Annotated in this window: 74 protein-coding genes and 2 riboswitches (2 of these 76 cut by a window edge); of the genes, 55 read left to right on the top strand and 19 right to left on the bottom strand. The window is 39.5% G+C overall.

What is annotated here, in order from left to right; all coding sequences use genetic code 11:
• Both M3204_RS17270 and M3204_RS17265 read right to left on the bottom strand, forming a co-directional pair.
• Positions 1-724, bottom strand: partial view of a zf-HC2 domain-containing protein gene (locus M3204_RS17270; RefSeq protein WP_251484693.1) — the 5' portion only. The gene continues 722 nt to the left of window position 1, outside the view; 724 of the gene's 1,446 nt are visible here — the first part of the coding sequence; its start codon is at positions 722-724; the stop codon falls past the left edge of the window.
• The gene (locus M3204_RS17265) at positions 721-1,218 is read right to left on the bottom strand and encodes an RNA polymerase sigma factor (RefSeq protein WP_251484691.1); all 498 of its coding nucleotides are present in this window, start codon (positions 1,216-1,218) and stop codon (positions 721-723) included. Before M3204_RS17265 ends, M3204_RS17270 begins: the two co-directional genes overlap by 4 nt.
• A gap of 195 nt (positions 1,219-1,413) precedes the next feature.
• Here M3204_RS17265 and M3204_RS17260 point away from each other — a divergent pair, with 195 nt between their 5' ends.
• On the top strand, positions 1,414-1,866 hold the full coding sequence (locus tag M3204_RS17260; protein WP_251484731.1) for a GNAT family N-acetyltransferase: 453 nt from the start codon (positions 1,414-1,416) through the stop codon (positions 1,864-1,866).
• A gap of 153 nt (positions 1,867-2,019) precedes the next feature.
• On the opposite strand, the gene M3204_RS17255 is transcribed toward M3204_RS17260, so the two are convergent.
• On the bottom strand, positions 2,020-3,276 hold the full coding sequence (locus M3204_RS17255) for a cation:dicarboxylate symporter family transporter (RefSeq protein WP_251484688.1): 1,257 nt from the start codon (positions 3,274-3,276) through the stop codon (positions 2,020-2,022).
• Positions 3,277-3,396: 120 nt separating this feature from the next.
• Positions 3,397-3,538: riboswitch (cyclic di-AMP (ydaO/yuaA leader) on the bottom strand.
• Between the two features lie 159 nt (positions 3,539-3,697).
• Between M3204_RS17255 and M3204_RS17250 the strand changes: the two genes are divergently transcribed.
• From M3204_RS17250 to M3204_RS17235, 4 genes are all read left to right on the top strand, one after another.
• Positions 3,698-4,615 carry a Nif3-like dinuclear metal center hexameric protein gene (locus M3204_RS17250; protein ID WP_251484730.1) on the top strand — a complete coding sequence of 306 codons (918 nt, stop codon included), beginning with the start codon at positions 3,698-3,700 and terminating at the stop codon, positions 4,613-4,615.
• Between the two features lie 23 nt (positions 4,616-4,638).
• Positions 4,639-4,899, top strand: a complete 261-nt coding sequence (locus tag M3204_RS17245; protein ID WP_251484675.1) for a hypothetical protein — start codon at positions 4,639-4,641, stop codon at positions 4,897-4,899.
• Between the two features lie 46 nt (positions 4,900-4,945).
• Entirely contained in the window at positions 4,946-5,467 is a 522-nt protein-coding gene (locus M3204_RS17240) for a GNAT family N-acetyltransferase (RefSeq protein ID WP_251484671.1), read from the top strand.
• A 181-nt stretch (positions 5,468-5,648) separates the two neighbouring features.
• On the top strand, positions 5,649-6,245 hold the full coding sequence (locus tag M3204_RS17235) for a hypothetical protein (RefSeq protein ID WP_251484668.1): 597 nt from the start codon (positions 5,649-5,651) through the stop codon (positions 6,243-6,245).
• A 4-nt stretch (positions 6,246-6,249) separates the two neighbouring features.
• On the opposite strand, the gene M3204_RS17230 is transcribed toward M3204_RS17235, so the two are convergent.
• Positions 6,250-6,771 carry an undecaprenyl-diphosphatase gene (locus M3204_RS17230; RefSeq protein ID WP_251484666.1) on the bottom strand — a complete coding sequence of 174 codons (522 nt, stop codon included), beginning with the start codon at positions 6,769-6,771 and terminating at the stop codon, positions 6,250-6,252.
• 329 nt (positions 6,772-7,100) lie between these two features.
• On the bottom strand, positions 7,101-7,430 hold the full coding sequence (locus tag M3204_RS17225) for a DUF4257 domain-containing protein (protein ID WP_251484663.1): 330 nt from the start codon (positions 7,428-7,430) through the stop codon (positions 7,101-7,103).
• Between the two features lie 264 nt (positions 7,431-7,694).
• Between M3204_RS17225 and M3204_RS17220 the strand changes: the two genes are divergently transcribed.
• The 6 genes from M3204_RS17220 (at position 7,695) to M3204_RS17195 (ending at position 11,304) form a co-directional block, all read left to right on the top strand.
• Positions 7,695-8,132 carry an NUDIX hydrolase gene (locus M3204_RS17220; RefSeq protein WP_251484662.1) on the top strand — a complete coding sequence of 146 codons (438 nt, stop codon included), beginning with the start codon at positions 7,695-7,697 and terminating at the stop codon, positions 8,130-8,132.
• 107 nt (positions 8,133-8,239) lie between these two features.
• The gene (locus M3204_RS17215; protein ID WP_251484660.1) at positions 8,240-8,881 is read left to right on the top strand and encodes a kinase; all 642 of its coding nucleotides are present in this window, start codon (positions 8,240-8,242) and stop codon (positions 8,879-8,881) included.
• A 177-nt stretch (positions 8,882-9,058) separates the two neighbouring features.
• Positions 9,059-9,676 carry a DUF4253 domain-containing protein gene (locus tag M3204_RS17210; protein ID WP_251484657.1) on the top strand — a complete coding sequence of 206 codons (618 nt, stop codon included), beginning with the start codon at positions 9,059-9,061 and terminating at the stop codon, positions 9,674-9,676.
• Between the two features lies 1 nt (position 9,677).
• On the top strand, positions 9,678-10,013 hold the full coding sequence (locus M3204_RS17205; RefSeq protein WP_251484656.1) for a hypothetical protein: 336 nt from the start codon (positions 9,678-9,680) through the stop codon (positions 10,011-10,013).
• Positions 10,014-10,134: 121 nt separating this feature from the next.
• Positions 10,135-10,596, top strand: a complete 462-nt coding sequence (locus tag M3204_RS17200; RefSeq protein ID WP_251484654.1) for a GNAT family N-acetyltransferase — start codon at positions 10,135-10,137, stop codon at positions 10,594-10,596.
• 108 nt (positions 10,597-10,704) lie between these two features.
• On the top strand, positions 10,705-11,304 hold the full coding sequence (locus M3204_RS17195) for a hypothetical protein (RefSeq protein WP_251484652.1): 600 nt from the start codon (positions 10,705-10,707) through the stop codon (positions 11,302-11,304).
• A 126-nt stretch (positions 11,305-11,430) separates the two neighbouring features.
• Here the strand turns inward: M3204_RS17195 and M3204_RS17190 are convergent, their stop codons facing one another.
• Positions 11,431-12,435, bottom strand: a complete 1,005-nt coding sequence (locus M3204_RS17190) for a DUF3231 family protein (RefSeq protein ID WP_251484651.1) — start codon at positions 12,433-12,435, stop codon at positions 11,431-11,433.
• 146 nt (positions 12,436-12,581) lie between these two features.
• A complete protein-coding gene (locus M3204_RS17185; RefSeq protein WP_251484648.1) occupies positions 12,582-13,508 on the bottom strand; it encodes an aminoglycoside phosphotransferase family protein in 927 nt (308 codons plus the stop codon).
• A gap of 144 nt (positions 13,509-13,652) precedes the next feature.
• Between M3204_RS17185 and M3204_RS17180 the strand changes: the two genes are divergently transcribed.
• Both M3204_RS17180 and M3204_RS17175 read left to right on the top strand, forming a co-directional pair.
• Positions 13,653-13,979 carry a hypothetical protein gene (locus M3204_RS17180; protein ID WP_251484645.1) on the top strand — a complete coding sequence of 109 codons (327 nt, stop codon included), beginning with the start codon at positions 13,653-13,655 and terminating at the stop codon, positions 13,977-13,979.
• A gap of 200 nt (positions 13,980-14,179) precedes the next feature.
• Positions 14,180-14,605 carry a hypothetical protein gene (locus M3204_RS17175; protein ID WP_251484642.1) on the top strand — a complete coding sequence of 142 codons (426 nt, stop codon included), beginning with the start codon at positions 14,180-14,182 and terminating at the stop codon, positions 14,603-14,605.
• A gap of 302 nt (positions 14,606-14,907) precedes the next feature.
• Here M3204_RS17175 and M3204_RS17170 read toward each other — a convergent pair whose 3' ends face one another.
• The 3 genes from M3204_RS17170 to M3204_RS17160 are packed head-to-tail and all read right to left on the bottom strand — an operon-like array spanning position 14,908 to position 15,981.
• Complete coding sequence (locus M3204_RS17170) at positions 14,908-15,465, bottom strand: GNAT family N-acetyltransferase (RefSeq protein ID WP_251484640.1); 558 nt, start codon at positions 15,463-15,465, stop codon at positions 14,908-14,910.
• Positions 15,452-15,724, bottom strand: a complete 273-nt coding sequence (locus tag M3204_RS17165) for a hypothetical protein (RefSeq protein WP_251484637.1) — start codon at positions 15,722-15,724, stop codon at positions 15,452-15,454. The genes M3204_RS17170 and M3204_RS17165 overlap by 14 nt, the downstream gene beginning before the upstream one ends.
• Positions 15,725-15,765: 41 nt before the next feature.
• A complete protein-coding gene (locus tag M3204_RS17160) occupies positions 15,766-15,981 on the bottom strand; it encodes a hypothetical protein (RefSeq protein ID WP_251484635.1) in 216 nt (71 codons plus the stop codon).
• 159 nt (positions 15,982-16,140) lie between these two features.
• Between M3204_RS17160 and M3204_RS17155 the strand changes: the two genes are divergently transcribed.
• Positions 16,141-18,069 (top strand): ATP-dependent DNA helicase, encoded by a 1,929-nt coding sequence (locus tag M3204_RS17155; RefSeq protein WP_251484633.1) that lies wholly within the window; start codon positions 16,141-16,143, stop codon positions 18,067-18,069.
• 10 nt (positions 18,070-18,079) lie between these two features.
• Here the strand turns inward: M3204_RS17155 and M3204_RS23750 are convergent, their stop codons facing one another.
• Complete coding sequence (locus M3204_RS23750) at positions 18,080-18,205, bottom strand: hypothetical protein (RefSeq protein WP_285857018.1); 126 nt, start codon at positions 18,203-18,205, stop codon at positions 18,080-18,082.
• A gap of 392 nt (positions 18,206-18,597) precedes the next feature.
• On the opposite strand from M3204_RS23750, the gene M3204_RS17150 reads away from it, so the two are divergent.
• Positions 18,598-18,756, top strand: a complete 159-nt coding sequence (locus M3204_RS17150) for a DUF3934 family protein (protein ID WP_251484631.1) — start codon at positions 18,598-18,600, stop codon at positions 18,754-18,756.
• 76 nt (positions 18,757-18,832) lie between these two features.
• On the opposite strand, the gene lexA is transcribed toward M3204_RS17150, so the two are convergent.
• Positions 18,833-19,456 (bottom strand): transcriptional repressor LexA, encoded by a 624-nt coding sequence (lexA, locus tag M3204_RS17145; protein WP_251484630.1) that lies wholly within the window; start codon positions 19,454-19,456, stop codon positions 18,833-18,835.
• A gap of 153 nt (positions 19,457-19,609) precedes the next feature.
• Between lexA and yneA the strand changes: the two genes are divergently transcribed.
• The 13 genes from yneA to M3204_RS17085 all read left to right on the top strand — a co-directional run bounded on the left by yneA (position 19,610) and on the right by M3204_RS17085 (position 29,233).
• Complete coding sequence (gene yneA / locus M3204_RS17140; protein ID WP_251484616.1) at positions 19,610-19,921, top strand: cell division suppressor protein YneA; 312 nt, start codon at positions 19,610-19,612, stop codon at positions 19,919-19,921.
• A 29-nt stretch (positions 19,922-19,950) separates the two neighbouring features.
• Positions 19,951-20,601, top strand: a complete 651-nt coding sequence (locus M3204_RS17135; protein WP_251484611.1) for a YneB family resolvase-like protein — start codon at positions 19,951-19,953, stop codon at positions 20,599-20,601.
• A gap of 91 nt (positions 20,602-20,692) precedes the next feature.
• Positions 20,693-20,926, top strand: coding sequence for a DUF896 domain-containing protein (locus tag M3204_RS17130; RefSeq protein WP_251484609.1), 234 nt, complete (start codon positions 20,693-20,695; stop codon positions 20,924-20,926).
• 253 nt (positions 20,927-21,179) lie between these two features.
• The gene (tkt, locus tag M3204_RS17125) at positions 21,180-23,189 is read left to right on the top strand and encodes a transketolase (protein WP_251484607.1); all 2,010 of its coding nucleotides are present in this window, start codon (positions 21,180-21,182) and stop codon (positions 23,187-23,189) included.
• A gap of 578 nt (positions 23,190-23,767) precedes the next feature.
• Entirely contained in the window at positions 23,768-24,211 is a 444-nt protein-coding gene (locus tag M3204_RS17120; RefSeq protein WP_251484604.1) for an RNA polymerase sigma factor, read from the top strand.
• Positions 24,114-24,320 (top strand): RNA polymerase sigma factor, encoded by a 207-nt coding sequence (locus M3204_RS23905; protein WP_353056050.1) that lies wholly within the window; start codon positions 24,114-24,116, stop codon positions 24,318-24,320. The genes M3204_RS17120 and M3204_RS23905 overlap by 98 nt, the downstream gene beginning before the upstream one ends.
• A complete protein-coding gene (locus M3204_RS17115; protein WP_251484601.1) occupies positions 24,317-25,339 on the top strand; it encodes a DUF4030 domain-containing protein in 1,023 nt (340 codons plus the stop codon). Before M3204_RS23905 ends, M3204_RS17115 begins: the two co-directional genes overlap by 4 nt.
• A gap of 204 nt (positions 25,340-25,543) precedes the next feature.
• Positions 25,544-25,966 (top strand): VOC family protein, encoded by a 423-nt coding sequence (locus tag M3204_RS17110; protein ID WP_251484599.1) that lies wholly within the window; start codon positions 25,544-25,546, stop codon positions 25,964-25,966.
• A 181-nt stretch (positions 25,967-26,147) separates the two neighbouring features.
• Positions 26,148-26,672, top strand: a complete 525-nt coding sequence (locus tag M3204_RS17105) for a CBO0543 family protein (RefSeq protein ID WP_251484597.1) — start codon at positions 26,148-26,150, stop codon at positions 26,670-26,672.
• A gap of 131 nt (positions 26,673-26,803) precedes the next feature.
• Positions 26,804-27,340: a hypothetical protein gene (locus M3204_RS17100; protein ID WP_251484594.1), complete on the top strand. Its 537-nt coding sequence runs from the start codon at positions 26,804-26,806 to the stop codon at positions 27,338-27,340.
• A 16-nt stretch (positions 27,341-27,356) separates the two neighbouring features.
• A complete protein-coding gene (locus M3204_RS17095) occupies positions 27,357-28,103 on the top strand; it encodes an SDR family NAD(P)-dependent oxidoreductase (RefSeq protein WP_251484591.1) in 747 nt (248 codons plus the stop codon).
• Positions 28,104-28,201: 98 nt separating this feature from the next.
• The gene (locus M3204_RS17090; protein WP_251484588.1) at positions 28,202-28,888 is read left to right on the top strand and encodes a lysozyme family protein; all 687 of its coding nucleotides are present in this window, start codon (positions 28,202-28,204) and stop codon (positions 28,886-28,888) included.
• Between the two features lie 195 nt (positions 28,889-29,083).
• On the top strand, positions 29,084-29,233 hold the full coding sequence (locus M3204_RS17085) for a hypothetical protein (protein ID WP_251484586.1): 150 nt from the start codon (positions 29,084-29,086) through the stop codon (positions 29,231-29,233).
• Positions 29,234-29,273: 40 nt separating this feature from the next.
• On the opposite strand, the gene M3204_RS17080 is transcribed toward M3204_RS17085, so the two are convergent.
• Positions 29,274-29,909 carry an FMN-dependent NADH-azoreductase gene (locus M3204_RS17080; protein WP_251484728.1) on the bottom strand — a complete coding sequence of 212 codons (636 nt, stop codon included), beginning with the start codon at positions 29,907-29,909 and terminating at the stop codon, positions 29,274-29,276.
• 261 nt (positions 29,910-30,170) lie between these two features.
• Here M3204_RS17080 and sirA point away from each other — a divergent pair, with 261 nt between their 5' ends.
• Positions 30,171-30,611, top strand: a complete 441-nt coding sequence (sirA, locus tag M3204_RS17075) for a sporulation inhibitor of replication protein SirA (RefSeq protein WP_251484583.1) — start codon at positions 30,171-30,173, stop codon at positions 30,609-30,611.
• 186 nt (positions 30,612-30,797) lie between these two features.
• Entirely contained in the window at positions 30,798-31,016 is a 219-nt protein-coding gene (locus M3204_RS17070) for a YneF family protein (protein ID WP_251484579.1), read from the top strand.
• Between the two features lie 138 nt (positions 31,017-31,154).
• Here M3204_RS17070 and M3204_RS17065 read toward each other — a convergent pair whose 3' ends face one another.
• Positions 31,155-31,316, bottom strand: a complete 162-nt coding sequence (locus M3204_RS17065; RefSeq protein ID WP_251484576.1) for a hypothetical protein — start codon at positions 31,314-31,316, stop codon at positions 31,155-31,157.
• A gap of 134 nt (positions 31,317-31,450) precedes the next feature.
• On the opposite strand from M3204_RS17065, the gene M3204_RS17060 reads away from it, so the two are divergent.
• From M3204_RS17060 to M3204_RS17050, 3 genes are all read left to right on the top strand, one after another.
• Entirely contained in the window at positions 31,451-31,906 is a 456-nt protein-coding gene (locus tag M3204_RS17060; RefSeq protein ID WP_251484573.1) for a GNAT family N-acetyltransferase, read from the top strand.
• A gap of 43 nt (positions 31,907-31,949) precedes the next feature.
• Positions 31,950-32,324, top strand: a complete 375-nt coding sequence (locus M3204_RS17055; RefSeq protein ID WP_251484570.1) for a DUF2750 domain-containing protein — start codon at positions 31,950-31,952, stop codon at positions 32,322-32,324.
• Positions 32,325-32,512: 188 nt separating this feature from the next.
• The gene (locus M3204_RS17050) at positions 32,513-33,811 is read left to right on the top strand and encodes an MFS transporter (RefSeq protein WP_251484567.1); all 1,299 of its coding nucleotides are present in this window, start codon (positions 32,513-32,515) and stop codon (positions 33,809-33,811) included.
• A 109-nt stretch (positions 33,812-33,920) separates the two neighbouring features.
• On the opposite strand, the gene M3204_RS17045 is transcribed toward M3204_RS17050, so the two are convergent.
• Entirely contained in the window at positions 33,921-34,277 is a 357-nt protein-coding gene (locus M3204_RS17045) for a response regulator transcription factor (RefSeq protein WP_251484551.1), read from the bottom strand.
• 250 nt (positions 34,278-34,527) lie between these two features.
• On the opposite strand from M3204_RS17045, the gene M3204_RS17040 reads away from it, so the two are divergent.
• Genes M3204_RS17040 through M3204_RS17020 form a run of 5 tightly spaced genes read left to right on the top strand, consistent with a single transcriptional unit; the run spans position 34,528 to position 38,436 of the window.
• Positions 34,528-35,175: a class I SAM-dependent DNA methyltransferase gene (locus tag M3204_RS17040; RefSeq protein ID WP_251484548.1), complete on the top strand. Its 648-nt coding sequence runs from the start codon at positions 34,528-34,530 to the stop codon at positions 35,173-35,175.
• A gap of 23 nt (positions 35,176-35,198) precedes the next feature.
• Positions 35,199-35,894, top strand: a complete 696-nt coding sequence (gene mtnN, locus M3204_RS17035; RefSeq protein WP_251484545.1) for a 5'-methylthioadenosine/S-adenosylhomocysteine nucleosidase — start codon at positions 35,199-35,201, stop codon at positions 35,892-35,894.
• A 2-nt stretch (positions 35,895-35,896) separates the two neighbouring features.
• On the top strand, positions 35,897-36,364 hold the full coding sequence (locus M3204_RS17030) for an S-ribosylhomocysteine lyase (protein WP_251484535.1): 468 nt from the start codon (positions 35,897-35,899) through the stop codon (positions 36,362-36,364).
• 14 nt (positions 36,365-36,378) lie between these two features.
• A complete protein-coding gene (locus M3204_RS17025) occupies positions 36,379-37,302 on the top strand; it encodes a PLP-dependent cysteine synthase family protein (RefSeq protein ID WP_251484533.1) in 924 nt (307 codons plus the stop codon).
• Positions 37,303-38,436: a bifunctional cystathionine gamma-lyase/homocysteine desulfhydrase gene (locus tag M3204_RS17020; RefSeq protein ID WP_251484531.1), complete on the top strand. Its 1,134-nt coding sequence runs from the start codon at positions 37,303-37,305 to the stop codon at positions 38,434-38,436.
• 101 nt (positions 38,437-38,537) lie between these two features.
• Here M3204_RS17020 and M3204_RS17015 read toward each other — a convergent pair whose 3' ends face one another.
• Both M3204_RS17015 and M3204_RS17010 read right to left on the bottom strand, forming a co-directional pair.
• Entirely contained in the window at positions 38,538-39,848 is a 1,311-nt protein-coding gene (locus M3204_RS17015) for a nucleobase:cation symporter-2 family protein (protein WP_251484528.1), read from the bottom strand.
• Positions 39,845-40,447, bottom strand: a complete 603-nt coding sequence (locus tag M3204_RS17010) for a xanthine phosphoribosyltransferase (RefSeq protein WP_251484525.1) — start codon at positions 40,445-40,447, stop codon at positions 39,845-39,847. Before M3204_RS17010 ends, M3204_RS17015 begins: the two co-directional genes overlap by 4 nt.
• A gap of 128 nt (positions 40,448-40,575) precedes the next feature.
• Positions 40,576-40,677: riboswitch (purine riboswitch) on the bottom strand.
• 189 nt (positions 40,678-40,866) lie between these two features.
• Between M3204_RS17010 and M3204_RS17005 the strand changes: the two genes are divergently transcribed.
• Together M3204_RS17005 and M3204_RS17000 are read left to right on the top strand one after the other, a co-directional pair.
• Positions 40,867-42,615: an ABC transporter transmembrane domain-containing protein gene (locus M3204_RS17005; protein WP_251484522.1), complete on the top strand. Its 1,749-nt coding sequence runs from the start codon at positions 40,867-40,869 to the stop codon at positions 42,613-42,615.
• 3 nt (positions 42,616-42,618) lie between these two features.
• Positions 42,619-44,412: an ABC transporter ATP-binding protein gene (locus M3204_RS17000; RefSeq protein ID WP_251484519.1), complete on the top strand. Its 1,794-nt coding sequence runs from the start codon at positions 42,619-42,621 to the stop codon at positions 44,410-44,412.
• A gap of 210 nt (positions 44,413-44,622) precedes the next feature.
• Here M3204_RS17000 and M3204_RS16995 read toward each other — a convergent pair whose 3' ends face one another.
• Positions 44,623-44,793, bottom strand: a complete 171-nt coding sequence (locus M3204_RS16995; protein WP_251484507.1) for an aspartyl-phosphate phosphatase Spo0E family protein — start codon at positions 44,791-44,793, stop codon at positions 44,623-44,625.
• Positions 44,794-45,095: 302 nt separating this feature from the next.
• Between M3204_RS16995 and M3204_RS16990 the strand changes: the two genes are divergently transcribed.
• The 12 genes from M3204_RS16990 to M3204_RS16935 all read left to right on the top strand — a co-directional run bounded on the left by M3204_RS16990 (position 45,096) and on the right by M3204_RS16935 (position 52,570).
• On the top strand, positions 45,096-45,803 hold the full coding sequence (locus tag M3204_RS16990) for a cytochrome c biogenesis CcdA family protein (RefSeq protein WP_251484504.1): 708 nt from the start codon (positions 45,096-45,098) through the stop codon (positions 45,801-45,803).
• A 195-nt stretch (positions 45,804-45,998) separates the two neighbouring features.
• Complete coding sequence (locus tag M3204_RS16985; protein ID WP_251484501.1) at positions 45,999-46,358, top strand: response regulator; 360 nt, start codon at positions 45,999-46,001, stop codon at positions 46,356-46,358.
• Positions 46,359-46,442: 84 nt separating this feature from the next.
• A complete protein-coding gene (locus tag M3204_RS16980; protein WP_251484498.1) occupies positions 46,443-46,934 on the top strand; it encodes a CcdC family protein in 492 nt (163 codons plus the stop codon).
• A gap of 148 nt (positions 46,935-47,082) precedes the next feature.
• Complete coding sequence (locus tag M3204_RS16975; protein ID WP_251484495.1) at positions 47,083-48,003, top strand: hypothetical protein; 921 nt, start codon at positions 47,083-47,085, stop codon at positions 48,001-48,003.
• Between the two features lie 124 nt (positions 48,004-48,127).
• Complete coding sequence (locus tag M3204_RS16970) at positions 48,128-48,268, top strand: hypothetical protein (RefSeq protein WP_251484492.1); 141 nt, start codon at positions 48,128-48,130, stop codon at positions 48,266-48,268.
• Between the two features lie 31 nt (positions 48,269-48,299).
• Positions 48,300-49,184 carry a collagenase gene (locus M3204_RS23900; protein ID WP_251484489.1) on the top strand — a complete coding sequence of 295 codons (885 nt, stop codon included), beginning with the start codon at positions 48,300-48,302 and terminating at the stop codon, positions 49,182-49,184.
• A 107-nt stretch (positions 49,185-49,291) separates the two neighbouring features.
• Positions 49,292-49,825, top strand: a complete 534-nt coding sequence (locus tag M3204_RS16960) for a hypothetical protein (RefSeq protein ID WP_251484486.1) — start codon at positions 49,292-49,294, stop codon at positions 49,823-49,825.
• A 261-nt stretch (positions 49,826-50,086) separates the two neighbouring features.
• Positions 50,087-50,569 (top strand): NUDIX hydrolase, encoded by a 483-nt coding sequence (locus M3204_RS16955; protein ID WP_251484481.1) that lies wholly within the window; start codon positions 50,087-50,089, stop codon positions 50,567-50,569.
• Positions 50,547-51,056 (top strand): hypothetical protein, encoded by a 510-nt coding sequence (locus M3204_RS16950; RefSeq protein WP_251484477.1) that lies wholly within the window; start codon positions 50,547-50,549, stop codon positions 51,054-51,056. The genes M3204_RS16955 and M3204_RS16950 overlap by 23 nt, the downstream gene beginning before the upstream one ends.
• Before the next feature lie 19 nt (positions 51,057-51,075).
• A complete protein-coding gene (locus tag M3204_RS16945) occupies positions 51,076-51,552 on the top strand; it encodes an NUDIX hydrolase (protein ID WP_251484474.1) in 477 nt (158 codons plus the stop codon).
• Between the two features lie 12 nt (positions 51,553-51,564).
• Positions 51,565-51,924, top strand: a complete 360-nt coding sequence (locus M3204_RS16940; protein WP_251484471.1) for a cupin domain-containing protein — start codon at positions 51,565-51,567, stop codon at positions 51,922-51,924.
• Positions 51,925-51,991: 67 nt separating this feature from the next.
• Positions 51,992-52,570, top strand: coding sequence for an O-methyltransferase (locus M3204_RS16935; RefSeq protein WP_251484468.1), 579 nt, complete (start codon positions 51,992-51,994; stop codon positions 52,568-52,570).
• Between the two features lie 84 nt (positions 52,571-52,654).
• Here M3204_RS16935 and M3204_RS16930 read toward each other — a convergent pair whose 3' ends face one another.
• Complete coding sequence (locus tag M3204_RS16930) at positions 52,655-53,035, bottom strand: NUDIX domain-containing protein (RefSeq protein ID WP_251484465.1); 381 nt, start codon at positions 53,033-53,035, stop codon at positions 52,655-52,657.
• A gap of 210 nt (positions 53,036-53,245) precedes the next feature.
• Here M3204_RS16930 and M3204_RS16925 point away from each other — a divergent pair, with 210 nt between their 5' ends.
• The 3 genes from M3204_RS16925 to M3204_RS23990 form a co-directional block, all read left to right on the top strand.
• The gene (locus tag M3204_RS16925; protein WP_251484462.1) at positions 53,246-53,830 is read left to right on the top strand and encodes an NUDIX hydrolase; all 585 of its coding nucleotides are present in this window, start codon (positions 53,246-53,248) and stop codon (positions 53,828-53,830) included.
• Positions 53,831-53,963: 133 nt separating this feature from the next.
• Entirely contained in the window at positions 53,964-54,533 is a 570-nt protein-coding gene (locus tag M3204_RS16920; protein ID WP_251484459.1) for an MEDS domain-containing protein, read from the top strand.
• Positions 54,493-54,540, top strand: the beginning of a protein-coding gene (locus M3204_RS23990) for a DUF3977 family protein (RefSeq protein ID WP_435367732.1). Its footprint extends 438 nt past the window's final position; only the first 48 of its 486 coding nucleotides appear in the window; it begins with the start codon at positions 54,493-54,495; its stop codon lies off the right edge, out of view. Before M3204_RS16920 ends, M3204_RS23990 begins: the two co-directional genes overlap by 41 nt.

The following is a 54,540-nucleotide window of genomic DNA, read 5'->3' as shown; positions in this document are numbered from 1 at the left end:
CCTTTTCATAAAACTGATCCATCTCTTTTACATTTAGAAAGTGGAGATAGGAGCTATATCCATGATGGGTTTTATTATATTCCACACTAACGACTTCTTCCTGTCCAATGAAGTAATCCTTTACAGCCTGAAATGCTGCTTCGTCTGTCTCTGTCCATCTGCCCTGGTCGTAACGAATTTTCATTACTTCAAGCATTGCATTCAGCCTTTGAGTATTTAGACTGAGGTGGTGTTCTGTTGAGTTCTTGTTATACTCTTCAATGAAATTCAAATTGTCATTAAGCGAAATATTATACTTTGAAAAACGATGAATTTCTTGCTGCAATGGTTCCAGGCTGACTTGGTCCTTGTTTTTCACATCATCAAACATAGGTTGTATTATCCCTAAAGCATCATAATAACCATCAGTAGCCATAAACAGTTGTTCACGCTCGTTAACGTAATCAGTGAAAATCATGGAAAATAAAATAGCAGCAAGCATGATAGAAATAAGCCTCAAACGATTCAGCTTCATTCTTAAAATGATTTTTTCATCCAGTGATTTAGATACTTTCGGCTCATCGATTTTACTGATGTTAGCCGTTTTTTCCCCCGTCTCATAAAATCTTCTGCATTCCTGGCAGGCTTGTAAATGCTCGTCAACCGCGATTTTCACCGAGGGGCTTAAGTCGCTATCGATATACAAAGGGTAAAGGTCTTGGACGATATCATGTTCTATTTTCATTCTTCAGCCCCCAATTTGTTATAAATTTCCCTAAATTTCTTTCGGGCTCGATACAACCCAACCTTTACCTGGCCGATTGTTTCATGTGTAATGACTGCAACCTCTTCATAAGTAAGTTCATTGACATCACGTAAAATAATATAGGTCCTGTAGTTTTCCGGCAGTTCCAGCAATGTAAGCTCGATCATCCTCTGTTCATCAGATCGTTTGAATTGATCATATTGAGGAGTCTGATGCTGATCCATAATGTCAGTATGGATCTCCATCTTGTATTGTTTTCTCGTACTGAAATTGATATAGGTATTCCTTGCGATTTTGAAAAGCCATGTTTTTATCGAAGACTCGCCACGGAAGCTGGAAAGTGATTGAAAAGCCTTCACGAAGGTATCTTGTGTAAGATCCTCAGCAACATGCCGATTCAGTGTCGAGCGGTATAGGTATAAAAAAATTGCATTTTTGTATGTCTCGTATAATTCGATTCTCGGGTCCGACATCACATTTCCCCTCTCCGGAAAATATAGACAGATTGCATAGGTGAAAGTTACACCAGATTTTAGAAATTTTTTAGAATAAGGTTGAGAAATTATTCCCTGATGGTAAAATTAGCTAAAAGTAAATGTGGATTAGAGTTTTACTATCCTATATATCTTCGGTTTAGATTGATATTTTTATAGAAGAACAGGAGTTGTATTATGGAGCTAACATTAAAACCAATTACCAAGGAAAACTGGAAGGATGCAATTGAATTAACATTGAAAGAAGGGCAAAAACACTTTATGGCATCCAATCTTTATTCCATTGCAGAAGTTCAATTCCTGGACCAGTTTTATGCGGCGGGTATTTATGATGGCGATCGGATGATTGGATTTGCCATGTACGGCATTGACGAGGATGACAATAATTATTGGATTTACCGATTGATGGTAGATCAAGCATACCAGGGAAGGGGAATCGGTGCCGCTGCAGTGAAATTAATTATTGAAGAGATTAGAAGCAAGAACACCGATCAGATCCCTTATATCATGATTGGTTATCATCCAGAAAATGAGGGGGCCAGAAAAACATATAAGAAGGCTGGTTTTGTTGAAAAAGAAATTGCGCCATGGGGAGAACAACTGGCTGCATTTAAACTGGTAGTTTAACTGAAGAAGGGAAAAATGGATAATAATAATGTTTTATCGGATACCTGCTTTTCAATATAAAATTACACACTTTGTGATGATAGAGCAAATAGGCTACGAAAAAGCGCAAAATAAATAGCCAACAGAGATGATCCTGTTGGCTATAGATGCAATTTAAGAAGCTTTATTTATAGCAGCGGATTGCTTTCCAGGTTTGAAGACGCCTTCCCATTTAGCGATTACAATGGCTGCCAGGGAGTTCCCGACTACATTTACAGCAGTGCGTCCCATATCAAGGATTCTGTCAATACCAGCAATGAAGGCTAAACCCTCAACAGGCAATCCTACTGTACCCAATGTCGCCAGGAGAACCACGAATGAGACACCCGGAACTCCGGCTATGCCTTTAGAAGTAACCATCAACACCAGCATAAGTGAAACCTGTTCAGAAATGCTCATGTCGATTCCGTACATCTGTGCGATAAAAATGGCTGCGAGCGCTTGATAAAGCGTTGAACCATCAAGGTTAAAGGAGTAGCCTGTCGGTATCACGAAAGAAGTGATGTGTTTTGGTGCTCCTTCTTTCTCCATTTTATCCATGATTCTTGGCAAAACTGTCTCGGAGCTAGCCGTCGAGAATGCTAAAATTAATTCATCTTTCAGTGTGACAATCAATTTGAAGATATTGTAACCTGCCATTTTAGCAACTAAGCCTAATACGACAATTACGAAGAAAGCCATTGTTCCATAAACGGTAAGGACTAATTTGCCAAGCGGGATCAGTGATGCAAGACCAAATTTGGAAACAGTTACACCAATCAGTGCAAATACGCCGAATGGTGCGAATTTCATGATTTGGTTGGTTGCATAAAACATTGCGTCAGCAGTTCCCTGGAAAAAGGCTATAACTGGTTTTCCTTTTTCACCGATGGCTGAAATCCCTAAACCAAATACAAGGGAAAAGAAGATGATCGCAAGCATATCGCCTTCTGCAAAGGCGGCTATTGGATTGGTTGGAACGATTTCTACCAATGTCGTGATCATAGACTTTGTTTCTTGTGTTTCGGCTGTATCTACATAACTGGCAATATCTGTTTTGTCGAGCTCGTTCATATTCACCCCAGCACCTGGCTGGAATAAATTTGCTGCGACTATACCTACAATGATGGCCATGGTCGTGATAATTTCAAAATACAAGAGCGTCTTTCCGCCGATTTTACCTAACTGTTTGATGTCGCCGACACCTGCAACGGCAACAATGATACTTGCAACAACGATTGGTACGACGATCATTTTAATTAAACGGAGAAAAATATCTCCAATCGGCTGAAGGTAGGTGGCAACTGCTGGGTTTCCAAAAAACACTGCACCTACAATGATTCCGACGATCAGGCCAATAAAGATTTGTCCTGCCAAACTGATTCTCTTCATCAAGATTTCCTCACCTTCTGTAAATTCTATGCTGTAATAGCATTTGGCAAGGGATACAAGATTGTTTTTCTCCTTAAAAAAAAGACACATTGGGTGTCATTTACCACAGAGATTTTGATCTTCTGTTCCCTTTGGTCGCTTACGAGGTTAGCTGTCGGGTTAGGACCCGGAAACGCAAAGCCCTTTCACGTTGAATTCACCCCAGGCGAAAAGACGCCAATTGGTTCCCCCGTTCTTCGGAAAGATTAAGCGGAAAATATTTATAAATATTATATTAATATTTTAAAAATGTAAATGTATATTCGTTTCCAATGTTCTTGTTTTTATTAAATGGAACGCTTTAAGTTGTACCTTGATGCTAATTGAGAATCCTGTATTAACGTGGGAAATGAGAAAGAGTCTACACATGGATGGAGTGGTGATGTTGAAGCTTGTACACATTGTGAGTGAATTAAATCAAGTTTTTGAAATCGAAGAGTTTGGAAAGGATCCAGGGTTTAGCAGATTTCTTCCAGCTGCATATGAGGAAACGGGATTTAACTGGAAGGAGGCCTTTGAAAAGGAATTTACAGAACTTTTCAATGGGCTGATGTTAAAAGGAGCGCCGGAGGTTAGCAAAGTATTCTTGGCTGTGTTTCCAACAGACGAGGTGCTTGAGCATTTTATCGAAAATAGCATGGAGGGGGATCTTCTTTTTATGCACCATCCTTTGCTGATGGAATGCGGCGACCCCAATGGAGACTGGGGAAAGGGATTTGTTCCTATTAAAACAGAATATATAAATAGAATCAGAGACAAAAAACTTTCCGTTTATACAGTCCATGAACCGCTGGATTTCCATCGTGAATTGGGAACTAGTGTGGCAATACAGCATGCATTGGGTGCTGAAAAAGTTGACGGTTTCTTGCCAGAGTACAAAGGAATTGACCTGGTTTTTATTTGTGAGATAGAAGAAACCAGCACTGTAGAGTTAGTTTCAAAGCTTGAGAAATTATTTGAGATTCCATATGTCGATTTTGAAGGCAAGAAGCACGATCGCATTTCGAAAATTGCGATTGTGGCAGGATGCGGTGACAAGGTAGATTGGATGAGGGAAGCAGAAAAAAGAGGAGCGCAAGCCTATATCACCGGCGAAATCCATTGCCATATTGATAACGACTACGGCAAGAAAAAATTCCAGCAAATGATGGACTATGTCCCCGAAACAAACATGTCACTTATAGGCGTTTCGCATTCCGCATCTGAATATTTAGTAAAGAAAACGTTGATGAGAAAATGGTTCAATGAAAAATTAGAATTGGAAACTGTTATGATTCCTCAAGGGAAATGGTGGATGTAAAATAATCAAGGAGCTGAAATATTATGAACTCGATTAAAGGGATAGTTTCGATTTTGTTAATTTTACTTACAGCTTTGCTTGCTAAAGAGGGTGTTGAATTATGGTCACTTGGTACCAATGTTGATGGCGATGGGATCGGAGTTCACTTTTTGGGCTTTGAAATCAACGATCGAGTCCCAGAAGCGAGTATCCCTTCCTATGCGATTGGATTTTTTGTTACGAGTGCGATTACACTATTAATGACTATTACTGTTATTGGCAGGAGATTTTTAAAATCGAAATAAAATGAGGGGGATTTTAAACCCTTCATGTTTTTGAGGAGATATGAGAATGGAAGAGAAAGTGTTGTTAGTAAAGCCAAATGTTAGTTTAGAAAAGGAATATTTAGATTTTTACCAGGAATGGAAAGCAAGTGGAGAGGATATGATTCCGTGGGTAATCGAAAAGGATCCAACTGACTTTCAGGGGATGGTCCAATTTTTGCTCAACAATGAAAAAGGTATCAATCTTCCGGAAGGCTGGGTTCGTGATTCCACTTACTGGCTCGTTAATGAAAGCAACAGGGTGTTAGGAGCAGTGAATATAAGACATTCGCTCACTGATAGGCTGTTTAACTGTGGGGGGCATATCGGCTATGGTATCCGGCCAAGTGAAAGACGGAAGGGCTATGCGACGAAAATTCTCGCATTTTCATTGGGAAAAACTAAGGAATTAGGAATCGAGAAGGTACTTGTCGTATGTGATGCAGATAATATCGCATCAGAGCGGACCATTCTTAAAAATGGCGGCAAAGAGGATGTCAGTTTTACAGAGGAAAATGGCCATGTAGTAAAGAGGTTCTGGATTGAGTAAGACTCCTGAACGTGGGTGTACCAACGGGGAATAAAACAAATCCAAATGGGAAAAATCGATTCCAACAAGTAATATTTTCTGAACAAGGCTTGCAGTAAAATTCGTAAACTTTTTGGCTGTGAAGGCTACAAATTTTAGGAAAGAGCGCCATCAAATCTATATATCTAAAGGAAGTGAAGACATGCAGGCTGGACAGGAACACCCTTTTGAGCTTGAAGTGAATGCTCCCTATTCTTTGAATTATCTAATCTTCCTTCAGAATGTCTTTTTAAACCAAACTGGTCATCGGAATGGGCAGCTATTGTTTCCTTATTTAGATAGCAGCCAATGGGGACTACTCGATGAGGAAAATTTCAACCGAGCTTTTAAAGAAGTGTGGGAAGAAATGATCCAAAGAAGTTTGGATCGCAGGTTTGACCATAATGGGATTTTGGAGGAACAGAAGCTTTTGTTTTTAAAATTGTTTGAAGGGCAAGCCAACCATGGATACATAGAGAGCTCTAAGGCATTTCATGCATGGTGGGATGGAATCGCCGGCAAGATTGCAGTTGAACGGGTATTTGATGATGACAGCATGAACAAGATCTATCTGGAACTGGCAAGTTCAGTAGAACCATCAACGGAGAACAACCGCCTGGCAATTGACTTAGTATATGACAGACCAGTTTTAAGTGAACATTGCAAGGCACCATGGTATATCGTCTTGCCTATTGAAGATATATTTTTGAAAAATCGCAGGCGAGAAGTAACGGAGAGTATGCGTCTCGCCTGTCGGTAAAGGGTTACCCAGGTTCGGGCTTGTTTCCAGATTGTTTAAATGAGATTAATCGAGTTGCCACACTTAATAGAGAACCAAGCATTGCGCTTCCGATGATGTCGGATGGATAATGATGGCCAACCCAGATTCGAGAAAATCCGGTAACCGCAGACATCCAAAGCATCAGGGAACCTAAGCTCCGGTTAAAGAAAATAATTGATGTGGAAGCAGCAAAGGCAATCAGGGTATGTTTACTAGGAAACGTCGAATCAAGTTTTGAAGGAATAAGGATTCCGACTCTTCTTTTCTTGAACGGACGCGGTTTGTAATAAAACAGTTTTATTAAAAAATGGGCAATGAAGCTCAGGAAAACGGAACTGCCTGTTTCAATTGCAATCCTTTTGTTAGAACGATTTTTAAACAGCATGATCACTAATATCAGGATATAGGCATAACGTATTCGATTTGAAATCAAAATCATCAATCTATCCATTGGAGAATAACGTCCGGATAAATTGTTGATCAGACGGAACAGTCTTAGGTCCATTATGTTTCTCCTCAGTTTTTTTTAGATAGTTTTTCCTAAATGATTTTGACCAATGTATGAAAAAGTGAAACATGATCATGGGAAATATAGCTAATTAATGAAATTTGGTGTGGAGAGCTGATTGGGTTTTATGGATTTGAAGGATGAAGAAATAGAAGTTGAGTAGGAGGTATGAGGGTCATTTGTCAGCCATTGTGACGATTGCGGGTCACTACGGAAATTGAAGAGCAATTGGATGAGGATAATAATTTTCCCAAGTTCGTTTTTACCAAAAAAAAACAAGCACTCTGGAAGCTGCTTGACCAATGGCGTTAGCAAACTTCTTTCTATCAGGCTGAGGTATTGGTTTTTTCACTGCCGATATCCTCCCCGCCCGGGTTACTGTTACTTATTTTGAATAATTCCAGTCCTCTCAGTAAGGCATCCCCTCCAAATCCAGCCATGATGGACATTAAAAATACTCTTAGCAGCGAATCAGCTTCTGATGAAACCACCAGCAATGCTGCAGCCAGGGACCCGGTAAAAATTTCTTCGAAGAAACCAAGGTAAATGAACTTTTTTGTCCTTCTCGGCATGATGATCTTTCCTCTTTTTCTCACATGCCCGGTCAGTCCGACAAATCCGCCAATCAACATTGCGAACATAATGTTTTCTAACATTCTTCCTCACTCTCCTAAAGTCTAGATTTTGTTGGACCTTAGGTAACTCTTGGTGTATTACTATTATACAAGTATTAAAAGGAGAAAAGCATGTGTAAATTTATCGAATTTTCAGTATATTAAAATTAGTAAAAACTAAGTGTAACTTTTTGGAAAAATTGCCTTCCTGTAAACTCCTGAAAAAGTTACAGGACTTTTGGCTTAAAGATGGGATTAGCCAAATGGTTATAAAATTTAATGAGAGCAATTGAAAGGAGTTTGTAAATGTTCATTTTAAACGTTGAAGGTGCTGTATATAGAGATGGAAAGTGGCTGGTCATTGAAAGGAGTTCAAAAGAGGAACACGCTGGGGGAATGCTTTCTCTTGTAGGCGGAACGGTTGAGAATGAAGGTTTCTCGAAAAAATTGCTTGAACGTACATTGAAGAGAGAGTTATCTGAGGAAGTGGGCATCACGATAAAAGATGATGTTCAATATATAAGGAATACTTCATTTCTGCTTAAAGATGGAAAGGAAGTCCTTGATCTTGTGTTTTTTTGCGAAATAGAGACAGGAGAACCATTTGTTAAAAGTTCTGATGAAGTCGAAGCTATATATTGGATGACCACAGATGAAATCTACGACCATCCCAAATCTCCAATCTGGTTGAAAGAAAGTATCCAGGAAGCAGAGCGATTACAATTTAATGTTCAATTTAAATGATGCCGCCTTTTTATAGGTGGTTATTTTTTGTCTAAAAAAGGAAATAGTTGTTGACATAGCGAATAATTTATTGTAGTTTTCATCATTTAAAAAGTGAGGTTGCCAAATTGAATGTTGTTGAAAAAATATTTACAGAAATCTTAACGGCAGATCAGCAGGATCAACGCTTCATTTTAGGGATAGATGGGCTGAGCAGGTCCGGGAAAACATCCTTTGTAAAAAGAGTCGCTTCTAACCTGAAGGATTTGGGAATTCCTTTTCATGTCATACATATAGACGATCATATTGTTGAACGCGCCAAAAGATATAATACTGGCCAGGAGGAATGGTGTGAGTATTATTACTTCCAATGGGATGTGGAGTGGCTGAAGGTACATCTATTTGGAAAGCTTCTTTCCGCAGATCAAATTGAGCTGCCATTTTATGACGATGAGTTGGATGAACAAACATCAAGAGTCTTACATTTAACAGGAAAGAAGGTTCTCATAGTAGAAGGTGTGTTCCTGATGCGAGAGGAATGGAAAAATTATTTTGATTTTACCGTTTTCTTGGATTGTCCAAGAGATGTAAGGTTTTCCAGGGAAAGTGCCAAAACTCAAAGCAACATCGAAAAGTTCAAAAAGAGATACTGGAAAGCGGAAGATTTTTATCTTGAAACGGTAAAGCCTGCTGAGAATACAGACTTAGTCATATCATGGCAGGAGTTGGTGGGGGAGCGGCTTTTCGCTTCAGTGCAAAATTATGATTAAGGATGTATCTAAAATAAGTAACCATATTTACCGCTAATATATTCGGGGAAGGTATAGCTATTAGCAAGAGTATATTATTTTTAAACATGACGAGTCCTGTTTAGGAAATTCCTTACTGTATGGATGGGTAACCATTATAGTAAATCATAAGAATACAATTTAGCAGGTGATCATTAAATGAATTGGAAAAAGCTTTTTGGACTTGGCAAGAACCAAGTTCCACAAGAAAATATTGAAAAAGCAAGGATTGAGTTAGGTTTTTCTGAAGAAGTAATTTCAATTATTAGAATGCATACCAATTCACCGTTGCAGCCTTTAAATCATCAAGATTTGTATACGGATGACTCAGTTAAAACGGTTGGAATATCTTTTAAGACAAATGAAGGTGAAGCGGAAGAAATGGTCGCAAAACTGAATGCGGAGTTCAAACGAATCGGGTATCAAGCTTTTATTTGTAATCATGACTATGAAGAAATAGGGGTTATAAAAGGAATTGATCAGTTTGATATATTAAAAATCCGGCAGACAAATGGTGACAATTACGACATTAGCAATGAGGAAGTTATCGCTAAGCTCAGGGTGTGGCATCAGCGGTATCCATTCACGATTATCGGGGCGGATTATGACTGGGTGGAAGCTAAATTTAAAGTGTTTCCTGAAAACAAGGAACTAAAAGCTTTTGCGGACGAAATCTATAAATTCTGTCCTGACATTGTTGATCAGGGCTCTGGCAGTATCGATGGTTTAATTGAGGATATGAAAGAAACAAAAAAATTATATCTCTGGTGGGACTGATATGGTAAGCAGAATTCTTCGCCACCGATTATTATTGGCTTCTATTTTTATAGGCTGGATATGTGTATCGATCACACCTGTTTTCGATTCCGTCAGAGTAACTGCTGAATATGCTTTAACGAAGCATAGGATTGGATTTCCTTTGCCGATCATCGAACAGCATACCTCCTTGACACCAATGGATGATGCCTATCCGTTTCATTTAGGTTTACTAAGTCCACAAGAGACTCCAACAACTTTACTATTAGGGAATTATGTTCTGCAGTTTGTAATAGCTGTTCTTGGTGTTTACGTTATTTTAATTGCTATTAAGTATTTACTAAAAGAATTAAGGTGATGTTTGGAATTAGGGTTTAAATGACTCAAAGAATATGAGTGAAATTCATATATTTCGTATAAAAAGACACTTAGCCGTTTTGGTGCAGAGCAATTTATTGTTTATTCAAGGAGGGAATGTAGTGGAAATTCGATTGGCCCAGGAAAAGGATATCGATCAGTTAATTAAAATGAGATGGAATTTCACACTTGAGGACTATCCTGAAATGGGAGTAGGAATTGAGTATAGTTCATTTGAAGAAGAATGCAGAGTGTTTCTGAAGAATGCACTCGAAGGCAGCCAGTGGAAGATTTGGGTTGCTGAAGAAAATGGCAAAGTGGTTTCACACATTTTTATTGAATTAATTAACAAGGTTCCTCGTCCTGGCAGGGTGACAAACCCTTTTGCTTATATGACAAATGTTTACACATTACCAGAATACAGGGGCATAGGGCTGGGCAGCAAACTGCTTACGACAGTAAATGATTGGGCAAAAAAAATGAACTATGAATTCATCATAGTCTGGCCAAGCGAGACAAGTATAGAGTTTTATGGGCGTAACGGATACACGCATTGTAAGGAACCAATGGAGCTTTGTTTTTAAGGTTTTTCTTAATGGAAAATCGCTTTTGTTAGGAATATTCCAAATTATTGAAACTTTTCCCCCTCCTTACCGTAATACATATTAATTATAATATAGGGGGGAAACGTCATGGCTACTTTAAATATCCATACAGAAAACACGGCAAGAATTCTATTTGTTTCTGCAATTATCCTTATGTTTAGCAGTTTTTTTATGCCCTTGGTATTGGTTTTTTTTATACAGGATTATCTATATCTTTCTAACGAAAAATGGTTTTATGTCACACCACCCTCTGCCTACGTTATATTTATGATCGGCATGCTTTGGATTTCCATTACATTGCTAGTTCATCTTTTTATACAAAGGAAGTATGAACTGAAGCATTATAAGTGGATCACAATCCTGCTTATGTCTATAAGCATTCCATTCTTCATGTTTGGCATTTCAAACTATTATTATCTTGATAATGAGGGCCTCCATTTTAACGATGAAAAAACATTCAACACCATCATTTCATATGACTGGGAAGATATAAAAGAAGCAAAAGAAGTATTCATCAAAAGCAATGGGGTAACGGTGATGGACCATTATCGTTTTATTACAAAAGATGGTGACATCATCGATTTACCTTATAACAGTAAAGTAGGTAACAACAAATCAAGGATCGTGGAAAAGTTGAAAGAACATAATGTTCCTGTAACCAACAACATGGGAGATCTTTATGAGTAAAATCCAAACAACCTACATTCATACCAATGATTGTTTTAATTCGGCTCATATTAAACCTTGATACGATGAGTAATGGTACAAAGAATAGTATTCAAAATGAATGCCCCCTCAATTGAGGGGGCAAATTTATTTTTCTTTTGCTAATTCTTTTCTGTTTGGTCCCAATGGAGGTTGCTCCAGCCATTTGTTTTTTACCATGATATCAAACCATTTTTTTGTGACCATTATATTTTTTAGGATGACTCCTTCATAAGTGGTAATAAGATCTGCTCTCATTGCAGATGCCAGACCTGTCCCATTGTACATTTGTGCAGCCTGGTACAAGAAACCGATATGGTACAACATTAGTTTGTCGGATAAAGGTGATTCTGTTAAAGTTGTAACCTCCGTTTCCATTGACCGGGGAATAGGCAAACTATCATCATGCATTATTTTGGATAAAGATTGAATTTGTTGGTCTGCAATCTTTTCAGACTCTGTTAAAAACTTTCTCACTTCCTTTGACTGGGCAGCCTGGCTAAATCCAATTGAAAGTGTCTTGGCCATGATACTCTTTTTAAGGTTAAACGAAAGGCTGATGATTTCAGTTGCGGCCAAAGTTCTGCCATTACCAAAGAATCCGTCTGTAAAGTCTTTACTTAGTACGTATTTTGGATTCCGGTCGGGATAAAACATAGGATCTCTTTGAAAGTGCCCCTTCTCAAGCAATAACTCAATTGTTAGATGGTACATCTTTTTCGCATCATTATCACAGGAGTCGTAGAAGTGTCGCAGGTCCTCTCTGACAGAAACGCCCAGTGAAGTTGAATGGCCAAATAATCCATGTAAAGTCATGATATGTAAATAATGGAGGCAAAATATATCACTAAACAATCTGCCGGTGCCTTTATTAATGTCCGCATCGGTGAACCCATTTGGGATTGGAAAACCCTCGTTTTCAATAAAAGTAACCACTTGCCGTTTCTGTTTTTCAAATATTTTAATCGCAATGTCAAAAATGTTTTTTATAGACTCATCTTCAATGATAGAGTACATATATCTGTTTACTGTATCCGTCATTGTTCCATTTATATATTGTCCCCATAGTGTTCCAATTTCCGCTGATGTGAGTTTTAACTCATTCTTATCCACATGATCACCTCTTCGAATAGTATTTACAAATTTCACTAAATACATGAGTTTTTGTTGGGAATTATATATCCTATCTGCTGAATTAAAAAAGCGCAATGCAGCAAGTATTGCTGATTGCGCTTTTTGCATGAGAAATCAGGTGTTTTTTATTTCGGCATTAAATTGGAGTACCAAGTTGGCCTTGATATTGCAAAATACTGGTGGTCCTCGAGCATGGCATACAATCGTTTAACCATTGCGTCTGATTGCTGTGGAGAAAACTTTATCGACCATACAACGGTCGAAAAGACAACCATAGCTGCATAGATTGAATATAGCATCCAGAAATCATCTGGAATGCTGTCATCAAAATATCCATTAAGCTGTCCAATAGAAAAGGGGATGCTGATTCCTCTTGTTATCAAGGCTACCTTAACAAAATCATGGTAAGGATCGCCCCAATCATAATTATTAAAATCGATGACTCCGGCATAGTCGTTGTTTTTAACGATGATGTTTCCGAGATGGAAGTCATCATGCTGAAATCGATTTGGCCGATTGATTAGAAAATGTTTATTCCTTTCTATAAATTCTATGATCTTCTCATCATTTTTAATTTTTATGCCACAATTTTTGTAGCTTTCCAGGTATCTATAATGTTTTTTCATTGCCCGTTCATGCCAACTGTTTATGGATGGAGGTGCTGGATATAAGTTCATCTTGAATAATTCCTTGCCTGCTTTCAACCCCAGCTTATACTGTTCTTTCTCAGTAAGATTAGGTAATGCCTCTATACCATCCACCCCATCTAAATAAGAATACACGGTGTAGCAAACACCTAAATCGACTATAACTCCAATTTCAATTGCTCTATGAGAAAAGACTTGATACTGCTGCAGATCTTTTAAGATACTAAATTCAGCTCTTTTTTTCTCATAGTCATTGATATCACTTATTCGTAATATGTATTTGTAATCGTTAGATGTAATAAGATATTTTTTATCTAGCGAGAAGCCTTTATCTAGTAATTCTATCTTTTGGGAGTGCTGAAGCATTGAGATCCTTGCACAGACTTTATCTATTGATAGATTCATTGGCGACCTCCAATATTTTAAGGAGCAACTTATTATATGAATAATAAAATATAATTTCAATATTTTTCTAAATATTTCGGAACCTTGATGGCTTTTAACCGTATTAAAGAATATAGGGCGATATAAGAGAGGGGAATTTTCTTAATGAAAAAGCTGCTAATTGCCATTGCTACACTGGTTATCATGCCATTGATCACCTATATTGTAGGGAATGTATTGAATATTAATTTTATTGACTATGCATTTTTAATCGCACTTATTATTACGACGATCATTTGGTTTTCTGCTTCAAAAGGAGGCTTCACTTCAAATTATACAAATGTGATGGCACAGTCTCAAACAACAAACTTTAAAATGGAAAAAGAAACGTTTAAATTTACTCCCTCCATTATTTTCTTTACAGCCGTGGGATATACAATTTTCATACTGATCATGACAATCTATTATTATAAGGATTATTTTTTTAGTTAATTGATTATCTTGCCATCTAATCGATTGTTGATCAGGTGGTGTTTTTAATTTGTTAACCTTTTATTTGAAACTAATCTTCCTATACTTACGTCATAATGTATAAATATGGCGCTGTTTTGCTTATTTTTTGCGAGGAGGAATTATGAATTCAAGTACAGTAAATCGCTAGACGTAATACATAGTAAGAGAAATTATTAATCATGGGCGGTATGTGTATGAGAAACCTAAGTGTAATATTAGGACTACTTTTATTTTTGCTGGCAGGGTGCAATAATAACTTTCAACCAGAGCTAACCAGGATCGATGCGCAAAAAATTTCTTTTGATGGCACAAAAAACGGTGAGGAACGGATTATTGCTGATAAACAAAGCCTACAAGCAATAGAACAGGCTATGAGCAAAGTCACCTGGGAACCTAATACGAAAGCAGACATGGCTAGGAGAGAAGATGCTATCGCAACTTTTTTCGTTCAGGAGGAAAAAAATATGCCTGAAAGATTATATGAATACCGGATTTGGTTTGAAGGAGAGACGGCTACAATTATTAGCAGCAAGGAAAATGAAGGGTATGGCAGGTTAGTAGCTAAAGATCAGGTTCATTTTCTAGAAGCTGAACTTTTAGATTGATGTATGTATAACTGAGTGCCTATGGGTTATTCCTGGGCCAGTAGGAAGGATTAAAAAACGCAACTCGCTTATTTTAGCTATGGGACGTACTTTCTCAACCGCCGAAAAAAGGATCAAAAGGGAGAGGCACTCAATGTGCTTCTCCCTTTTCTGACATCAAGTGATCCTGATATGTCATATTAAACTCTGTTTTCCGTTGATATATTGACTAGTTTAATCGAATCTTATCAACAATTCGTAATGTGATCCCTTTGATAAAATAAAAAAGTTATATAGAAAACAAATCCACTTTATTAAATAGGTTAAGAAACAACACTGAATGCCTGAGGATATACGATTTTTCCCTGGAGACCAGACAATCCACCTTTTTGGAGTTCTATTGCCATGAACACCTCATCTGGCACTGGGAAAGGCGATTGAATACAGAACGTTTTAGAAGGGGAGAATCCGAACTTAGGGTAAAAATTTGGATGCCCTAGAACGAAAACATGCTTAAAACCTAATGCCTTGCAAGCTTTTAACCCTGCTATAACAAGTTCTGAACCGATTCCTTCCATTTGATAGCCAGGTTTCACGGCCATCGGTGCAAGGCCTAAAGTTGGCAGGGTGCCGCTTATCGTCACAAGATGGATGGTGCTGAACAGAATATGTCCTATGATTTCACCATCTTCCTTTTCCGCTACAAGACTTAATCCCGGGATAAAGTGTTCTGAATTTCTTACTAGATCGACTAATCGTGCCTCGTTTTCTCCATTCTCAAAAGCTTTTATATTTACTTCCCTTATTCCTTGGAGGTCGTTTGAGTTTTCTTGACGAATTATATAATTCAATAGAGATGCTCCTTTCTTATTGTTTTTCATATTTCTTACACTCCCTCCAAACCAAGGTGGAGGTTCTTGAATCCGAATTCGTGAATTCTCGATAATAACGCCTTTCGTTTTCACCAGATATGGAATCCATTTCATTCATAAGTGAGATTAAAAACTCTAACCTGTTTAAAATTTCCTTCTCGTTATGTTTGTAATCCATGTTACTTTTAAAGTTGTTTGCAAGCTCGTGATATTGATTAGCAAGTGAATCCAATTGATCTCCAATCATGGAAATTTTCCCGTTCATCATATGGTATTTTCTGCTTAAAAGGGCCAGTTCTCCCACGTCTCTTACAACGTGAATTGGCCATCTTTTTCTTGTAAGATCTTCAACCAGAGATTGACATCACCTTCTTCTAGGACAAATATTGTATCTCTTACTGTACGCTGGTACTCATACCCTATTGTTCTCTCAAAATCTGAATTTCTATTGTACTGATAAATATTGATGATAACCAATAATGCAATAATTAAGATAAGTATGTAGAGCAAACGTTTCGTTCTCACAGAACTCCCCCTAATCAATGATAGTATAATTTTAGCAGATAATTCCAAATTTGAATTTAACCATGATAAAATTTTTTCTTTCCTTTCACTTTAAGTCCTATTTTCTGTTATGATAAAAGCTGGCTTTTTGCCAGGAATCAAGAATTGAGGAGAACCTGCATGACAAATAAACTTCCATTTGCCATTACCAAAAACGATACCTTCTTTGACTTGCTGGGAGACTATATTGGTGATGTTTTTTATGATATATTGCCTGAAAAAGGCTACGAATTACGTGATGAACAGATTTATATGGCCTTCCAGGTTGAACAGGCCTTCAAGAATAAAGGAATTATTTTTGCCGAAGCTGGAGTCGGGACTGGCAAAACCTTCGTATACTTGATCTATGCCATTCTTTATGCACGTTATATGGGAAAGCCTGCAATCGTATCCTGTTCTGATGAAACACTTATTGAACAGTTAGTTAAAGAGGGCGGAGACATAGAAAAGCTTGAAAAGGCATTGGGCCTTAAAGTGGATGTACGCCTTGCAAAAGCAAGGGAACAATATGTTTGCGTGAAAAAGCTTGATGACCTTTCCAATAGTTCCAATGATAATGAGATTCTTGATGTGCACGATCAGCTTCCAGATTTTATTTTTGATGAAGGGATTTCCATGAATTCCTTCAATCGATATGGAGATCGCAAAGAATATCCATGGGTAACGAACGAGAAGTGGTCCACTATGGCATGGGATCCTCTTCAGCAATGTTCAACGTGCAATTGGCGCCATCGCTGCGGGCAAACGTTGAATCGTGATTATTACCGACATGCTCAAGATTTGATCATTTGTTCGCATGATTTTTATATGGAGCATGTATGGACGAAGGAATCACGTAAGCGTGAAGGACAGATGCCTTTGCTTCCAGATGCAAGCACGGTCATTTTTGATGAGGGGCACCTGCTGGAGTTTGCGGCGCAAAAGGGCCTTACTTATCGATTTAACTCACAAACGTTGACTACTGTTCTAACAGGTTATATGCACCAGGATGTAAGGGAAGAATCTCTTTACTTAATTGAGGATATTATAGAGCTGCATGATGGCTGGTTCGATATGCTTGTTGAGAATTCTGTTGCCGTCGAAGGATCGAATCGAAAAGAAGTTCCTATGCTGCCTAGTATTAAGAAGACTGCTGAAGCATTAGAGAAAAAGGTAAGTGAATTAATGGACCAGCTCGTATTCGATGCGGAACTGTTCGTTATTGATGATTACCATCTGAAGATTATGGAGGAGTATTTGGAATTCTTCACTTATGGACTTTCAATTTTCTTGAAAAATGATGAAGGAATCTTCTGGATGGAAGAGAACGAGGTGCAGAGTTCATTGGTCATCATGCCACGTCTTGTTGAAGATATTCTAAAAAAAGAAGTCTTCTCACAAAACATCCCATTTGTATTCTCTTCAGCAACCTTATCTCAGGGAGGCGATTTCAGCTATATTGCGAGGAGTTTGGGAATTGAGCAATACTCTTCCTTTACAGTAGATTCTCCGTTTGATTATGAAACACAAATGGAATTGGCTGCCCATATAGAGAAGCACGAAAACGAAAAATGGCTGCAAATTGGTGAAGACCTAACAAGCAAGAATGGAAAATCCTTAGTTTTGTTTTCATCATTACAAGAGATGGACCGTTTTAGAAAATGGGCTGATCAACGGGAATGGACATTTTCCATTCTTTTCGAAGGAGACCGTGAAATCAGTGAAACAGTAAAAGATTTCCAGAACAACCTGACTACTGTTCTTTGTTCCTACAGTCTCTGGGAAGGCCTGGACGTTCCTGGTGAATCACTGATACAAGTCATCATATCTTCCTTGCCGTTCCCGCCGCATGATCCTGTTTTCCAGGCGAAAAGGAAGCACTCGGAAAACGCATTGGAAGAAGTGGACCTTCCATACATGCTGCTGCGCTTAAGACAGGGAATCGGCCGGTTAATCAGAAGCACAAAGGATTATGGCACTGTACAATTATGGATGACGAGAGAGCAGAAGGAAGCACATCTTGATGCAATTACCAAAGTACTTCCTGCTACAGATGTTCGTTGGTCATAAATGAATGATATTAAAAAGAATCCCGAAAGACCACTGCCTTTCGGGATTCTCCAATTTTTATTTGATATTTAGAAACCGCATCCGCATTTTCTGTGGCGGCGATCACGATCATCATCTCGATCGTCTCTTCTATCATCCCGGGCGCCAGCAACTAGATCATCGATCAAACAACGGCGAACTGCACGACAGAGATCATCAAAATCAATAGTAGCTCGGACTCTATTCCGGTCACGATCCCGGTCACGATCCCGATCTCTGCTAGGGATAAAGAGGCCCGCTACATCGTTATCACTTCGATTGTATCCCATTTGTATCAACTCCTTCCCTTGTTAACTGGTGGTACAGAATATCATATGTTCAAAAGGACAAGAGGAAAGGGTATGTACCTATATATATTTTAAATGTGCTGTTCTCATAGATTAAATGATAAAAACTTACTTGGAAAAATAATTGATTGCCCCATTAGGTTAATCATTATGAAAAATGGAAAAGAATAAACCTATCCGAAAAAACAATGGAGATGAGTTCATGAGTAAAGCAAAGAGCAAGGGCGGTACAGGAAGAGGCACAGGCAAAAAAGGCTGGAATCGATGGCAGTCTAGTGCGAATAAAGCAAAAAGCTTCAAACCTTATAAAAGTAAGGGTGTAAAACACAAAGAGGATTCTAACCAATCGAACGAGGGTTAGAGCACACGTAAAGGACTAATAGACCTCTGCGAGTTTCATAGAATGTAAAAAAGCAAGCGGAGTCCGCTTGCTTTTTTTAGTGCATATGACGGTAAACACCAATGACTTTTCCGAGGATGGAAACATTGCGCAGGATAATCGGATCCATCGATGAATTTTCTGGCTGCAATCTGAAGTAATCCTTTTCCTTGAAGAAACGTTTTACTGTTGCTTCATCTTCTTCAGTCATCGCTACAACAATATCTCCATTGTTCGCAGTCTTCTGCTGCTTCACGATTACGTAATCGCCATCAAGGATTCCGGCTTCGATCATACTGTCCCCCATGATCTCTAGCATGAAGACTTGCTCATCATGCGGAACAAGGCGTTCCGGAAGTGGAAAGTACTCCTCGACATTTTCAATTGCCGTGATTGGCATACCCGCAGTTACTTTACCGACGACAGGTACGTTTACTACTTTATATTTAGGGATACGGCTATCCTCTTCTATTTCCAGAATTTCAATTGCACGCGGCTTTGTTGGATCACGTCGGATCAAGCCTTTGCTTTCAAGCCTTGCAAGATGGCCATGGACAGTGGAACTGGAGGCAAGCCCAACCGCTTCGCCAATTTCGCGTACGGATGGTGGATATCCTTTTTTCTTGACTTCACCTTTTATGAACTCAAATATGTCTTGTTGCCGCTTAGATAACTTCGTCATATTCACGCACCTCGTATATTTTCTTGTCCTTATTATACCATGTCCTTTTCAGGGATACAAACATAAGTTCGAATTTTTGGTTGACACGAAACAAATGTTCGTTTTATAATAAAATTAAATACACGAACATATATTCGTAAAGAGGTGTTGGATATGAAAAAACTATGGGAAAACTATTCTTACGCAATTATCCTTATTGCTGCAAGCTTGATTTTTTCGTTGGTGGCAAAAGCGCACTTGAATAACGATGATGCATACATAACTGTTACTATAGAAGAAGGGCAATCACTTTGGGAGATTGCGGAAACTTTTGCGCAAGATCATAACCTGTCAGAGCATGAATTTGTAAGCTGGGTCGTGAAGGAAAATGGAATTGCAGGCGAAATGATTTATCCTGGTGATGAAATTGTGATTCCTGTAGTTGCTGAACAGATCGAGCCTACTCAGATTGCCGGAGCTGAATGATAAAAATGTAATTTGAAAAAGGTGACAACATGAAAGCAATTATTTATTGCCGCGTAAGCACGACGAAGGAAACACAGGAAACCTCGCTTGCCAGGCAGGAGGAAGAATTGCTTCGCCTCGCAAGTACATATGGATTTGAAGTCGCAAGCATAATCACAGATCAGGCCAGCGGGTATGATCTTGAAAGGGACGGCATTCTGGAGCTGCTTGAACTGATAAAAGATAAAACGATAGGCGCATTGCTCATCCAGGATGAAACTCGTCTAGGGAGAGGGAATGCGAAGGTCGCCATCCTTCATTGTATTTTGAAGGAGGACGTTAAGCTGTATAGCGTTTCTCACAACGGAGAGCTTCAGCTTTCAGAATCAGATTCGATGGTGCTGCAGATTGTCAGCATGGTCGAAGAATATCAAAGGAAGATCCATAATATAAAAATCAAGCGTGGGATGAAACGAGCCATTGAACATGGTTATAAACCACAGCGCAACTTGAAAAACCAAGGTGAGCATAACGGTAGGGAACGAAAGGAAATGCCGGTTGAAGAAATCGTAAAGCTTCGCAATAACGGTCTGACTTTTGCGGAAATTGCCGCAACAATGAGAGGCTTCGGCTTTAACGTATCAAAGGCAACGGTTAATCGAAGATATTTAGAGTATATGGAATCTAAGGAAGACATTTAGCGTCCAGCAACCAAGTGCTCCATTCTTGTAAAAAAACGATAATTCTAGTAAGATGACTTTTGACGTAATTTTTTTACAAAGGAGCTTTACCATGCTATCAAGTGATAAAATTGCCAGGATCAATGAACTGGCGAGAAAAGCAAAAGCATCAAAATTGACAGAAGAAGAGGCAAAGGAACAAACAAAGCTTCGTGCTGAATACCTTCAATCCTTCCGTTCTTCCATGCTCACCACTCTAAAAGGCGTTACAATCATTGACCCTGAAGGAAATGATGTAACACCAAAGAAATTGAAGCAAGAACAGGATAAAAACAAGCTTCATTAATATATCATTCGTAGGAATGCATCTTATGTGTTCCTTTTTTATTTTACAATCAAAAAGATCTGATTGGTTTATCGAGAATCAATGGAATTATCATAGGCGGAAGGAGACTTTTTACATAAGGTTTCGTCGTTTGTGTCAAAATAAATAACAATACGGCCTTTTCTGTCTCCTTCAGGCACAATTTGTTGTATAATAATTGCTCTCACTATAATATTAAGGTTATAGTCAGTACTTATAGAAAGGATGTATTTAAATGTTTAACAAAATTGATATGCTTTCGATCGATTCCATTCGTACTTTATCGATTGATGCAATTGAAAAGGCGAATTCGGGACACCCAGGTATGCCTATGGGTGCGGCTCCGATGGCTTACACTTTATGGACTCGTTACATGAACATTAATCCTAAAAATCCTGACTGGTTTAACCGTGACCGTTTTGTCTTGTCTGCTGGACACGGATCAATGTTGCTGTACAGCTTATTGCACCTAGCAGGCTACGATTTATCTATGGATGATATTAAACAGTTCCGCCAGTGGGGCAGTAAAACTCCTGGCCATCCAGAATTTGGTCACACTGCTGGTGTTGACGCAACAACTGGTCCGCTTGGACAAGGTATTGCTATGGCAGTAGGTATGGCAATGGCTGAACGCCACCTTGCAGCTGCTTACAACAAGGACAACTATAATATTGTAGACCATTATACATACAGCATTTGTGGTGATGGTGACCTAATGGAAGGTGTTTCTGCCGAGGCAGCGTCCCTTGCCGCCCACCTCAAATTGGGAAGATTGGTCGTTTTATACGATTCAAATGATATTTCCCTTGACGGTGATTTAAATAAATCATTCTCTGAAAGTGTAGCAGACCGTTTCAAGGCTTATGGCTGGCAATACCTGCGTGTTGAGGATGGGAACAATCTTGATGAAATCGCAAAAGCTTTGGAAGAAGCGAAGACAGATGAAAATCGTCCAACTTTAATCGAAGTAAAAACAATTATTGGGTATGGTTCACCAAACCTTTCTGGTAAATCTGATGTGCATGGTGCTCCTCTAGGCGCTGATGAACTGAAGCTTACTAAGGAAGCATACAAGTGGACATTCGAAGAAGATTTCCATGTACCTAGTGAGGTTTACGACCACTTTAAACAGCAGATTGTTGACAAAGGAGAACAAACCGAACAGGCTTGGAATGAACTTTTTGCAAAATATAAGAATGAATACCCAGAATTAGGTGCTCAGCTTGAAAAAGCAATGAAGGGTGAGCTTGTTGATGGATGGGAGAAGGACATTCCTGTCTATGAAGAAGGAAAGAGCCTTGCTAGCCGTGCATCTTCCGGTGAAGCCCTTAACGGCATTGCGAAAAATCTTCCTTACCTTATTGGTGGGTCTGCTGACCTTGCAGGCTCCAATAAGACAATGATTAAAGGATCTGGCGACTTTTTCCCAGGTTCTTTCGAAGGCCGCAATGTTTGGTTCGGAGTACGTGAATTCGCAATGGGAGCTGCAATGAACGGAATGGCTCTTCACGGCGGTCTAAAAGTGTTCGGCGGAACATTCTTCGTATTCTCTGACTACTTGAAGCCGGCAATTAGGCTTGCTGCATTGATGGGCTTGCCTGTAACTTACGTATTCACTCATGACAGCATAGCAGTCGGTGAAGATGGCCCTACACATGAACCAGTTGAACAGCTGGCTGGGCTTCGCGCAATGCCAAACCTTTCAGTGATCCGCCCGGCAGACGGAAACGAAACAGCGGCAGCATGGAAGCTAGCGGTTGAATCAACAAAGACTCCAACAGCTCTAGTGCTGACTCGCCAAAACTTGCCGACAATTAAAGATACTGACAAGAATGCTTATGAGGGCGTATCTAAAGGTGCTTATGTAATCTCACCTGCTGGTAAAGAAACTCCAGATGCAATGCTTCTTGCTGCAGGATCTGAAGTAGGACTTGCGGTACAAGCTCAAGAAGCTCTTGCTTCTGAAGGTATCAACGTATCTGTAGTCAGCATGCCATCATGGGATCGTTTCGAACAGCAATCCAAAGAATACAAGGAGAGCGTCATTCCAAAGTCTGTCAAGAAGCGTCTTGGAATCGAAATGGGTTCATCACTAGGATGGCACCGCTATGTTGGTGACGAAGGTGAAGTACTAGCAATCGACACATTCGGAGCATCTGCACCAGGCGAAAAAATCATGGAAGAGTACGGCTTCTCCGTGAACAATGTAGTAGCTCGCTTAAAAGCATTACTTGCACAAAACTAATTAAATCAATCTTAAAACGAGTATGAAACCGATTTGGTTTCGTACTCGTTTTTTATTTCTAGGCTGTGTTAAAGGTCATTGTTGATTTTTAAGCTCTGTTGATTGGAGTGGAAGGCGCGAAGACTCCTCCAAAAATGCTAACGCATTTTCATCGTGCGTGGGCAGATTCTAGGATGCTATTCAATCTCCTGCGGGATGAACGGGTCAGGGGAGACCTAGGATGAAATGGTCCACGTGAAGGACCAATTAACCCCGCACGAGTGAAGCGACGAGGAGGCTCCCCGGGCCGCCTAAGAAGAATTTGTTCTTTGAAAAAGCCGGCAGTAGGGCTTTTTCATAATTCTTCTCGCGGAAAGCTAAGCGCCTGGAACGCAAATCAACAGCCAAGTTTAACAGAGCCTATTTCTAAAAATTTAACTGGTAAGTTATGTTAAAATGAAGTTGCTGAATAAACAAGCAATCAGACTAACTCGCCTAAGCGCGGGTTTTATTTAATGTTTTGATTTTTTTTAAATACGTGCATCCTTAACAGTCTTATTGGCGCCTAAAGTGTAGAACAAGACAAGGAGGTGCTGCTGATGGACCAGGCACAATTGATGCAACGAATCCGAAATGGAGAGGATTCAGCTTTTGCTGAACTCATAAATCCCCTAATTGAAAAGGGGTACAGATCTAGTTTCAGTATCGTCAGGTCAAAGGACCAGGCAGAAGAAGTTGTCCAAAATGCCATGATTGAAGCGTATCGAAACATCATGAGCGGCAAGGAAATCACTTATTTCAGCACATGGTTCTATAAACTCGTTTCCCACAGGTCGATTGATGTACTTAGGAAGAATGGCAGACTGAAAGAAACCGTGATTGAGATGGATTACTTTAATGATAAACGCGGAGTTCTCGATAGCGTAATAAAAGATGAAACTGAACATGAAATTAAAAATGGTATCCATTCTCTTGAAAATCTTGATTACCGAAATGTGCTGCTCCTTTATTTATCAAGACCTCTCAATCCAGGAAGTTTCTGAAATGCTCGGACTTAAAACATCAACGGTTAAATCCCATCTGAGAAGAGCAAGAAACGCTCTGAAAACAAGATTGATCGAAAATCAAATCATAGGGGTGAACACACAATGAAGGTGGATGACATGATCAAGAAGGAAATGGATGAAGATATGAAAAAGATTCAGGTGCCATCCTCACTATATGATTTTGCGAGGAACATTAAGGAAGAATCAGAAACAAAAGAAAGACCGGTGTTGAAGAAAAGAGGGAAGAGAAAATTCCAATTCGCAGCTGCTGCACTAATTGGACTTGGCGTACTTACCGGCTCGGCTTTTCTAAATCCTGCAGTCGCCGAAATGGCTTCGAAAATTCCTTATCTCGGGCAGGTATTTAAGACGAAATCACTGGATGTCTTGCTCTGGGAAGCATTAGAAAAAGAAGGTTATGAAAGATTTTCACTAGGAATGAGACCGGGTGAAACAGTGCTTTTTGAAGTGCGAGTGGAAGGTTCTGAAAAGGATGCAGATCGAGAAAGAGAAAATATCACAAAAATTGTTGATAATGTGCTGAAAAGTAAAGGATATGATTCCTATGAAATACATGTATCATCTTTCATGCCTGAATATACTTCTTTAACTGAAGAAGAGGAAAAGATGGGCAAGTTAGGGGAAGAGGTTGAAAAAACACTGAAGAATACAGGGTATGAGATTCAATTCGTAAATCCATTTAACGATGTTATTGAAATTTCAATTCCGTTAACTGAAGCAAGAGGAGAAGAAATAAAAAAAGCCTCTCTTGAAATTGTGAAAGCCAATGGTTCCGATAAAGAAGTGTTGATAACAAGCGTGGACGTCGAAAAAAATAATCGGGAAGATACCTGGACGAATTACTTAAGAAGTATCCATGAAGGACTTGCTTTGAAAAAGGAATATAAGGTTTCAGGCTATGGATATCAATATAAACAGAATAAAATGAACATCTTCATCAAAACGAGTATGAAAGCTTCAGATGAAGAGGCTAAAGAAACCGTTGGAAAAATTCGCAAAGAAATCACCACCTTTATTGAAAGTGAAAAGGAAAACTCAGTCCTAAAGAATGATGATTACGAGATTATTGTTCGCGACAAAACCGGCAAAGATTTTCCGTTTTAATAGCTTATGAAAAAGCGGGGACTCCCTCCGCTTTTTATTCTTGTTGTGAAGTAACAATTCAAAAATAAGACTATGTAATACCACATACTCTTATTCGTTTGGATTAAATCTATACTGGATAAAATAGATTATTGTTTAACTAAGTAAAATATGGTAAAGTTAATTACGAACGTTTGTTCTAAAAATCTCAAAAGAGGTGCTGTCATGGTAACAGGAATTGTCCCTTATTTAGTAACGAATGGGAACGGTCAGGAAGCAGTGAGGTTTTATCAGCATGCTTTAGGAGCAGAAGTCACCAGTCTGCAAACATTTGGGGATATGCCCCCAAGTCCTGAGCATCCAATTCCTGAAGAAGCGAGAGATCGAGTTATGAATGCCCAGTTGAAAATTGGCAACGCGAGCTTAATGCTATCTGATACTTTCCCGGGACAGCCGTATCAACTCGGTTCACAAGTAACGATTGCTCTACTGGTAAGTGAAGCATCAGAAGCAAAAGAAATTTTTGACAAACTGCAGGACGGCGGAAAGGTAACGATGCCTCTGCAGGAAACCTTCTGGAGCCCTGCTTATGGTCAAATTACTGACAAGTTCGGTATTGAATGGCAAGTATCTACTGAAGGTAAATAATAATAATTGGAAAAGCCAGGCTGGAAGATCAGTCTGGTTTTGTCTTTTTATAACCATTTTAAATTTTACGGAAAAAGTTTCAAAGATTGATTTAAAAACAATGTAGAGAGCATTACATGAAAAAGTTAATTAAATTACAGGTTACAGGAAATGCTATACAAAACATATTGGAGAGTAAAATATGCATTTCATCTATAATGCTCTATTTTTAATAGCAGGAGTTATATGGGGTGATTGGAAAAAGTGGAGGGAGTATTATCCCACTATTTTGTTCTTTTTTACCGGAGATCTTTTGAAAAATTTCTTGCTTTACAACTATCTGATGTGGTCCTATCAAGAAACGATTTTTGGTGAATCCATCCTTAGCAGCCATACCATAATATCACTCATGATTATGTTTGTTGTCTATCCTTCAACAATCCTGATTTACCTTGGCCGATATCCCGAAACAGCTTGTAAGGGTATTTTATGGGTTGCGCTGTGGGTTTCAGCTTATTCAGGCATAGAGTTCATAAATGAACGGTATTTAAATTTAATCCATCATCATCACGGCTGGGATATTGTATGGTCGATCGTATTTAATATTGTTATGTTCTTTTTGCTAAGAGTTCATTTCAAAAATCCCCTTTTAGCATGGGGGCTGTCTGCTATATGGATTATTTTTTTGTTGAATGTATTCAATGTTCCTTTTGATAAAATGAAGTGATTATACTTGAAACTACCTTTTTTAATTACAAAAGGCTTACATGAATTATACTCTCCCTGCTGTTTAATATTGGAGGTCCATTTTCGAAGAATCGTGAAAAAACAAAGTGGTAGAATAGAGGTGGCTTTATAATGTTGACTAAGATAGGTTTCCTAATCATTAGTTTTAATTTATTCTTCCAATTAAGTGTTGTAAAAGTTAATGCAACAGAAGATGGACACCTTAGATTTGAGGATATTTACGAAAAAATAGGGTATCAATCTGTAGAAGATGAACTTGTTAAATTTGAGAATCATTATGTAGAAAACTTAAATCTCCCGCTTAAGTTGCCACCTGTTGATTTTACTCACCATTTTGGAAGGTTTAATGATTTAGAGGGAGAAATCAATGATAGTTTTGAAATAGAATATATATCGGATCAAATACCGGAAAATCATTATAAGGTGGATGTCAGACCTATTAAATATAAAATTCCGGTTAAGGAGCAATACGTAGTTAAAAAGGTGAGATTGGAAGATGGTGAAACGGCGAACTACATGAATGTCTCCGGATTTAATGTGCTTGTATTTGAAAAGGATCATTGGCAATACATGCTGAGTGTGGACAATAGAATTGAGGACAAGGTTCCTCTTGAAAAGCTTATAAAGATAGCAGAATCGATCGAATAAGGAAGGGTGAGAGTAGATGCCTAATAAGTTTGAAGAGAAGACAGTCATCATAACCGGAGGTTCAAATGGGATTGGGAAAGGAATTGCACAAGCTTTTGCTAAAGAACGTGCGATTATTTGTATTGCAGACTTTGACGAAGAAAAGGGGAGGGAGGTTGTTCGCCTCCTTGAAGAATCAGGTGGAAAAGCAGTCTTCTACAAAACAGATGTAAGGAACGAAGAGGATATATTGAATCTGGTCGAAAGTGTTATGAAGGACTTCGGCAAAATTGATATTCTTATCAACAATGCTGGTGTCTCTCGATTCAAGCCTTTATTTGAGCTAACGACCGAGGAATGGGAAGATGTCGTATTTACTAACCTGAGGAGTGTTTTCATTGGTTCGAGGGAAGCGGCAAAAAGAATGAACGCCGGCGGACGGATCATCAACATAGCTTCTACCAGGGCAACCATGTCTGAACCAAACTCCGAGGCGTATGCTTCATCAAAAGGTGGCATTGTCGCTTTAACTCATGCCCTGGCAGCCTCGCTCCAGGAAAAAAGAATTACTGTTAACTCGATCAGTCCTGGCTGGATTCAAACCGATGATTATGACCAACTGAGAGAGAAGGACCATCTTCAGCATTGGTCCAATCGAGTCGGGAAGCCTGAGGATATTGCTAAAGCATGCTTATATTTAGCTGAACCCGATAACGATTTTATCAATGGCCAGGATTTAATCATAGACGGCGGTATGACCCGGAAAATGATTTATGAAGAATAAATGAAGGGGAGTTGCGGAAAAGTGGGCAGCTCCCTTTAATATTTCGCCATTTTTTTATAAAATAGAAAAGTAAGAGTACGGGATTTGGGAGAGAGAGCATGAAATACAACGCAAAGAAACCCAAAAAGAAAAAGCAAGTTCAACGGAACTTCAATCTAGCCATCTTGCTATTCACAGCATTTGTGGGATTTTTTCTGTTTGATAGATTCCTTGATTTATATCATCAAAGTCTTAAAAAAATCAATGTGGGCGTAAATAACTCAATTGGTGAAGTTGCCAAGTATACTCCTATGATTGAAGAGGAATTGCAAAAAGTCGGCCTTGATGAACACACCGTCACTGTTGCAGCTTTAATGATGCAGGAAAGCAAAGGAAAAGGCGGCGACCCGATGCAAGCCTCTGAATCTTTAGGTCTTACCCCAAATACCATCCAGGATCCAAAACAAAGCATCCAGCAGGGGGTTAAATACTTTCATCGCGCAGTGAATTACGGAACTCAGAGACAGGTCGACTTCCCGACCATCATACAGTCATATAACATGGGAATCGGCTATATCGATTTTGTAGCGAAAAACGGAGGGAAGCACAGCGAGGAGCTGGCGAAGAAATTTTCAATGATCCAGGTCGAAAAAAATCCGCAGACATATAATTGCGGCGGCGATAAAAATAATTTCCGCTACCCTTATTGCTACGGAGATTTTAGTTATAGCACAAAGGTTGCAAAGCATATTGAAACAATTACCGTCAGCAATCCAGAAGATTTAAGTGAAACTCAATCATTTTAAGATTAATTTCATATGGATAAAAGGACACTCGATTTTTTCGGGTGTTTTTTATTCTTTCTAAAAATGAATTAAATTTTAAAACGGGCGTATGAATTAATTAACAAAAAATTTTAAAAATAAAAGCAGGAAAAAAGTCTTAACATGGTAAATATATTAGTAACAAATACCTATACTATTAAACAGGAGGTGTTTTGAATGTTCGAATATGGAAAAGACATTCCTTTGGAAGGTGCCGTTGTTGGCCAGGGAAATCAGCAGGACATGGCTGAAGAGCAGGCAAAAGCAGAAGGAACTGTATTTAATTTTGATCACCGCATGGATATTCCTTTGGATGGAGTAAAGTAATTCAACAAAAAAAGCCTGAAAACAGGCTTTTTATTTTTGCTTAAAATTGTTTTGCCAGTTCGTTCGCGCGCTGGATTGCTTGCTGCTTGATTTCCTGGGCTTTGTCAGGCATTGCAGCCATGCCTTCAATTGCAAGGGTTTCAACATCAGTAACCCCCATGAAGGCAAGAACAGCGCGAATGTAACGATCGCCAAATTCCAAGTCTTTAGCTGGCCCTTCTGAATAGATGCCACCGCGAGCCTGGATATGGAGGGCTTTTTTGCTGCCTAACAAACCAACCGGTCCTTCAGCAGTATATTTGAAAGTTTTACCGGCAATCGCAATGTTATCGATATAAGCCTTCATTTTTGGCGGGAAGCTAAAGTTCCATAAAGGAGTAGCAAAAATATATTTATCCCCCGAAATAAATTGGTCTGTCAGCTGATTGATTGAGCTGACTTTTTGTTTTTCATCGTCGCTTAGCTGCTCAAAAGCAGAACCCTGCTGCAGCTTTCCCCAACCGCTGAAAACGTCGGTATCAATAAGAGGGATATCCATTTTGTATAGATCCAGCCTAATAACTTCGTCATTAGGGTTATTTTCTCGATAGGCTTTAAGAAATTCCTCCCCAACTGACAAACTGAAGGATTCCTCCACAGGCTTTGGATTCGCTGTAATGTAAAGTACTGTTGCCATCATTTTCATCCTTTCTCTAGCTAAATAACATTGATATATTCCCCTTTTTTCTAGCAAATAATCCAGTGACTCAGAAAAAATTCCCAAGTAAATGAAATGTCCCTTAATCCGTGACTTATTTATTTGTTGAATTTATAATAAAAAGTAAGAAAGTTTTGAATTCGACATAATTAGTGGTTTTTTTCAGCATCTTTAGACAAACGCAGACTGATAGTTTTCCTATAATAAAGACAAAAGCTTGTCTGCAGAGGAGGGGATCAATTGAGATCCTACCAGCTATATTTAATTGAAGATGAATTTGCCTCCCATTATTTCGGAAGAGAACGGATGTTTTATCAGTTATTTATGGAATATAGTCAAGCAAACGGCGAGTTAAAATCAATCATCGCAAAGCAAGTAGGGTTCGTAACGAAACCAATTCCGGTCTTGCGGATCCATCAGCTTCTCCATCAACAGCTTTCCAAAGTAAAAGGATTTATAGTAGAAAATGGTACCTACATTTATGAAAATAAAAATTCAAATAGCTCGGCTTCACTCAAAGTCCATGATAGATGGCTGGAGCTTGAATCCCATGGACATGTAGACGCGGAAACGGTTTTTTTTGAAATTTTACGTAAATGCGAGTCGTCATTCCTGGCAATTGACCTGCAGTCTTCCAAATACGGCTGGCTAAAACCGATCAAAGAACGAAAATATGTATAAGCTCATAACTTAACTAAGAGTACAGATATACGTACTCTTTTTTGGTGATGTTTTATCCAATGAGGAATATATTGAATAAAATTGAAGAAATAAGACCGATAAATAGAGAAAAAAACCAACAGATATTGTATAATAACTGTTGGTTTAGTACACTGTATGTTAGACAACATGAAGGAGGAAGTTTTTATGCTGTGGCAGTTTATTCTAGTGGGCTTTCTGGCACTCGTTGCCGGTGTAGCGCTAGGATTTTTCATAGCTCGTAAATACATGGAGAGCTACCTGAAGAAGAATCCGCCGATCAACGAACAAATGCTTAAAATGATGATGATGCAAATGGGTATGAAGCCATCCCAGAAGAAAATCAATCAAATGATGTCAGCAATGAACAAGCAGACAGGAAAATAATAGAGGACAAGCACTCAATCTTTCGGTTGGGTGTTTTTCTTTTGTGAAGGCTGTGTTAAAGGCCAATGTAGATTGGGGAATTTCTATTTAGTAAGACAATTTAGCTCGATTTTTTAAAAAAATAACGCCAAGGCGGCGTTATTTTTGTTTATTCGACTTCGTATCGGCCTCGCCTTTATCTCCAGGCTTGAAAATGGAATCAAAAAGCTGATCTGCATTTTCCAGTGTTCCACCGTGAAGCTGTCCGTCTGAACCTGCCTTCTTTTTATCACCGTCTACTGGATTGTGGATTCTTACCATTGTACACCTCCTAAAAATAGGCTTTGTAAACAAAGACCATATTAAACGGCTAAACGTAAATGTAAAACTATGGCAGGATATTTCATGAAATCTGAAGAATAGTTGTTCAAGTGTATATAGAGAGGGGATTAGATATGTATCAATATTACAATGGGCTGGTAATTAGAGAAGGCACGGACGGAGTTCCAGCGGATATGGTCGAAAAACTTTTTGAAAATGCAGGCTGGGCAAGAAATACTCCTGATTGGCAAAAGGAGAAATTTTCGCTTATTTTTAAAAATTCGACTTGGGCTTTCACGGTATGGGACCAGAAAAATATGGTTGGTATGGTAAGAGTAATATCAGATCAAATCATGGCAGCCAATATTATGGACCTAGTTGTCCTTTCGGAATACCGTGGAAAAGGTATTGGCCAAAAGCTTGTGGAATTATGTGTTCAAAAGCTTCCGCATGGTGATTGGTTTGCTCACACATCAGCTAACAATTTTGGCTTTTATGAAAAATGCGGTTTTGAGGTAAAAGATCTTTCCCAGCATGGTACCTGTGCGTATTATGGATATATCCAGGCACGAAAGGATGGCCATCGATAATAATAAAACTGATAAACAAAGTAAGGCGGCGAGGGGAATTATAATGAATAAGAAGGAATATGAGGCAGTCATTAAGCAACCGGCAACAATCCGGTATGAATATTTTATAAAAAAAGTTGTGGATTATGAAGAAGTATGGGGATTGTATAATGAAGGTTGGGCTTCGGCGCAGGATGATTTAGGAAAACCTCTCATTCCATTTTTTCCAAAAAGAGAATTTGCAGAAGGCTGTGCTCAACTTGAATGGGAAGGATTTAGAGCAAAACGAATTGCTTTGGATGATTTCATCGGAAAATGGCTTACTGGAATGAAGGCTGATGGAATAAGACCAACTATATTTCCAACTGAGTCTGATACAGCAGTTGTCGATATTGAAATAATAACAAGAGATTTAGAGCATGAACTCGAAAATTATTAATTCTCCATCCTGATCATCATATTAAATCAATGGATTTTATTTTAAGCTGACTGACGTTTCTTTATGCTGATGGGTCATATCCAAACCATACCTATTGTGGTATTATCTGATTATCCAGAATGAATTCATACGGAGGAGCATCATGGTGAAAAATAGAAATACCATAGGGTATATTAGGGGGCGGAGTTATGTCTCATAAGACTGAAGATGCAGAGGCTTTAGAAAACCAGCCAGCCTGGCTGCAGAGTTACATAGAATCACCTGAAAAGCAAAAAGTACTATATAAAAAGACATTGTTAATTGTAGTTCTTTCGCAGATTTTTGGAGGTGCGGGTCTTGCTGCTGGAATCACGGTAGGGGCTTTGCTCGCAAAAGACATGCTTGGTACCGATAGTGTTGCCGGGCTTCCAACGGCACTGTTCACGCTTGGTTCAGCTGGGGCTGCGCTGGTGGTTGGACGGCTTTCGCAGCGTTTCGGACGGCGGGCGGGACTGGCTTCCGGATTTTTAGCTGGGGGCATCGGTGCTATAGGAGTCATCATTGCGGCTGTAACGAATAATTATTACCTTCTTTTTGCTTCCTTACTGATCTATGGTGCAGGAAGTGCGACAAACTTGCAGGCTCGATATGCAGGCACTGATTTAGCCAATGCCAAACAGCGTGCAACGGCTGTAAGTATTGCGATGGTATCGACTACATTTGGTGCGGTCGCTGGCCCCAACCTTGTAGAAGTCATGGGTGGATTTGCTTTGTCAGTCGGAGTTCCTGCTTTATCGGGACCATTCATTCTTGCAGCTGCTGCGTATATTATTGCAGGATTAGTGCTTTTATTCTTTCTGCGACCAGATCCTTTTGTTGTCGCAAGAGCGATTGCATTGGCCGAGCGAAAAGCGAATGCCGGCAACACCGAGTTCATTGAAGAGGAATTCACGACTGATAAGCGAGGAATCGGGGTGGCGGCTCTTGTCATGGTGCTGACCCAAATGGTGATGGTGGCAATCATGACTATGACACCCGTGCATATGGGCCATCATGGACATGGGTTGAGTGCGGTGGGAATGGTGATTGGATTCCATATCGGCGCGATGTATCTCCCATCATTATTGACAGGTGTACTCGTTGATAAAATCGGAAGACCCGTGATGGCAATCGCCTCAGGAGTAACTTTGCTTGTATCGGGTATTGTGGCCGCTGTTGCGCCTGGCGACTCCATGCTATGGATTTCACTTGCTCTCATCCTGCTCGGCCTTGGCTGGAACTTTGGATTGATTAGCGGAACGGCACTGCTCGTTGATGCGACCAATCCGACCAACCGTGCAAAGATGCAAGGCTCAATCGATGTAATGGTAGCCTTATCAGGAGCATCAGGCGGGATGCTCTCAGGTATGGTCGTAGCCAATTCAAGCTATGCATTCCTTTCACTTGCTGGGGGTATTCTTTCACTTGTGCTTATTCCATTCGTTATTTGGTCGAAAAAAAATCATTAAAAGGTATTTTTACCAACGAATGAAGAATCGGCGAACATCCCCAGATTGATGAATACGAAAAAGGCTTGGCCCCAGAGCCAAGCCTTTTTGCTGTAAAATTATTGTTCAGCTATCTCAATAGACCCGTTATTTTTGAGACGACATCACGGGGACTGAAAGGCTTCAGTATGTATTCGTTAGCCCCTAAATCTTGTCCTCGTTGTAAATCCTGTTCCTCGCCTTTGGCGGAGAGCATAATGACAGGTGTTTCTTTTGTTTTCCTGATTTCTTGTAAAACCGCGAAACCATCCTTGCCTGGCATCAGGATATCCAGAATAATTACATCATAGGATCCTTCCAATGCTTTTTCACAGGCTTCATCGCCATTATCAACGACATCAACTAAGAAAGCTTCCCGTTCCAAATATAATTTTAATAAGTTGCTAATCCTAATTTCGTCTTCAGCAATTAGAATTCTTTTCTCCATTTTTTCCCCCTGAAAACTCTGTCTAATGGTAGTATACACCATTGCCACGTTGGATTCCTTAGCTAAATCTAAATTAATTTTCCATTTGCACCGTAAGAAGTTTTTCTTCACCTGATTTCATTTAAGTTCAAATCCCGTTTAAAGAATGATTAATTGATTCCTAAATGTTTGTGTGCTATTATGTGACCTATAATAATTTAATTCATAGTATACTTATAGGAATTATATAAATTAAAACGGAGTGAAATTTATGGGCAGAGAATTTATCCCTTTATTTGATGACTGGGCTGAGTTTTATGAAGAAACTGTTTCTGGCCAGGATGCAGAATATAAAGAAGTGTTTGAACATTATGATAAAATATTACAAACAGTGGCATCAAAGGCAAAGGGAACAGTCCTGGAGTTTGGAGTAGGAACAGGTAATCTTACAGAAAAGCTAATCGCTTTGGGAAGAGTAGTGTATGGGATTGAGCCTTCTAAAGCAATGAGGAAAAAAACGAAAGCTCGGTTTATGGATCTGCAATTATATGATGGAGACTTCATCAACTTCCCAGTGCTGCCTGGAAAAGTGGATTCGATTGTCAGCACCTACGCTTTTCACCATTTAACAGATGAAGAAAAGGATTGGGCAATCAATCTGTATAGCAAACTATTAGATGACAACGGAAAGATTATTTTTGCTGACACTGCTTATGTGAATGATCTGGATCGGCAAGAAAGGCATCGGATTGTTAAAGATAAGGGTTTTGCTAACCTGCTGTCAGATTTGCAAACAGAGTATTACACGACTCTTGAGGTTTTGGAAAAACTTTTCGAGAAAAATGGGTTCCAGGTTACTTTTGAAAAAATGAATTCCTATGTTTGGCTGATGGAAGCTGTTAAAGTAAACAAAAATTGAGACAGGATTGGAGAGTTTTAGCGATGAGGATTGGAATTATCGGAGCAATGGATGAAGAAGTTGATTTACTGCGCAGCAAGCTGGATGGCAGAGAAGATACGAATCTTGCGGGAAGTGAATTTTATAAAGGCAAGATTGATAGTTTAGAAGTTGTGCTGCTGAAGTCAGGAATCGGAAAAGTGAATGCTGCATTAGGTACAGCTTTAATGATCGAGAAATTCCATCCTGATGTGATCATAAATACAGGTTCCGCTGGTGGCTTCCATAAAGACCTGAATGTCGGTGATGTCGTCATTTCATCCGAAGTCAGGCATCATGATGTTGATGTAACAATTTTCGGCTATGAGTATGGTCAGGTTCCAAGAATGCCTGCTTATTTTGCCCCGGATGAAAAGCTTGTCAGCGCAGCTGTAAAAAGTGCTGGAAAAATTGATGGCATCCAGGTTGTGCAAGGCTTGATTGCGTCAGGCGATTCCTTTATGAATGATCCAGAGAGGGTGGAGTTCATCAGGTCTAAGCTACCAGATTTATATGCAGCGGAAATGGAAGCGGCAGCGATTGCTCAGGTAGCGTACCAGTTTGAAGTTCCTTTTGTAATCATCAGGTCATTATCTGATATAGCAGGGAAGGATTCTAATTTGTCATTTGACGAGTTCTTGGTGACGGCTGCAAAAAATTCCGCTGAATTAATTTTACTAATGTTAGAGGAGCTGAAGTAGTAATGGTTAAAAAAATGAATGTTGAAAGCTTTAATCTGGATCATACGAAGGTAGCTGCACCATATGTACGATTAGCGGGTACTACTCAAGGGGCAAATGGCGATGTTATTCATAAGTATGATATCCGCTTCTGCCAGCCGAACAAGGAGCATATGAAAATGCCGGGGCTGCATTCACTTGAGCATCTAATGGCTGAAAACATCCGCAATCACCATGACACTGTGGTTGATATCAGTCCTATGGGCTGCCAGACTGGCTTTTATCTTGCCGTCATTAACCATGACGACTATGACAATATTCTCGAGGTATTGGAAAAAACACTGAATGATGTGCTTCAGGCCGATGAAGTGCCGGCATGCAATGAAATCCAATGCGGCTGGGCGGCAAGTCACAGCCTTGATGGTGCAAAAGAAATTGCAGCTAAAATGCTGGCGAAGAAAGATGAATGGCGCCAGGTGTTTGCTGAATAAGGAGAGTTTTAGTCATGACGGTTTACCGCAGTATACATGAAATTGTTGGACATACACCTATGATTGAGCTTACTCAATTTCAGCTGCCAAACCATGTCCGTTTATTTGCAAAATTGGAATACCTGAACCCGGGCGGCAGTATTAAGGACCGCCTGGGACAGGAAATGATCAATGAGGCTTTTCGTACAGGTAAATTATCTGCAGGCGGGACAATCATTGAGCCTACAGCTGGCAATACGGGGATTGGCCTTGCGCTAGCAGCCATCAACAGGAATATTAATGTTGTTTTTGTAGTTCCTGAAAAATTCAGCATTGAAAAACAGGAAATCATGAAGGCCCTGGGAGCAAGAATTGTCCATACACCAACTGCTGAAGGAATCGAAGGGGCCATCCGCACAACTGAACGGCTGCTGAAAGAGATTCCTGGTTCGTATTCTCCTTCGCAATTTTCCAATCCAGTGAACCCGGAAACCTACTATAAAACGCTTGGCCCTGAAATATGGAAAGACCTAAAAGGTGAGATTGATATTTTTGTAGCCGGTGCAGGTACTGGCGGCACATTCATGGGGACAGCAAGGTTTTTAAAAGAAAAAAATCCTATGATCAAGACTGTTATTGTGGAACCGGAGGGCTCGATTCTTAATGGAGGACAGTCTGTTCCACATAAAACAGAAGGGATCGGGATGGAATTTCTCCCGGATTATATGGACTCTAACTATTTTGATGAGATTCATACAATTTTCGATCAGGATGCATTTGAACGCGTGAAAGAACTCGCGGCCAAAGAGGGCATTCTTGCTGCAAGCTCTTCTGGCGCAGCTCTTCACGCAGCATTGATAGAAGCTCATAAAGCCCCTCCTGGCACAAACATCGTGACAGTGTTTCCAGATGGAAGCGAGCGTTACTTAAGCAAAAAAATCTACGAAGGGGGAATTTGAGTGAAACGCAAGACTAAATTGATTCATGGCGGCATTCCTGGAGATCAGACGACGGGAGCGGTATCATTTCCTATTTATCAAGTAAGTACTTACAAACAACAGGATGTCGGTGTCCATAAGGGATATGAATATTCCCGAACGGGGAATCCGACCCGGTTTGCATTGGAAGAATTGATCAAGGATTTGGAAGAGGGGAAAAGAGGCTTCGCATTTGGTTCTGGGATGGCAGCAATCACTGCCGTCATGATGCTTTTCAGTTCTGGAGATCATATCATCCTTACCGATGATGTATATGGCGGGACGTATCGGGTGATGAACAAGGTCTTGAACCGAATTGGCATTGAGTCCACTTTTGTCGACACAACCGACCTTGATGTAATCAAGGCGGCGATTCAGCCTAATACTAAGGCGTTATATATTGAAACACCAACAAATCCACTTTTAAAGGTGACGGACATTAAGGCATCCGCTCAGTTGGCAAAAGAACATGACTTGTTGACCATCGTGGATAATACCTTCAGCACACCGTACTGGCAGACGCCGCTTGCATTAGGAGCTGATATCGTTCTTCATTCTGCAACTAAATATCTTGGAGGCCACAGCGATGTTGTCGCTGGATTGGTTGTTGTGAATGATGACCAGCTTGCAGATGATCTTCACTTTGTCCAGAACTCAACAGGAGGAATCTTGGGACCGCAGGATTCCTGGTTACTGATAAGAGGCATCAAAACCCTTGGACTCCGAATGGAAGCCCACGAGGCAAATACAAAGAAAATCGTCGAGTTTCTCTCAGAAAACGAGAGCGTGAAGAAAATTTATTATCCAGGCCTCGAAACACATCCGCAGCATGCAATTGCGAAGCAGCAGGCAGAAGGGTTTGGAGGCATGGTCAGCTTTGATGTCGGAAGCGCGGAAAAAGCGGCTGAGGTGTTGGGAAGAGTGAAGTATTTTACACTTGCTGAAAGTCTTGGAGCAGTCGAGAGCCTGATTTCCGTCCCGGCAAAAATGACACATGCCTCTATTCCAGCAGAAAGAAGAGCGGAACTGGGAATTACTGATGGATTGATCCGAATATCAGTAGGTATTGAAGATGTAGAGGATCTGATTGAGGATCTGAAGCAGGCATTGGAATAGAAGTTAAAACAAATGCCGATAATGCAGTTATAAAAAATGACGTGTGAACAGTCACACGTCATTTTTTTGTATAATGTCTATTTTCAAAACCTGAAGTTTAGCTAGGAAGCCTTCTGTTCAGATAAGGAAGCATGATGGACCACTTTACTGTCCTTAAAAACATTGAATACCAGATTTAATGCAATTGCTGTTAAGCTTCCTGCCACAATTCCGTTATCTGTCAGGATTCGGATGCTGGAAGGCATTTGCGCAAATAATTCCGGCACTGCTGTAACGCCTAAACCCATTCCGACAGAGCATGCAATGATCAATAGATTTTCCTGAGAAGCGAAATTCACCTTGCTGAGCATTTTTATACCATAGGCAACTACCATACCAAACATAGCCACCATTGCTCCTCCAAGAACCGGAGTCGGGATGATTGTTGTCAATGCGCCAATTTTAGGTACAAGCCCAAGCAGAACTAAGAAAGCTCCTGCAGTGTATATGACATTTTTTGTTTTTACCCCTGACAGCTGGAGAAGGCCTACATTTTGTGAGTAAGTTGTATATGGGAAAGCATTAAATATTGCTCCAAGGATAATCGCAAGCCCTTCAGCTCGGTAACCATTTGCCAGATCTTTTTCTTCGATCTTTTCTTCACAAATATCACCGAGCGCAAAGTAAACTCCAGTTGATTCAACTAGGCTGACCATCGCTACCAAAATCATCGTCAAAATGGCTGTTAGCTCAAAGGTAGGAAGGCCGAAATAAAACGGAGCAGGCAAATGCAACCAGGAAGCCTCCGAAACAGCTGCAAAATTCACTTTGCCCATAAAATAAGCAGCCATTGTTCCTGCTGCCAAACCAAGCAGAATGGCAATGGCGCGAATAAAGCCTTTAAAGAAGCGGAACAGTGCAATGATGAACAGCAATGTTCCAAATGCAAGACCAATGTTTGTGAGGGAACCAAAGTCTGGGCTTCCCTGTCCGCCAGCCATATTATTCATCGCGACAGGGATTAAAGTGATCCCGATAATCGTAACAACAGATCCTGTTACAACTGGCGGGAAAAATTTCACAAGCTTCCCAAAGAACTTTGATATTGCCACAACAAAGATACCGGAAACAAGGATGGAGCCATAGATGGCAGAAATACCGTATTGTCCCCCAATGGCGATCATTGGACCTACGGCAGTGAATGTACAGCCCAGTACAACAGGAAGACCAATTCCAAAGAATTTATTGCGCCATACCTGCAAAAGGGTCGCGATGCCACACATGAGAATATCGATGGAAACCAAATAAGTTAACTGTTCTGCCGTTAATCCAAGTGATCCGCCAACAATCAGCGGTACAATTACGGCTCCAGCGTACATTGCTAGTACATGCTGAATTCCTAGTGAAGCAATTTTTAATGGATTCTTTTTCATCGTGTTATTTCCGCCTTTCCAACTGGTGATTGATCAAACTGGATGATTCCATTTTCCAGAGAGTTTATGATAGCCAATGATTCCACTCGGTATCCGCGTTCTCTAAGTATACTTCCGCCCTCCTGAAATCCTTTTTCTATTACTATTCCGATTCCCGAAACGGATGCTTTCGCCTGGCAGACTATTTCTGCAAGGCCAATAGCGGCTTGTCCATTTGCGAGGAAATCATCAATAATAAGCACTTTATCGTTTTCTGATAGATATTTATTTGAAACGGAAATTTCACTAGTTTCTTGCTTAGTAAAAGAGTAAACGGATGCTGTAAGAAGATCATTTACTAGAGTCAGAGATTTTCTTTTTCTGGCAAATACGACTGGCACATTCAGATGCATACCTGCCATCACAGCAGGAGCAATACCGGAAGATTCGATTGTTAAGATTCTAGTAATTCCGCATCCGTCAAATCTTTTGGCAAATTCCTTGCCAATGGCGAGCATGAGCTGGGGATCTATCTGGTGATTTAGGAAGGTGTCTACTTTTAGTACGGAAGATGATAGGACGCTCCCTTCATTTTTAATTTTTTCAATTAGCTGTTCCATCGTATTCCTCCTCTGAAAATTAGAGCAATAAAAAAAGCCCAAATGTCATGCATTCACATCATAAAATGAGTGAAGCAATGACCTTTGGGCTGTTAAGCAGCAATAGGCAATCAGAGGGTAGAGCTCTGCCCCCTGCATTGCTCACTCATAGTCAGATCATTTACGGTAATCCGGTAGAAACTTGCAGGCCATATTCCTGCGATTATATGAGCGAAGGTATTTAATTTATTGCAATTATAACACTCTATGTAAATTATTCAACAAAATAACACAAAAAACCGAACAAAAAGATTTTGCGTGAATTAAATATTCGTGAACTGACTATATAGAAATTTCAGTTTGCAAAAGAAAAAATCTTCCCCATTTTACAAATATTTGATAAACTATTTAAGCATTTAAGGGGTCTGGGGGAAATACATATGAGCGTATTCAAGGATTTGATGTGGTATTTTAAAGCTGAGAAGAGGGCTTATCTGACAGGGGTTTTCCTGTTATTGTTCGTGGCTTTGCTTCAGCTTGTTCCGCCAAGAGTGATAGGGATTGTCGTAGATGAAATTACAAACGGCACTCTTACTGCCGGAAAACTTGGGAAGTGGATTGTTGTACTTGCTGCATCTGGATTGGCCATGTATTCACTGCGTTATTATTGGCGGATCATGATATTCGGTTCAGCAGTAAAGTTGTCACGATTATTAAGGAACAGGCTTTATGCCCACTTTACGAGTATGTCGCAGTCCTTTTACCAGAAGAGAAGGACTGGTGACTTGATGGCTCATGCCACCAATGATCTGTCGGCAATCCAGCAGACAGCGGGAGCAGGAGTGCTAACATTTGTTGATTCACTTTCAACGGGAGGATTCGTGATCCTCGCGATGGCAGCGACCATCAGCTGGAAACTGACGCTGATTGCGTTGATACCAATGCCACTTATGGCAGTGCTGACCAGCTGGTATGGAACGATGCTGCACAAGAGATTCCATAAAGCCCAGGAAGCCTTTTCGGACCTGAACGACAAGACACAGGAAAGCATCACAGGAATTAAGGTGATAAAAACCTTCGGCCAGGAAAAAGAAGACATTGAGGATTTCCGCAGGCAATCTGAAGATGTTGTGAAAAAGAACATTTCGGTTGCAAGGGTAGATGCGTTATTTGATCCAACCATCTCAATCATAGTGGGTATCTCATTCTTCTTATCGATCGCATTCGGGGCCAAGTATGTTTTGAATGGAGAATTGACGATTGGGCAGCTTGTCTCATTCACTTCCTATTTAGGACTTTTGATTTGGCCGATGCTTGCTTTCGGCTGGTTTTTCAATATCGTCGAACGCGGCCGGGCTTCGTATGATCGTGTATCGGCTTTGCTTGATGAAAAAATAGACATTCAGGACAAACCGGATGCCCTGGACATCATTCCTTATGGAAGCATTGCCTACAATATACACTCATTTACTTATCCAAATGACCAGGAACCAATTTTAAAAAAGATAGATTTCGAGCTTGGCAAGGGTCAGACGCTAGGTATCGTTGGTAAAACAGGGGCCGGGAAGACCACTTTGCTTAAATTGCTCATTCGTGAATTCGACTTGACAGACGGAAGCATCAGCGTTGGCGGCAAGAATATTCAAGATTATAAAATGGAAAGATTAAGAGAGGCAATCGGGTATGTGCCTCAGGATCATTTTCTATTTTCGGCAACTGTACATGACAATATTGCGTTCGCAAATCCGAACGTTGGAAAAGATGTAATATTTGAAGCTGCTAAAATCGCAAACATCCATGATGATATCCTTGAATTTACAGAAGGTTATCAAACGATAGTTGGCGAGAGGGGTGTTTCACTTTCGGGCGGCCAGAAGCAGCGTATTTCGATTGCTCGTGCATTAGTGATGAATCCAGAGATTCTAATTCTCGATGATTCATTGTCTGCGGTCGACGCGAAGACAGAGGAACAAATTTTATCAGCCTTGAAGGAAAATAGAAAAGATAAGACAACAATCATCACTGCCCACCGCTTGAGTGCAATCCACCATGCTGACCTGATCATCGTCCTTGATGGAGGACGAATTTCTGAACGAGGCACACATGATCAGCTGATGGAACAGGATGGCTGGTACAAGGATATGTATTTGAGGCAGCAGCTTGAAGAGCTTGTCGAGCAGGGAGGGTGACATATGGAAAAAACGCCTGTATTAAACGCAAAAGAACAGCGTTCGGTGCTGTTCCGGCTTCTCGCTTATGCAAAGCCACATTTGAGAATGATTTTTGCAGCCTTCGGATTCCTGCTGCTCGCGACGATTGGCGATGTTCTCGGACCGATCCTTGTGAAGATTTTCATTGATGATTATTTAAGGGAAGGGTATATGCCTTTCAAACCGATGTTGCTGCTGGGCGCGGCTTACATGGGAATCCAGATCCTCAATGTCCTTGTCTCCTACTTCCAGCTATTGAAGTTTCAGGAGATCGCTTTGAAGATTATCCAGCAAATGCGAATTGACGTATTTACGAAGGTACAACAATTAGGATTGAAATTTTTTGATAAAACTCCTGCCGGCTCCCTTGTTTCAAGGGTAACGAATGATACCGAAGCAATTAAGGATATGTTCGTCAGCGTGATCGCGACCTTTATTCAGAGCGGCTTCTTGTTGGCGGGAATCTTTGTGGCGATGTTCATACTCAATGTAAAACTGGCTTTGTTCACTTTGCTGATTTTACCGATGATCGTATTCATTATGAGCATGTACAGGAAATTGAGCTCAAAGTTTTACCAGGATATGCGGGAGCGCTTAAGCCAGCTCAATGCGAAGCTTAGTGAATCTCTTCAGGGGATGGCCATCATCCAGATGTTCCGCCAAGAAGAAAGGCTGAAAAAAGAATTCGGTGAAATCAACGAAAAGCACTTCGAAGCAGGCATGAAAAACATCAAGGCAGACGGACTCTTGCTGCGGCCGGCAGTTGACCTTGTATATGTCTTTGCGCTGATTATCGTGCTTAGTTTTTTTGGAATCAATTCATTTAACAGCCCGATTGAAATTGGCGTCCTTTATGCTTTCATCAATTATCTCGACCGTTTCTTTGAACCGGTTAACAATATGATGATGCGTTTGTCGATGTACCAGCAGGCAATTGTGGCAGCTTCACGCGTGTTTAAATTGCTTGATGAAGAAGAACTTGCACCTGCCCAAACAGGAACTGAAGCGAAAAAGATTAATGAAGGGAAAATCGAGTTCAAGGATGTCAGCTTTTCTTATGATGGGAAGCGCGATGTGTTAAAAAACATCAGCTTCACAGTAAACCCTGGGGAAACATTGGCGTTTGTCGGGCATACCGGCAGCGGCAAAAGTTCAATCATCAATCTGCTGATGCGCTTTTATGATTTCAATCGCGGGGAAATCTTAATTGATGACGCTTCTATTAAAAGTTACCCGGTAAATGAACTGCGTGATAAAATGGGGCTTGTTCTCCAGGATCCATTCCTATTCTTTGGGACAATAGGTGATAATATCAAACTTCATAATAATGGTTTAAATGAGGAAGATATCAAAAGGGCCGCGGAATTTGTCCAGGCTGATTCGTTCATTGAAAAGCTGGAGGATGGATACAATCAGAAGGTTACGGAACGCGGTTCTACTTTTTCAAGCGGGCAGAGGCAGCTGATTGCCTTCGCCAGGACGATTGCTGCGAATCCGAAAATTCTCGTTCTCGATGAAGCAACTGCAAATATTGATACGGAAACGGAAGAAGCAATACAGTCAGCACTTGCTAAAATGCGTGAGGGAAGAACGACGATTGCGATTGCCCACCGTTTGTCGACGATCCAGGATGCAGACCAAATCATCGTTCTGCATCACGGTGAAATCATTGAACGAGGAACTCACCAGGAACTCCTTGCCCAGCAAGGACTTTACCACAAGATGTATTTGCTGCAAAATGGTTCAGTCGAACGCGTGGAAGATGTAGTAGGTTAATTATATAAGGCTCTTTTCGTAAACTTTGTACATTCACTACCAAAAGTCTTACGAGTTTCAATTAAGTCCTCGGCCTGCAACCTCTTCATAAAGAGTTCGAAGTTAAAAAAATACGGACTAAAAACCAGGTGTGAAAACAACAATTTGTGGGGAACAGCATTATATAAAAAAAATAAAACAGCTATAACGCCGAATGCGTTTAGCTGTTTTTTAATGGGCTGGAACTTTCTTTATGTATGCGCGATTATATTCGTTTAGTAGTTCATCAAGCTCTTGACTGTGGTGGATCGCAAGATTTGAGCTAAGGCCGTTCTTCGAAGCGATTTGAATCAATTCTTCACGTTTCTTCTCAATTAGGGTGATCAGTTGCTCTTTAGACAATTTGAAAATCCTTTCCTGTTTTATCTTACTGCAGTCTATTAACCTACATTTATGTAAAAAGGTTATAAATATAGAAATTATTTCAAGTGTTATTCAAGTATATAGCATTTGCTGCCAAATTTCAAAAGAAAGATTTGTAAATAATTTTCCTGCTAAAATAAAACACCATGTTTATTTACCCGCATATTTTCAAGTTAAACATCTTTTTTATAGAATTAATAAATTGTTCACAGCTTATATATTATAATAGGGGTGGTTTTTGTTAGAATGGGTACAAATGAACACGGACTGGAGATGTAATCATGACAGATATCAATATATTCATAGCATTGGGAGCTGGTTTCCTAAGCTTTATTTCACCTTGCTGCCTGCCACTATATCCGGCCTTCCTATCTTATATAACCGGGATGTCAGTAGGGGAACTGAAAAGTGAAAATGCGATGCTGCAAAAACGGAGTCTGCTACATACATTATTTTTCTTGCTTGGATTCTCAGTGATATTTATCGCGATCGGCTTTGGAACATCGTTCGTCGGCCAATTTTTCATTCAGTATCAGGATCTCATCCGCCAGCTTGGCGCAATCTTTATTGTCGCATTTGGCCTGATGGTAATCGGCTTCTTTAAACCGGAAATGTTGATGAAGGATCGTAAGTTTGAATTCAAGAACCGCCCGTCTGGATTTTTTGGATCTGCTTTGATTGGGATGGCGTTTGCAGCAGGATGGACTCCATGCACAGGGCCTATCTTGGCTTCAGTCATTTTGCTTGCCGGTTCGAATCCTGGTTCGGGAATGCTATATATGATTGCTTATACTCTTGGCTTTGCGATTCCATTCTTCATACTTTCATTCTTCATCGGAAAAATGCAATGGATCCGCAAGCATAATAACAAGATTGTTAAAATCGGCGGCTATATCATGATTTTAGTCGGGATCATGCTGTTCTTTGACTGGATGACAAAGTTGATTTCCATTCTATCTATGTTGTTTGGCGACTTTACAGGTTTTTAAAAACATTATAGGCTTCGAAAGTTTTAGGAGATATATGTCCATATATGAGATTTTTTTCATAAGATATTTTTTCCAAAAGAAGAAATTTTTCGGTGTCTTTACATTGAAAATAGCCAGTGAATATAGTTATATAGTAATATAGGAGAAAATTAGCACTTTTATATACTTGTTGTGATTGTCGGGGAGGATACAGCGATGGCCAGAATTTTGATAGTGGACGACGCAAAATTTATGAGGATCACCTTAACCAATATTCTGAAAAAAGCGAATCACGAAATCGTAGGGGAAGCAGAAAACGGGCGTGAAGCAGTGAGGCTCTATCGCGAGTTGAAACCCGATTTGGTGACAATGGATATTACCATGCCTGAAATGAGCGGGCTGGACGCAGTAAAAGAAATCAAAAGAGATTTTAAAGACGCGAAAATCATAATGTGTTCGGCAATGGGCCAGCAGAAGATGGTTGTTGACGCAATCGAAGCAGGTGCCAAGGATTTCATCGTGAAACCGTTCGACGATTCACAGGTAGTCGATTCCATCTCAAGAGTACTAAGGTAAGAAACAGCCATTTAAGTCTATCTTAAATGGCTTATTTTCATTATAATAATAGGGGAATTCTATAAATAAGGGATGAAAAATGAAATGAATTATGTTCTGGCATCAACAGTTGGAGCTGTCGGCATGGCTATATTCGTAACGTTCATGCGGATGAAAGCCGCGAAAAAACCAGCAACAGCCAAGAAAATCATTTTGCCGCCGATTTTCATGAGTACAGGTGCACTCATGTTCATTTTTCCGATGTTCAGGGTACATTTTTTACAGATTATAGAGGCATTGACAGTAGGGATGTTATTTTCCATCCTGCTGATTAAAACGTCCAAGTTCGAAATACGCAATCAACAAATTTACCTCAAGAGGTCTAAAGCATTTGTCTTTATCCTGATCGGACTGTTAGTCGTCAGAGTTATTGCCAAGCTCGTTCTGAGCAGTTCTATTGATGTCGGCGAGCTAAGCGGAATGTTCTGGATCCTTGCCTTCGGGATGATTGTTCCATGGCGCACCTCCATGTACCTGCAATTCAAGAACCTTTATAACGAACTTCATGGAGGCCCAGCTAAAAAGAATATGGTTTAATTGAATTCCCCTGCCAAACTGGTCAGGGGAATTTTTATTTATAGATAAAATGACCTATTTATTTAATTAAGAAAAAAATGGATATTATTGAATTTTGTGGAATGTTAAAATTATTATAAGGTTTAAAAAACAGAAACGCAGGTGACACATGACAACATCTACTCTTCTAAAATTGCCTGAAGCATTATTGTTAAGGGGAGAATTAATAAGCAGAGCAAAAATATCAAAAGCGCAACTGCATGCCTGCTTAAATGATGGCATGCCCCATTATTTAATCGGGAACGAATACCGGTTTTTAGAAAGGGAAGTCTTGGAATGGCTCAAGACCTATAAGCCTTCCCAGGAGCGGCTGGAAAGAGAGTTTCGCGACAAGAAAGGCCGGTCTCTTGATGAATACGTCACTCAGGAAGTCATTTTATCTACGTTGAGGACTACAAAAGAAAGATTAGTCAATCTCCAGAAAAATGGGCTTCCATTTCAAAAGGTAGGTCAAAACGATTTTTACCATGTCCATGACATTTTGGATTATTACCGTAAAGGGGATGTAACCACAGGTGTGAAAACTAAGCAGTCGATGCAAGAGTTGCTGATGCCTATTTGTGGGAATGTACCTAGCAATGTGCCTTTCATAATCGTGGACGGATCTTACGACTTTAAAAATTTCACAGCCGGGACTGGATTAGTCATCGTTAGAAACAGAAATGCAGCAACCGGCTATTCAACGGTGAGAAGGATCAAAACGGCGAAGCCGATTGTATGTGAAATGCTTGCAATCCTCGATGCATTTAAGCTAATAAAAAAGAAAAAAATCAAGAAAGCAATGATCTTCACAGACCAAAAAGCATGGACTTCTGGTTTTTCTATTGATATGAAAGCATATGAAGGACCGGTCAAGCAGTACATAAACGAATTGAATCAGTTATGGAATCAATTGAAAGGAAAAGTCGAGATAAAGTTTGTAGGAGAACTGAGCCAGGGGAAGGACAGTCCTCTATATAAAAAAGCACATAATTTAAGCCAGGAACACAAGAGTAGCATCATAGGGAACCTGAAATTTGATGACGATTAGGTTAGTCAGAGGACTTTACTAGTTTCATTTTAATTATGATTTCGGATATTGATAGAATGACAAAGCAACAGATAAGTCGCGACTGGCTAACGATTAGGAAAGAGATTCATAAGGGGGAGCAAAGTTGACTATTTTTATAACAGTAATCCTGCTAGTTTTCCTTTATGATTTTACAAGACTCAGGCAGCAAAATGAGAGAATGATTGAGCAAAACGAGAAGATGATTTTGCTGCTTGAAGAGTTATCGAAAAGAGGAAACGAATGAGTGGCAAGGGCTTTTCAAAATAAGGTTTTGGGTGACTGTTTTTACAATATTACTTATCATTTTTATAGTCGCTATGTTCGGTATGCTTAAAATGTTTCAGAAGGAATTAAATGATCGGACAGGGGAGAATTCCACTTTATACGAGACATTAAGAACTGCAATGCATTTAAACTATGACAGTGAATTAGAAACTGAACTCAAAAGGCAAAGTATGATGAAGAAGGATGATCATGTAACAATCTATTATCAGGAAGAAAATAAGGATCTAATACCCCTGGTTATTGAAACACTGAAACGGGCAAATACGAAAACTTATCAACTCCTTGGTGACTATGATCAGAGCTCTATTGATCTGATTTTTATGAATAGAGAAAACCTGGAACAGCTTTCAAATATAGATGGCGCAGCAGGATTTTATTCTGATTTTCTTAAAGTGATGGGACTTACCATAGATCCTGAAAAAGTGGATAGTATCCTACAGGAACTGGAAACGCCCCTATATTATTTTCAGAAAACGATATTACACGAATACGCTCACTATGCTACCTTCAGAAAAATTGGCGATTCAGGAGCAATGGGTGATGCGTTTCCTCTATGGTTTATTGAAGGGGTCGCGGAGTATATAGGAAATGACAAAACGGAGGTTCATTACGAATCTTTTCATTACGAGACACTCTCACTCAAAAGCATCAGTGGTGAAGATAAATGGAAGGAAGCTCGTCTTAACCCAGATGCCGACCCATATTTGCAAAGTTATTTCACCGTCAACTATTTGATGCAAGATTACGGTGAAAATGTGGTGACAGACCTGATTGATAAAACAAAGGAAACAGATGATTTTTATATAGCTTTGGAACAAGTAACTGGAAAAACGATACTTGAATTTGAGCAGGATGTTCTGAAGCATTATGAGTAAATTTTTGTTACAAAATCATGGTGAAAGTAATTCTGAAAAAATGTAACATGTATAAGCATGGAACCGTCAATTTTTAGTCAGTACTTATTTGATGGAGGGCCTTAAAAATGAAAAATAAATTTATCGCTTTAATTTTATTTGTTATTCTTTCCCCTATGATCTTTACAGCCTTCCCATCAATCAGCCATGCTTGTAAATGTGAAGAACCTCCGAGTGTAGAACACGAGCTGGAAAGGTCCAAAGCAGTTTTTTCCGGAAAAGTAATTGATATGAAAGATGAGAAAAATAAAAGAAAGATATTATTTGAGGTAGAGGAAACATGGAAGGGTGCAGATGAAACGCAAATTATACTATTAGACGAACTCTCCAGTTGTTCTCTGGACTTCTTCGAGGGAGCATCATACTTAGTATATGCCCATGATTTCCAGGGGGATCTCACTACAAATATTTGTGACCGCACAAAGGATCTAAGCAGTGCTCAGGAAGATCTATTAAAGTTAGGAAAAGGATCGACGCCTTCAAAGGAAGTAAAACTGCAAGATCAGTTGCGTAATCCGGTCGTCAATTATATGTATATCTGGCTTCCGTTGGTAATTCTATTTGCGCTTGCAGTTTTTATTATCAGTAAACGGTCCAGGTAATTACGGAAGATAAAAGCTATTTTCCTGAATTATTTGCCATCATAGCCTCGATTGCGAACAATAAAAAATCATATGAATGAATGACTGTCCGTCAAGAGTTATATGAGTAAGTAATACTCTATTAAGTAATTTCGAATAAAACTGATTGTTCATTTCCTGCGAAGCGTTCCTAATAGTAACGCTTTTTCTTTTTAGGAAAAAGAAGGAAATACAAACAATCTGTCGAAATTTGTGTATCTAGCTAAAATTTAGGAGGTCAGTATGGGATACATAGAGGATTTACGGAAAGTTATCGGCAGCCAGCCACTTATTTTAGTAGGGGTTGCGGTGGCAGTCGTAAATGATGGGGGAGAATTTTTACTGCAGAAGCGAAGTGATGGCCAATGGGGCGTTCCGGGTGGATTTATCGAGTTAGGTGAATCAACAGAAGAAGCAGGAAGAAGGGAAGTATTCGAAGAAACGGGGCTAGAAATTGGAAGGCTTGACCTGGTAGGTGTTTTTTCTGGGAAGCAGCATCACGTAAAGCTGCAAAATGGGGACGAATTTTATCCTGTTACGGCAGCATACATATCAAAAGAAATCTTGGGCGGGGACCTGAAGGCCGATGGCGAAGAAACAATCGAAGCTCGTTTTTTCAGTGTGAGTGAATTGCCTGATCAGCTTAATCCTTTGATAAAAAATCTAATTAATCAATTTGCCCTTACCATTGAAAGGTCCGCTTATGCAGAAAAGAGTAAGGCGTAAGTTAGTTAGCTTATACACAGGGGAATTGTTTGCTGTGTTCACATTTGCTTTGATGTGGCTTCTTTATATTCAACTTTTTGAATGGTCAGTCCCTTATTTAACATCATTTTCTTCTTTATATGCGTTTGCATTGCTGGAATTTATTTTGCTTCAGGGAAGCTATTATTGGTACTTGAAGCTAAAACAAGTTAAACAAAACGATTTTTCTAACCTGCCTGCTCGCCGATTGAGAACTTTTGAATTCTTTAAGAGGCTGAACTCCTTGTTCATTTTGATAGGCTTGATGGTATTAATCTATCAAATCACCAGCAAACAAATAGAATTATATTGGTTTATTTTTCTCTTCCTCTTTGCTGTTATTGAACATATTAACTATTATTATTTTCGTATTTCGTATTTATCATTAGAAGAATTAAAGGAATTGAAGCGACAAAAAGGTTTTCGGAGATCTAAGCTTGCAAAAGAATTAAGCAACAGTACAAAATGATCGTTTGGAGGAAATCAGAATGGATGCAACATTTTATATGGAAACGGCCGTTTTTAATTATCGGGTAGCAGCGATCATGATTGTGGACGATCATGTTTTAATACATAAACAGGTAAAAGATAAGCACTGGGCGCTGCCTGGTGGGAGAGTTGAGCTTTTGGAGGATTCACAGACTAGCATTGTTAGAGAAGTAAAAGAGGAGTTAGGGATAGATGTAAAAGTTGACCGCCTGCTTTGGTTTACCGAAAACTTCTTTGACTACAACAATAAAAATTATCATGAAATCGGCTTGTATTATAAGGTTTCACCTACTGGCGGAAGATTTACTTTTCAAAGTGAAGCGTTCTTTGGTGAAGAGGGCGATCGGCTGGTGTATCAATGGGTGCCGATCGATCAGCTCGAAAAAATCCTTTTATATCCGGAGTTTATTAGGACATCGCTTAGGGATTTGCCGGACGCGCCTAAGCATTTAATTATTAAAAAATATAGTATTTAGGAGGTATATGGATTGGAATTTTACAATTTTAAAAAAGAGAACGGAATAGAAATCACTAAATTCGATTCGGACTTTGTGATGTCGCGAATCGTTAGAACGACTAATGCAACTCATATTGGTTTCATGTACCTTGAACAAAACGGACTCATCGGCTACCACCAGGCAACGCTGCCGCAGCTTTTGATGATTGTAAGCGGCCAAGGATTCGTTCGAGGTGAATCGGAAGACTGTTTTAAAGTTCAGCCTGGTGATGCTGTTTTTTGGGAAAAAGGTGAATGGCATGAAACGAAAACGGATTCGGGGATAACTGCGGTTGTTATTGAAAGTGAAGAGTTAAATCCATCATTATATATGTCGCTTGTTTCGAGATGAATAAAATAAAGGGGGGATTTTGTTAAAAAGGATTTTCAAGCTAAGATCAAAAGGAGTCTGACATATAATGCTTACTTATCGTTCCAATACATATATTCCAAGGTTAGTTAATATCTCTAAATCTTTGGCTAAGAAGCATTCGTTCAATGGTTCTTGTTCAGATGAAACCGGGAGATTATTATCTGTACTTACCGGACAGGTCAAACGGGGGAAGGTCCTTGAGATAGGAACAGGATTTGGAGTGGGCAGCTCATGGATCCTATCTGCGATTCAACCATCTGTTTCTTTCATCTCCGTAGATGTTGACCGGGTAAAGATTGATGTAGTCAGCCAAAATATTGACCATCCTCAAGTAAAATTCATTTGTGGTGATTGGGAAGAAATTATTCAATATGGTCCGTTTCAATTTATATTTGCTGATGCTGCAATCGTCAAAACAGACGAAGGTGAAAGACTGGTTGATATTTTAGATATAGGTGGCTTACTCATTATGGACGACTTTACACCTGAAGAACATTGGCCAGATGAATGGCAAGGGAAACCTGATTTGGTAAGGGAGTTCTGGTTGAATCATGAAAATTTGACAGTAACTGAAATTTACCTAACGCCAAAGTCTACTGCTATATTAGCTACAAAAATAAGGTGAACGGGAGATACAGGGTGAAAAAATGAGTAATCAGAGTATACCTTACCATATATATTTCTGTAATCATTTTTCACCCCTATATTGTTATTTCATAGCTTCTAATACTCTTGATACATGCAGATCATTCTTCATGGAATCCAGTGTGTGCCACTGCACTTCACTCAGTGTTTGTTCATCGCCGAGTTCAGGATCAAAGCCTACCTGCGGAATCTTTTCATTTAAACTCCGAACTAAAAAGCATCTTTCTTCACCGCCGCTGTATTGGCCGGTAAATAAATATTCCATTACCTCAACATCTAAATTCACTTCTTCCTTTACTTCACGAATCACCGCTTCCTCAAATGTTTCTCCCTTTTCCAGCCCGCCGCCTGGAAGCGTCCAGAAGGAACCATCAGGATAGATATGTTTAGTCATCAGTATACGGCTATCATCAATAATCGCAGCAAAAGCTCTCGGTCTAGTCAAAAACCTGACACCTCTTTATTAATTATTTTAATTTATTTTACCATATTTTAACTATAATCAGATTGGATTTTAAATTTTAACAGGACAATTCCATACTGAAAAAGAATATTTAAAGGGTAGGTTTATTCGCAATGATTAGAATAATTATCCTTTCTAGCGTTATTGTTATTGGGGTAGTTGGGTATGAAGCGTGAAAAGGAGAAGAATTGAATGCATACACAGCATGTCCGTACTTCAGGAGCATATGTTTTATATAATGGACTTTTTCCCTTTCAGGTTGGTCCAACGAGGAAAGGGGACAAACTTGGCGTGGTTAGGTTAGGAGGGCATCGAGAAGGAGATGAAAAAGCCATTCAGACTGCTGAGAGGGAAGTCCTTGAAGAATCCTCAATGAAAATCAATATAATTAATTCCCCCATAACCTTTTACAAGAGGGACTGGAACCATTCGGCGAGTAAAATACGAACTGAAGATGAAATTGCACCTATCCTTATTAAGGGGAGTGATCCGGATTCTTCAACGGCTATGTATCTTGCTCATTCTGAAAGTGAACCAAGGCCATCGTCCGAAACAAGCGGCCTTTTGCTGTTAACTCCAAAAGATGTCCATTTAATATGCAAACAAAGAATCACACTGAATGATTATCTTAATCAGCATGGCAGAGCATTATTTAAACGGAAGTTGAATAAAAATTTGCTTCTGGAACCTTTCCCCCAGCTGCAATTCTTAGCTGAACTTTTTGAGAATGAGACTGAATTAATGATGATGTTCATGGCTGGCAGGGGAATATCATAACGAAAAGTAGACAAAAAGCTATAATCACAAAAGAAATAGAGTCATTATGAAATTAGTGTTTATTGCATATTTAGTTTACAATTCTCATAATGGTATAATAATAGGTGATTGCATATTAAGGGGATAGATATTTATGGACAACTTCTTGGCGAGACTAGTAAATGATTTAAAAGAGGCGAAACAGGGACACATTTACTATCATTATAATGATATAGATAAATACCTGCAAAACGCAATAACATTTATTGTAACTGTAATTAAACACGGTTACCATGTAATGCTCGTAGATAATGACCGCAATATTCTCTACATACAGGAGAACCTTAAGAAACAATTAACAGAAGAACAATTAAAAAATCTTCATATAATAAACAATTTCGATTTTTACTATTCCAATGGGGATTTCCATGCAGAGACGATTTTTAGTTATTTTAAAACAAATATCGAACCACTTTTAAACTTGAATGTATCAATTTGTACTTGGGGATTAATCGAGTGGTCTGATGAAAATGATATTACCAGTAATATAGAGCAGTACGAAAAAGACTTAGACTCTTTCGTCAACGAAAAAGGACTTATTTCTGTTTGTGCCTATGACGGAAACCGCACGTCTCAACGTTTAAAAGATATCTTGATGCGCTGCCATAGAATTATGTTGACAGATGATCAATACATATATTTGGATGACCATAAAGCAATTTAATAAAAAT

Origin of the sequence: Mesobacillus subterraneus (assembly GCF_023715485.1) — a bacterium.
Classification (GTDB): Bacteria; Bacillota; Bacilli; order Bacillales; family Cytobacillaceae; genus Mesobacillus; species Mesobacillus subterraneus_B.
The sequence above is the reverse complement of the archived record's forward strand: the minus strand, read 5'-3'. Positions and strand labels throughout refer to the sequence as shown.

Coding starts and splice junctions, on each gene's coding strand:
- M3204_RS17265 (WP_251484691.1), bottom strand. CDS start 1,218: ATGTCGGACCCGAGAATCGAATTATACGAGACATACAAAAATGCAATT.
- M3204_RS17255 (WP_251484688.1), bottom strand. CDS start 3,276: ATGAAGAGAATCAGTTTGGCAGGACAAATCTTTATTGGCCTGATCGTC.
- M3204_RS17250 (WP_251484730.1), top strand. CDS start 3,698: ATGTTGAAGCTTGTACACATTGTGAGTGAATTAAATCAAGTTTTTGAA.
- M3204_RS17245 (WP_251484675.1), top strand. CDS start 4,639: ATGAACTCGATTAAAGGGATAGTTTCGATTTTGTTAATTTTACTTACA.
- M3204_RS17240 (WP_251484671.1), top strand. CDS start 4,946: ATGGAAGAGAAAGTGTTGTTAGTAAAGCCAAATGTTAGTTTAGAAAAG.
- M3204_RS17235 (WP_251484668.1), top strand. CDS start 5,649: ATGCAGGCTGGACAGGAACACCCTTTTGAGCTTGAAGTGAATGCTCCC.
- M3204_RS17230 (WP_251484666.1), bottom strand. CDS start 6,771: ATGGACCTAAGACTGTTCCGTCTGATCAACAATTTATCCGGACGTTAT.
- M3204_RS17225 (WP_251484663.1), bottom strand. CDS start 7,430: ATGTTAGAAAACATTATGTTCGCAATGTTGATTGGCGGATTTGTCGGA.
- M3204_RS17220 (WP_251484662.1), top strand. CDS start 7,695: ATGTTCATTTTAAACGTTGAAGGTGCTGTATATAGAGATGGAAAGTGG.
- M3204_RS17210 (WP_251484657.1), top strand. CDS start 9,059: ATGAATTGGAAAAAGCTTTTTGGACTTGGCAAGAACCAAGTTCCACAA.
- M3204_RS17205 (WP_251484656.1), top strand. CDS start 9,678: ATGGTAAGCAGAATTCTTCGCCACCGATTATTATTGGCTTCTATTTTT.
- M3204_RS17195 (WP_251484652.1), top strand. CDS start 10,705: ATGGCTACTTTAAATATCCATACAGAAAACACGGCAAGAATTCTATTT.
- M3204_RS17185 (WP_251484648.1), bottom strand. CDS start 13,508: ATGAATCTATCAATAGATAAAGTCTGTGCAAGGATCTCAATGCTTCAG.
- M3204_RS17180 (WP_251484645.1), top strand. CDS start 13,653: ATGAAAAAGCTGCTAATTGCCATTGCTACACTGGTTATCATGCCATTG.
- M3204_RS17175 (WP_251484642.1), top strand. CDS start 14,180: ATGGGCGGTATGTGTATGAGAAACCTAAGTGTAATATTAGGACTACTT.
- M3204_RS17170 (WP_251484640.1), bottom strand. CDS start 15,465: ATGAAAAACAATAAGAAAGGAGCATCTCTATTGAATTATATAATTCGT.
- M3204_RS17165 (WP_251484637.1), bottom strand. CDS start 15,724: ATGATGAACGGGAAAATTTCCATGATTGGAGATCAATTGGATTCACTT.
- M3204_RS17155 (WP_251484633.1), top strand. CDS start 16,141: ATGACAAATAAACTTCCATTTGCCATTACCAAAAACGATACCTTCTTT.
- M3204_RS23750 (WP_285857018.1), bottom strand. CDS start 18,205: ATGATAGAAGAGACGATCGAGATGATGATCGTGATCGCCGCCACAGAA.
- M3204_RS17150 (WP_251484631.1), top strand. CDS start 18,598: ATGAGTAAAGCAAAGAGCAAGGGCGGTACAGGAAGAGGCACAGGCAAA.
- lexA (WP_251484630.1), bottom strand. CDS start 19,456: ATGACGAAGTTATCTAAGCGGCAACAAGACATATTTGAGTTCATAAAA.
- yneA (WP_251484616.1), top strand. CDS start 19,610: ATGAAAAAACTATGGGAAAACTATTCTTACGCAATTATCCTTATTGCT.
- M3204_RS17135 (WP_251484611.1), top strand. CDS start 19,951: ATGAAAGCAATTATTTATTGCCGCGTAAGCACGACGAAGGAAACACAG.
- M3204_RS17130 (WP_251484609.1), top strand. CDS start 20,693: ATGCTATCAAGTGATAAAATTGCCAGGATCAATGAACTGGCGAGAAAA.
- tkt (WP_251484607.1), top strand. CDS start 21,180: ATGTTTAACAAAATTGATATGCTTTCGATCGATTCCATTCGTACTTTA.
- M3204_RS17120 (WP_251484604.1), top strand. CDS start 23,768: ATGGACCAGGCACAATTGATGCAACGAATCCGAAATGGAGAGGATTCA.
- M3204_RS23905 (WP_353056050.1), top strand. CDS start 24,114: ATGAAATTAAAAATGGTATCCATTCTCTTGAAAATCTTGATTACCGAA.
- M3204_RS17115 (WP_251484601.1), top strand. CDS start 24,317: ATGAAGGTGGATGACATGATCAAGAAGGAAATGGATGAAGATATGAAA.
- M3204_RS17110 (WP_251484599.1), top strand. CDS start 25,544: ATGGTAACAGGAATTGTCCCTTATTTAGTAACGAATGGGAACGGTCAG.
- M3204_RS17105 (WP_251484597.1), top strand. CDS start 26,148: ATGCATTTCATCTATAATGCTCTATTTTTAATAGCAGGAGTTATATGG.
- M3204_RS17100 (WP_251484594.1), top strand. CDS start 26,804: ATGTTGACTAAGATAGGTTTCCTAATCATTAGTTTTAATTTATTCTTC.
- M3204_RS17095 (WP_251484591.1), top strand. CDS start 27,357: ATGCCTAATAAGTTTGAAGAGAAGACAGTCATCATAACCGGAGGTTCA.
- M3204_RS17090 (WP_251484588.1), top strand. CDS start 28,202: ATGAAATACAACGCAAAGAAACCCAAAAAGAAAAAGCAAGTTCAACGG.
- M3204_RS17085 (WP_251484586.1), top strand. CDS start 29,084: ATGTTCGAATATGGAAAAGACATTCCTTTGGAAGGTGCCGTTGTTGGC.
- M3204_RS17080 (WP_251484728.1), bottom strand. CDS start 29,909: ATGGCAACAGTACTTTACATTACAGCGAATCCAAAGCCTGTGGAGGAA.
- M3204_RS17070 (WP_251484579.1), top strand. CDS start 30,798: ATGCTGTGGCAGTTTATTCTAGTGGGCTTTCTGGCACTCGTTGCCGGT.
- M3204_RS17065 (WP_251484576.1), bottom strand. CDS start 31,316: ATGGTAAGAATCCACAATCCAGTAGACGGTGATAAAAAGAAGGCAGGT.
- M3204_RS17060 (WP_251484573.1), top strand. CDS start 31,451: ATGTATCAATATTACAATGGGCTGGTAATTAGAGAAGGCACGGACGGA.
- M3204_RS17055 (WP_251484570.1), top strand. CDS start 31,950: ATGAATAAGAAGGAATATGAGGCAGTCATTAAGCAACCGGCAACAATC.
- M3204_RS17050 (WP_251484567.1), top strand. CDS start 32,513: ATGTCTCATAAGACTGAAGATGCAGAGGCTTTAGAAAACCAGCCAGCC.
- M3204_RS17045 (WP_251484551.1), bottom strand. CDS start 34,277: ATGGAGAAAAGAATTCTAATTGCTGAAGACGAAATTAGGATTAGCAAC.
- M3204_RS17040 (WP_251484548.1), top strand. CDS start 34,528: ATGGGCAGAGAATTTATCCCTTTATTTGATGACTGGGCTGAGTTTTAT.
- mtnN (WP_251484545.1), top strand. CDS start 35,199: ATGAGGATTGGAATTATCGGAGCAATGGATGAAGAAGTTGATTTACTG.
- M3204_RS17030 (WP_251484535.1), top strand. CDS start 35,897: ATGGTTAAAAAAATGAATGTTGAAAGCTTTAATCTGGATCATACGAAG.
- M3204_RS17025 (WP_251484533.1), top strand. CDS start 36,379: ATGACGGTTTACCGCAGTATACATGAAATTGTTGGACATACACCTATG.
- M3204_RS17015 (WP_251484528.1), bottom strand. CDS start 39,848: ATGAAAAAGAATCCATTAAAAATTGCTTCACTAGGAATTCAGCATGTA.
- M3204_RS17010 (WP_251484525.1), bottom strand. CDS start 40,447: ATGGAACAGCTAATTGAAAAAATTAAAAATGAAGGGAGCGTCCTATCA.
- M3204_RS17005 (WP_251484522.1), top strand. CDS start 40,867: ATGAGCGTATTCAAGGATTTGATGTGGTATTTTAAAGCTGAGAAGAGG.
- M3204_RS17000 (WP_251484519.1), top strand. CDS start 42,619: ATGGAAAAAACGCCTGTATTAAACGCAAAAGAACAGCGTTCGGTGCTG.
- M3204_RS16990 (WP_251484504.1), top strand. CDS start 45,096: ATGACAGATATCAATATATTCATAGCATTGGGAGCTGGTTTCCTAAGC.
- M3204_RS16985 (WP_251484501.1), top strand. CDS start 45,999: ATGGCCAGAATTTTGATAGTGGACGACGCAAAATTTATGAGGATCACC.
- M3204_RS16980 (WP_251484498.1), top strand. CDS start 46,443: ATGAATTATGTTCTGGCATCAACAGTTGGAGCTGTCGGCATGGCTATA.
- M3204_RS16975 (WP_251484495.1), top strand. CDS start 47,083: ATGACAACATCTACTCTTCTAAAATTGCCTGAAGCATTATTGTTAAGG.
- M3204_RS16960 (WP_251484486.1), top strand. CDS start 49,292: ATGAAAAATAAATTTATCGCTTTAATTTTATTTGTTATTCTTTCCCCT.
- M3204_RS16955 (WP_251484481.1), top strand. CDS start 50,087: ATGGGATACATAGAGGATTTACGGAAAGTTATCGGCAGCCAGCCACTT.
- M3204_RS16950 (WP_251484477.1), top strand. CDS start 50,547: ATGCAGAAAAGAGTAAGGCGTAAGTTAGTTAGCTTATACACAGGGGAA.
- M3204_RS16945 (WP_251484474.1), top strand. CDS start 51,076: ATGGATGCAACATTTTATATGGAAACGGCCGTTTTTAATTATCGGGTA.
- M3204_RS16935 (WP_251484468.1), top strand. CDS start 51,992: ATGCTTACTTATCGTTCCAATACATATATTCCAAGGTTAGTTAATATC.
- M3204_RS16925 (WP_251484462.1), top strand. CDS start 53,246: ATGCATACACAGCATGTCCGTACTTCAGGAGCATATGTTTTATATAAT.
- M3204_RS16920 (WP_251484459.1), top strand. CDS start 53,964: ATGGACAACTTCTTGGCGAGACTAGTAAATGATTTAAAAGAGGCGAAA.